The sequence below is a fragment of the Phycisphaeraceae bacterium genome, from assembly GCA_040222855.1.
Taxonomy (GTDB): Bacteria; Planctomycetota; Phycisphaerae; order Phycisphaerales; family Phycisphaeraceae; genus Mucisphaera.
In genome coordinates, this window is the sequence record JAVKCD010000003.1 from 1 (window position 1) to 57,671 (window position 57,671).

Below are 57,671 nucleotides of genomic sequence, written 5' to 3' on the forward strand. Positions count from 1 at the left end.
CCGCACGGCGCCTGACCTGACCGAAAGGTTCCAACGCACGAGGAATATCATCAGGGGCGATGCCAATGCCGGTATCGACCACCTGGATCGCGATCCCGCCCTCCGCGTCGATCGCCGTTACGATGCCAACATCGCCGTCATCGTGCGTGAACTTGATGGCGTTGGTCAGCAGATTGACCAGAACCTGGCGGACCAGCCGATTGTCAGCCTTGAGCTTGGGGAACCCGTCGGGGATGTCGACTGACGTCCATTTGCGTTTATCCTGCGTGCGGGTATAGGCCAGACGCAACGATGAGCGCACGATATCGGGAATATCTACGATGGACTCTTCAAGATCGACTTCTCCGGCTTCGATCTTCGAGATATCCAGAATGTCGGTGATGACTTCCAACAGATGCTGACCGGAAACATTGATGTCCGAGATGTATTCACGGTATTTGTCGCTGAGAGGGCCAAAAATACCTTCCAGCATGACTTCGGAAAGACCGATCACGGAATTCAGTGGCGTGCGTAATTCATGGCTCATGTTCGCCAGAAACTCGCTCTTGGCCCGACTCGCCAGCTCCGCAGCATCCAGGGCCGCCGACAACTCATGCTCGTAGGCAATCTGCGCATTGATGACCTCCGTCACCATCATGATCCCACCAATACTGCCGTCCGTCTCTCGCCACGGCTGAAGAACCCAACGAATCCAGACAGTAGACCCATCATCCCTTTCAAAACAATCCCGATCACAATGCAACGTCTCCCCGACCAGACACCGGCGATGATCCTCGCGCCAGCGATCCGGAACATCAGGGAATACCTCGTAATGTGATAGCCCCGAAACATCCTCCTGCTCAATGCCGTACTGCTGATACCAGCCCTCGCTCGCAACCAGATAACGCATCTCTCGGTCAAACATCGCCACCGCGGCGGGCGTGTTCTCCACAAAGCATCGCAACCGCTGCTCAATCGACTCGACCCGAGCCTGTGCTCGCTTCTGCTCGTCGATGTCAATGTGCACACCCGTCATGCGCGCTGGATTGCCCTCGCTATCACGTTCCACCACCTCCCCGACATCAAGAATCCACCGCCAGGTCCCATCCTTCATCCGAACACGCATCTCGCAACGATACTGATCACGCTCGCCACGTAGATGCTCATTCACACGCGCATACGCGCGTTCAAGATCGTCCGGATGTGTCAAGACCTCCCACGTGCTCAAGGTCATCGGCAACTCGCCGGGCTCGTACCCCAGCATCGTGTACCACGTATCACTGAAATACGTCGTGCCCGTCTGAATCTGCCAATCCCACAATCCCTGTTTCGCCGCACTCAGAGCCAGATCGAGCCGTTGCTCACTCTCACGGATCCTCGTCATCGTCTCGTACTGCTCGGTGATGTCCTGAAACGAACCAAGAATATGCGTGCACACACCATTCTCAAACTGAGGAACACCCAGAGCGCGAACCCAGATCCGCCGACCGCGATATGTAACCAGCGGCAACTCGAGATCCCAACTCTCACCTGTCTTGATCGCCGCCCGGACAGCAGCTTCAATACGCGGGCGTCCTTCGGGAGCATAGAACTTGATTGCCGTCTCCAGGCTCGGAACATAGTCTTCCGGAGCCTCGTGAATATGACGCACCGCCTCCGACCAGATCGGCTCAGGCGGGTCCAGATTCAGCCGCCAACCGCCTATCCTGGCAACCCGCCCGATCTGCTGAAAGATCAACCGATTCTGTTCCGATTCCTTCTCCGCAACACGACGCGCTGTCACGTCCCAGTTCACACCGGTGACCCGCACCACACGGCCGCTTAGACCCTTCTCAGGCGTCATCGTCCCATAGACCCACCGCGCCTCTCCGCTCGCGTCTGTCATCCGGTACTCAAGCGTCACCGTCACGCCTTCATCGACACAGCGCGTCAAGGCCTCACTCAACGCCTCTCGGTCCTGAGGCAACAGACAACCCAGCAAGTCGTCCCTGCAGTATTCCAGCCCCGAATGAATCCCCAGCAGTTCCGCACTCCCCGCATCAAACTCACACCGGTCTCGCTTCACGTCCCAGGTCCACAAACCCAGATGAGCCGCCTGAGCCGCATGCCCCAATCGCTCCGCCTGACGCCTGAGCCGCTGATCATGCACGAAGTTGTGATGCAGACGAGGTATGGCCAGAAACCCAATCACCACCAGAACCAGCACCAGTTCGATACCCGTGTGCACCCACTCCGGCATCACCGGATGTCCCCGAGCCAGCAGATAGCTGTCATCCAGCAGGATGACGATCAATGCCAGCAGCACAAAGGCAACGACCGCACGGAGCATGCGTTCTGCATCGTCCTTCTGAGTACGTCGATCGAATCTCACCCCAGAGGTAACGCTGGATTACCCGCAAGCAGGTTGCCCTGATCGATTCGATAAAACAGGTAAGCCAGACACTCGGGGTTATTCGGACTCAAAACATCCTTCAGACCCCCGCTTGGCCAAATCCCGCCAGACCGCTAAACTCTCCCCGCCACACCACCCCCACAGGGGGTCTGGCTGGCCCCTTCGTCTAGTTGGCCTAGGACACCAGGTTTTCATCCTGGCGACACGGGTTCGAATCCCGTAGGGGTCATTCTCTCTGGCAATCGCCCAGTCTGGGCCAGAATGCCTCTCATATCTCTATTTCACACCGAAATGAACATTAGCGATACCTCTTGGACCCCGTAGCCCAAGAGGTATCCTTACACGAGAAGGTCACGATCCGGATCTCAGATCGTGCTCGCCCACACGGTATCCCGATCAGCCCCGAGAGGATCGTGCTTCATGCAGTTCCGTGCCCAACGATCCATGATCCTCCTCGCCGCCGCCCTGCTATGCCCCGCTGGCATAACCCAAGCCGCCGAGAGCCAGTGGGCCTACCCGGGACCCGATGGCCGCCTGCTCTACCACACCCAGCCCAACGGCGACCGCCTCCCCGACCACTCCGCCGTCGGCTATCTCTCCAATCGCGAGCCTCTGCCCAGCATCCCCACCTCCGTCACGGTCCAACCCGGCGCCGGCGACGACACCGCCCGCATCCAGGCCGCCATCGATCAGGTCGCCGCCCTGCCCATCGGACCCGATGGCTATCGAGGAGCCGTTCAACTCGGCCCCGGCGAGTTCCAGATCAACAACTCCGTCTGGATTACAGACTCCGGAATCGTCCTCCGAGGGTCCGGCCAGCAAACCACAGGCGGAACCATCCTCCGGGCTACCGGCACCACCCAACGCGACGTCATCATGGTCCAGGGGTCGGGCTCATGGTCCAGAATCGCGTCATCCGAAAAACCAGTCATCGATAAATACGTCCCCGTCGGCGCAACCAGCTTTCGAGTCGCCGACGCCAGCACCTTCGCCGTAGGTGACCGAGTCATCGTCCACCGCCCCAGCACTCAGAACTGGATCGAAGAACTCGGCATGGACCAGATCCCGCCACGCAGCGATGGCGGAACCGTCGTTCAGTGGACCGCCGGTGCTTACGACCGCAACCACGACCGCGTGGTCACCCGTGTCGAAGGCGACCGTATCTTTTTTGACGCACCTCTCACCCAATCCCTCGACGCCGAGTACGGCGGCGGAACCGTCTACAAATACAACTGGTCCGGCCGAATCAGCCATGTCGGCGTCGAGAACCTCCGGGGTGTCTCCGACTACGACACCAACAACAATCAGGACGAAGCCCACGCCCGCAGTCTGATCTTTATGGACCGCATCGAACACGCTTTTGTCCAGAGCGTGACCGCAGAACACTTCTGGTACTCCCTCATCGAAGCCGATCGCTTCTCCAAAAATATCACCGTCAAAGACGCCACCAACCTCGATCCCATCTCCATCGTCACCGGCGGACGACGCTACGCCTTCCAGAACAACAGCCAGCTCTCGCTCTTCCGCGACCTGCTCTCTGACAAGGGCCGGCACGACTTCATCCAGAACTCACCCAACACCGGACCCAACGTCTTCCTCGATGGCGTCGCCACCAACGCACTCGACGAAACCGGACCCCACCAACGCTGGTCCACCGGCGGGCTCTACGACAACATCACCGTCGAGGGCGACGAGATCAACTTCCGCAACCGCGGGAACTTCGGCACCGGCCACGGCTGGGCCGGGGGCAACATGATCGCCTGGAACAGCACCGCCGAAGGCTTCATCATCCAGAACCCACCCACCGCACAGAACTGGCTGATCGGCGGAACCGGACAGCTCAGGACCCACACCGCCTTCGGCGTTCAGGAGCCCGGCATCATCGACCACCACGGCAGCCCGGTCGATACCCGCAGCCTCTATGAAGCCCAACTCGCCGACCGCGACCGGTTCCCCGATTCCTCCTTCCGCGAATATCACCTCGGCGACTACGACACCTTCTACGTCGATGGCCTCGGCTCCCGTGATGCGGCCCCCGTCGATCCCAACTGGGCCTCCGAGGTCACCAACCTCGCCAACCTCTCCGGTCAAACCGTCGGCGACTTCGACAACACCACCCTCCCCGGCCTGGTCCCCTTCACCTTCGATTTTCTCATCGAACCAGGAGAACGTGTCGTCGGTGCCACCCTCACCCTCGCCCTACGCTCGATCACCACAGGACCCAACCAGGACTTCCTCGCCCTCGAGCGCACCGACAACGCCATGTCGCTCGCCTCCCTCGGCCTCACAACCATCACCACCACCGGCTCCGACATCCTCGTCGTACCCTTGACTGGTGCCATGCTCTCCGAACTACAGGACGGACAACTCAATGGTGTCGTAGGCGATGGACTCGCCATCGACTGGTCACGCCTCGACCTCGTCGTCGTCGATGCACTCTTCGGCGACCTCAACCTCGACTCAGTCGTCAACGAAACCGACATCGACCTACTCGGCTTCGCCATCCGCGCCGGTTCCACCGACAAACTCTACGAACTCGACGGCGTCCCCGGCATCGACCAAGGCGACATCACCGCCCTACTCGACATCATCGGCACCGCCCCAGGCGACGCCAACCTCGACCTCAAAGTCGATCTCATCGACCTCTCCATCCTCGCCTCAAACTTCCAGTCCCTAGGCGGATGGGCAAAAGGCGACGCCAATGTCGACGGTACCGTCAACCTCGTCGATCTCTCCTTCCTCGCCAGCAACTTCGGCTTCGACGCTACGGCGATACCCGAACCTTATGCCATCGCGTTGATCGCACTCGGACTGACCCGCTTTAGCCTTCGTCGATAACCAGCACCTGTAGCCCAAAGAAGCACGCCCAGCCCCTTTCAGGACTGGGCGTGGAATCCCACACAGTAAGCGTTACGCTCGACGACGAAGCGTCGCCACCCCAATCAACCCGAGCAGACCAGCTGGAGCCGCCGCCGGGCTCGGAATCACCGTGCCGTCATCAGCCTCGTTGATCTGCACCCGCCAGTTGTCAATCCCTGTGCGCCGAGTCTCCTGACCCGTGAAGTTACCACTCGACACACCTCGATAGAAGCCGAACTGCATCACGCCACCAGCCGTCGAAAAGTCAGGGTTCGAGGTGGAGTTCAGGATCCCCGCGTTATCGATTTCCCAGAGATCACCGGCGACCAACCCGGGGGCTGCATTAGCCGACCACGTATTGAACGTCGGCTGCGCCATCGCCAGAATCGGATTACGCAAAACGAATGTCAGGCCACCCTGCTGAATCAGCAAACCCGTGGCATGACCATTACCGAGCTGCGAGATGTTCAGCGAGTCCTCGCTGTAATCAATGGTGCTGATCGCACCCTGAGTGTTCGGGTTATACGTCGCTGCATTCCTCAGGTTCAGACTCCACACCGCCCCACCAGCAACACTGGCGTTGAGGTTCGTATGAATCTCTCGATACTCATTCGGATTTCCACCGGTCAGCATCTGAAACTCACTCGTTGTGCTTCCTGCACCTCCGGCGTTCGTTACCGTCGAAGCCGTCCAGTCTCCGTTGTTAAAAACACCATCAGAAAAGATCGTCGCCGCCTGACTCGGTAACGCCAGAACACTCAAGGCAAGCGCAGCAACAGCAAAGGTCGAACGCGACATGGCAAACTCCTGCTTCGAGAGCCTCTTCCGACACACGACAGGTGCCAGCGAGCCTTCTCATGGGTTGTGGTCGAAACTGTTCTGTCTATCGAAACGCAACAGAACCCGGAGAAATGCACTAACCATCAATAACAATATCTCAGCCCAGACCGAATGCAAGAGCCACCCCACGACTAAGGGTTTCTCCTACTGCCTGTCGCCCCAGTTTGCCTAGCCCATACCCATACCTAAAGTAAACTCTAACGAAGAGTCGCCCCGTTTCACATGCCTCATCTTATCGCTCAGGGTTCTCCACCGAACCCCGATCAACTTGCTTCTCAAGATCTCGTTAGGAGAGGATCTATGCCCAAGACATCGTATAACTCGATCACTCTGCCCTCATCACCAAACCCCACCTTAATCTCCCTGATCCTTTCCGCCTTGTGCCTCCTGCTCGCCCCAACCCCAACCCCAGCCCAAACCCTGGTCAGCAACAACTCGACCTTCACCGTCGATCCCACCCGCCAGGACATGGCCTACTCCTGGATCGTCGATGGCCGTGAGCAGCTCCGCGAACTCTCCAACTGGTATCGCGTCAGCGGTCAGACCAGCGAAACCTCCATCCACACCATGCTCTTCGGCGGAGCAACCCAGTCCAGCCCGGACTCCGTTTCCTACGTCTTCACCGATACCCAGTTCAACTTCGACATCGATATCACCTTCACCCTCATCGGCGGACCAATCCTCAGCCGCTACAGCCAGATGGGCGAAGAAATCCTCATCACTAACAACGGCAGTACCCCTCTCAATATTCACTTCTTCGAGTACCTCGATCTCGACCTCGACGAGTCGCCTACCAACGACATCATCGATGCACCCGTCCTCGGCGTGATCCATCAAGATGACTCGGTAGCCACCTACACAGGAGGCTACAACGCCGATCGCATCGAGTTCGCAACCTACCCCTTCAGCCTCAACCATCTCACCGACTTCGCACCCTCCACCCTAAACACCAACCTGCCCACCCTGCCAGCCTCACTCGGACCGGACAACGTGACCTTCACCCTTCAGTGGGACTTCATCGGAGTGGGCGGAATCCGGCCCGCCATACTCCCCGGCGAGAGCGCCCGGATCACCAAGACCAGTGAACTCCAATGGATTATCCCCGAGCCCGCCTCAGTGCTCCTCACACCCCTCGCCCTCTTCGCCCTCACTCATAGAAAACGCTGAAGCCCCGACCTCATCAAACATCATTAGCTCAGACTCGGAGACACTCATGAGCAACACAAGCCCATCACGATATGCCCTTGTTCTGGCGACAGCATCCCTGGCATCCATACTGATGCCCGCCACCACCCGCGCTGTCCAGGTCAGCGCCTCCTACCCGCAAGCTCCCCCCCTCCCCGGTGCAACAACACTCCTGACCCCTGACGTCCCGACACGAACAACCAATATCTTCGATCCCGGGATCGCTCAGTTCACAGGAGCCGCATCACTCGCAGCCCCGGCAACCCCGGCGTCGGCCTCCGACACCACCAACTTCGCCTACCCACTCGCGGCGCCAGGATCCGGCAACCCGGTCGAGCTCTATGGCGACGCGATTTCGAAAGTAACAACCCTGCCCTCCGGCAGCTATAACATCGAACTCACCGTCACCAACATGTGGTTCCAGAGTACGCCCACCGCCGCCGCGAGTGAATACATCTACCTCAACATCTGGGAAACCTTCACGGGCATCACACTCGCGCCCTCAGTCACCTGGACAACCACTGGCAACGCCACCGCCACGGGGATGATGACCGCTGGCTCAGCTACCTCGCCCGGCCTCGGCGACTTCGTCGCCATCGAACCCATCGTCAACGTCTACGATCCAAACCTCGCCACCTGGACCAACGGCTCATTCTTCTTCGGCGGGTCTGCAGGCGTAACACCCGGCACCACCGTCCCCTTCGCTTACGCCCAACCAACCCTCCCGCTCCTGCCCTTCGTCTCCACCTCCGGCGATCTCACCATTGGTATCGAATCCATCCTGATCCTCAACGATGTGTCCAGCTCAGGGGCAATCATCCACCTTCCCAGCAGCCTCCACCTCAACGTCCAGATCGCACCGATCCCCGAACCCGCCACCGCAACAATCCTCTTCGCAACACTCCTCACCATCACAAGACGACGCAAAGACTACACAACCTGACGAGCATGCCCTCAACGAGGCCTGAAGCTCTGCCGGTAAGATGCTGATGATGACCCAACCACAGGGTCAACATCCATCACCGGAGCCTGCTCTTGCCAACCCTCTTTCTCATCGACACCGAAGACGGCGTCACGTCACTACCTCACGCCGTCTCCATCGCCAAAGCCTATGGCGACAGCCTCACCGTCCTCTGCATCGCCAAAGCCACCTCCCGAAAACTCACCGAAGTCCAGAGAGAAGACCCCGACTGTCAACCACTCCCGGCCAGAATCCTCGCCAGCCTCTTGAGCCATAGCATCACAGCAACGCCTGTCTACGACTGCCAGGGACCCGATACGCGCCGTGCCGTCCTCGACGCAGCCCATGAACTCGATGCGACACGCCTTGTCATCCACGCATCAAGCCTCGATCGCTACACGAGTCGAGGAACCTTCGTCCGAAGACTAGCCCGCAGCGCACCCTACGACGTCATCGTCCTCGACTCTGGCGGGATGACACGAAAACCCAAACGTGTCGTCGTCCCTCAGCTCAAGGGCGGGGCAACCTTCGCCCTCCGTCTTGCCGCCAGAGTCTGGGGCGACAACCCCGACAGCGTCGTCGCTCTGGCCGACCCCAAAGCCTTGCCCCGATCAAAACGCACCTTCAAAAAAGTCACCGACAAAGCCACCGACAAGGTTCGCGCCGCCCTCTCTCAAGCAGAAGACCCCCACCCACTCCTCGAAACCCTTGAGCACGGGATCGATGGCGACAACCTCGTCCTCATCGATGCCGAAGAGCACAAGCAAGTCCCCTCAGTCATCGCCATGCTCAAGAGCCTTCGAGAAAAACGACCCGATACCCTCTTCGCCGTCGCGCTGGTCCGGGCAAAGGACGCCGCAGGACCCGGTATCGTCGAACGCTGGATCGAGAACGTCCGACACCACGCTCCCGCACTCAACCGCGACGAACGAAAAAGCCTCCACGAACGCATGATCGCCGGTGGACGACTCTCCACCGACTTCGGCGTCATGCTCACCCTCTCCACAGCCATCGCTGCACTCGGACTCATCCAGAACTCCGCCGCCGTCGTCATCGGCGCCATGCTCGTCGCCCCGCTGATGACACCCCTTGTCGCTATCGGAATGGCCCTCGTCCAGCAGAACTTCGAGCTGTTCCGCGCTGCCGGGAAAGCCATGATCATCGGCACCGGGTGGAGCCTGATCGTCTCGATCATCATCGGCAGCCTCAGCCCCTGGGGCGACCTCTCAGCAGAAGTCGTCGCGCGAGGCGGGCCAAACCTCTTCGACCTCGGCATCGCCCTCCTCTCAGGCATCGCCGCCGCTTACGCACTAGCACGCCCAGGCGTCACAGGAACGCTCGTAGGCGTCGCCATCGCCGTCGCCCTCGTCCCACCACTCGCCGCCATCGGCATCGCCATCGCCAAGTGGGAACCCACCATCGCCATCGGTGCCGCCGTCCTCTTCACAACAAACCTCTTCGCCATCGTCCTTGGCGCCGCGATGACCTTCCAGTTCTTCGGCCTCGGCATCTCGAGGAAAGCCGGCGACACCCTCCAATGGGTTCTCGTCACCGTCATCCTCATCTCCGTCGGCATGAGCTCGGTCGCAGGAAACCTCATCTATAACCTCAACCTCCAGATGCACGAAGGCGTTCAACGCGCCTACTCACGCCCCCTCCCCCCCGCTGTCCGGGAAGCCCTCTCCACCCGCGTCGCCGCAGAGCCCAACGCCGAAATCCTCAGCATGAGTCAGTCCAACATCGAACACGGCTTCGGCGTCCAGGTCGTCGTCGTCACCTATCAGGACACCTCCCCAACCCTCGCCGACGACCTTGAGCGGATCCTCACCACCCAAATGGGCGGATACCACAAAGCCCGAGCCATCATCCTCAGAACCGACCCCACCCCAAAGCTTCAGCCCCCGCCTCAGCCATCGGAGTAACACCACACCCAAGTCAACAGGACCCTCTCGTCAGAACCCAAACGCCGACGTTATGGTAAATGCTCCTTCTAAGGTCACCCCATGCAAAAACTCATCCAACTCGCCGCCCGCTGGCTGATCGCCGTGACCCTCGTGGCTCTGCCCCTCTCCTATATCCTCTGGCAGTGGCGCCACGCTGAACACAAAGAACTCGCCAGCTTCTCCTACGAAGCCTTCAGTCAACGCATGACCGACGCCACCGAGCCGGTCTACTGGCCCTACGGCATCTGGGTCATCGGCCTCGTGGCCATCGTCGTCCTCACCGTCAACCTCGTCGCCCGGGGCTTAAAATCCGTCTTCCCAAACCCCAAACCAAAACACGGATGACCATGATTCAGGCGACAGGCCATGTCATGCCGATAAAAACAGCCTAAACTTCGTACCGAACCATCTAAGCGGGCGATCCTCATAAGACCGTCCATCACAATCACGTCCCCATCAAGGAGAACGGACATGACCCGATTCATCGCCCCTCTGGCCCTAGCCTGCACCGCCGCTGTCTTCACCGGCTGCGCCGCCCCTCAGGCCACCGACAGCAACGTCGATGCCCTCGCCGCCCTCGCCGACCAGGCCAAGGCCGACTTCATCGCCGAAGACCCCGCCATGGCTGATCGCTTCAGCAGCTCCGTCGGCTACGCCATCTTCCCCTCCGTCGCCAAAGGCCTCGGCTTCGGCTTCTCAGGAGCCCGTGGCGAAGGCATCGTCTACAAAGGCGGAGCCCCCGTCGCCCTCTCCACCCTCGGCCAAGGCGGCATCGGCTTCGGCCTCGGCGGCCTGACCTACCAGCAGGTCCTCTTCTTCAACACCAACGAAGCCTTCGATTCCTTCGCCGCAGAGAAGTTCGCCTTCACCGCACAGGCCGGCGCCGTCGCGGGCATCTACGGTGCCTCCGTCGACGCCGACGTCCTCAAGGACGTCACCATCTTCACCAATGAAAACGGCGGACTCATGTACGAAGCCGGCATCGGCATGGCCGGTTACCGCCACAACCTCATCGACTGATCCCAACAATCGACAACCTAGTTTCAACACCGGCCAGCGTCCCAATGACGCTGGCCGGTTCTTTGCGCACGAATAGCCCCTACTAAGCCACCCCACGCACCCATGTCCACTTCCGCACCCCCAGTTGACTCATAAAACATACCATTCACTCCGATGATCTGGTATAGTCGAGGTTAAAGGCACCCCCAACACGAGTGCCCCAGGAGATCGCCATGATCCAGTCACGCCAAACAGCGACCGACACCACCACCAACGGCCGCTCCACCCAACCCACCCGCAAAACACTCGACGGCAACGAAGCCGTCGCCAAGGTCGCCCACAAGCTCTCCGAACTCGCCGTCATCTACCCCATCACGCCTTCGTCGCCCATGGGCGAGTTCTCCGAAGAGTGGTCTTCCAAAGGACAAACCAACCTCTGGGGACAGACCCCCAAGATCGTCGAGATGCAGTCCGAAGCCGGCGCCGCAGGTGCCTGCCACGGCGCACTCCAGGCCGGAACCCTCGCGACCACCTTCACCGCGTCGCAGGGCCTCCTCCTGATGATCCCCAACATGTACAAGATCGCTGGCGAACTCCTCCCCTTCGTCATGCACGTCGCCGCACGCACCGTCGCCACCCACGCCCTCTCCATCTTCGGCGACCACTCCGATGTCATGGCCTGCCGGCAGACCGGCTTCGCCATGCTCGCCTCCGCTTCCGTCCAGGAAGCCCACGACATGGCCGCCATAGCCCACGCCGCGACCCTCGAATCACGCATCCCCTTCCTCCACTTCATGGACGGATTTCGCACCTCCCACGAGGTCGCCAAGATCGAACTGCTCGAAGATGACACCCTCCGCGCCCTCGTCTCGGAACAAGCCATCCTCGAAGCCCGCGCCCGACGACTCGACCCCGAACACCCCGCCATCCGCGGGACTGCCCAGAACCCCGACGTCTTCTTCCAGTGTCGCGAAGCCGCCAACAGCTACTACGAAGCCGTCCCCGAAATCGTCGAACGACTCCTCGCAAGACTCGCCAACCACACCGGCCGTAACTACAACCTCTTTGAATACCACGGCGACCCCAACGCCGAAAACGTCGTCATCGCCATGGGCTCCGGCACCGAGACCCTCGCCGAAACCGCCACAAAACTCAACAAATCCGGCCGCCGCGTCGGCGTCCTCAACGTCCGACTTTTCCGACCCTGGTCACTCGAACACTTCCTCCGAGCCCTCCCGGACAACGTCAAGAAGATCGCCGTCCTCGACCGCACCAAAGAGCCCGGCGCGCCGGGCGAACCTCTCTACCTCGACATCGTCGCCGCCCTCGACCAGGCCGCCCGCGAAGGCAAAATCGACCGCAGGCCCGAGGTCATTGGCGGACGCTACGGACTCTCCTCCAAAGAGTTCACCCCCGGCATGGCCAAAGCCGTCTTCGATCACCTCGATACCAAACGACCCAAACACGGATTCACCATCGGCATCCACGATGATGTCACCCGCACCTCACTCAAGTGGGACCCGACCTTCTCCGTCGAGAACGACAACGTCTTCCGCGCCCTCTTCTACGGCCTTGGTGCCGATGGCACCGTCGGCGCCAACAAAAACTCCATCAAGATCATCGGCGAAGAAACCGACAACCAGGCCCAGGGCTACTTCGTCTACGACTCCAAAAAATCCGGCGCGATGACCGTGTCCCACCTCCGCTTCGGACCCGAACCCATCCGCAGCCCCTACCTCATCGAACAGGCCGACTTCATCGGCTGCCATCAGCAGATCTTCCTCGACCGCGTCGATGTCCTCAAAGCCGCCCGCGAACGAGGCGTCTTCCTCCTCAACTCGCCCTACTCCGCCAAAGAGGTCTGGCATCACTTACCCGGACCCGTCCAGAAAACCATCCGCGACAAACACCTCCGCTTCTACGTCATCGACGCCCTCACCGTCGCCCGGGATGCCGGCATGGGACGACGGATCAACACCATCATGCAGACCTGCTTCTTCGCCATCTCTGGCGTCCTCGAGCGCGATGAAGCCATCCAACGCATCAAACACGCCATCGAAACCACCTACGCCCGAAAAGGCCGCAACGTCGTCGAACAAAACTTCGCCGCCGTCGACGCAGCCCTCGACAACCTCCACGAAGTCACCATCCCACCAGCCCCCGCAGAAGATGACGGACCCGACTTCCTCCCACCCGTCTCTGCTGGCGCTCCCGACTTCGTCCAACGCGTAACCGCCAGAATCCTCGCCGGCGAAGGCGACCTCCTCCCTGTCTCCGCCTTCCCCGTCGATGGCACCTGGCCCACCGGCACCTCGCAATGGGAAAAACGCGGCATCGCCGCCGAAACCCCGCGCTGGATCGACGACCTCTGCATCCAGTGCAACAAGTGCGCCCTCGTCTGCCCCCACGCAGCCATCCGAGCCAAGGTCGTCAACGACGACGCCGTCAACGATGCGCCCGACGGCTTTGTCACCCTCAAGGCCAACGGCAAAGACTACAAGGACCTCCGCTACACCCTCTCTGTCGCGCCCGATGACTGCACCGGATGCGAACTCTGTGTCGCCGTCTGCCCCGCCCACGACAAACAGAACCCCGAACGCAAAGCCCTCGAAATGAAGCCGCGACTCGACGACCTCGATGCGCAGCGAGACCGCTTCGAGTACTTCCTCGACCTCCCCGAAACCCCGCGCGAACGCGTCATCCGACTCGATGCCAAGGGCACCCAGATGCTCCAGCCGCTCTTCGAGTTCTCCGGTGCCTGCGCTGGCTGCGGCGAAACCCCCTACATCAAACTCCTCACCCAACTCTTTGGCGACCGACTCCTCGTTGCCAACGCCACCGGCTGCTCCTCCATCTTTGGCGGGAACCTCCCCACCACGCCCTACGCCACCGACAGCTGTGGCCGCGGACCCGCATGGTCCAACTCGCTCTTCGAAGACAACGCCGAGTACGGCTACGGGCTCCGACTCGGAACCGAAGTCCACAAAGACGAGGCCAAAGCCCTCCTTGCCAAAATCACCGAATCACTACCCGAACAAGCCGTCAACGCCCTCGGCAACGGCACCACCCCGGCCGAAAAACGCATCGCCATCGCCGCCGTCCGCCAGGCCCTCGTCGATACCGACAATCCCGAAGCCCGCCGCCTGATCACCGTCCTCGACAACCTCGTTGACCGATCCGTCTGGATCATCGGCGGAGACGGCTGGGCCTACGACATCGGCTTTGGCGGGCTCGACCACGTCATCGCACAAGACCACAACATCAACATCCTCGTCCTCGACACCGAGGTCTACTCCAACACCGGCGGGCAGGCATCCAAAGCAACACCTCTCGGCGCCTCCGCCAAGTTCGCCACCACCGGCAAAACACTCGGCAAGAAAGACCTCGGACAGATCGCCATGTCCTACGGCCACGCCTACGTCGCCTCCATCGCCCTCGGAGCCAACGACAACCACACCGTCAAGGTCCTCCAGGAAGCCGAGTCCTACGACGGCCCCTCCCTCGTTATCGCCTACGCGCACTGCATCGCCCACGGCTACGACCTCAAGGACGGTCTCGACCACCAGAAGTTCGCCGTCTCTTCCGGCGTCTGGCCCCTCTACCGCTTCGACCCCCGCCGCGCAGAGCAGAATCTCACCCCCCTCCAACTCGACTCGGCTAAACCCAAAACCACCGTCGCCGACTACATGGCCTCCGAAACCCGCTTCCGCATGGTCAAGAAAGCCAACCCCGACCACTACGACCTCATGGTCCAGGCCACCCAGAAACATGTCGAACAAAAGTTCGCCTTCCTCACCCGCCTGGCCGAAGCCTCAACCCCAATCACCCCCCCCACGAAACCAGAACCGAGCGCACAAACCCGTCCCACGACCCCCTAACGGAGCCACACCTCCCCACCGATCCAACAACCCAAAACCCATCAAAACCAAAAACGCGCGCACATTCGATCGCATTTGACCCCCCATCAACCACGTTTGATCGTCGCCAACACCCTCCATCCCCTTGCCAACACCCCCAAACCGTGCTACATTTCCCCTCCCTGATGCGGGGTAGAGCAGCCTGGTAGCTCGTCGGGCTCATAACCCGGAGGTCAGTGGTTCGAATCCACTCCCCGCTATTAACGGTCAGAACAAGGCCGGGTAAAGGCTGATCCTGACATAAACCATTTTCTTATCAGGTCTTATTTTTCTGTGGCTAGGGCAGCGTCTCAACAGGTTCTCAGGCACCCGCAGTAACTTTGCCCTCAAGAGCATCAATGCTGCCATCCCGCCGGGAAATACGGATGCAGGTTCGCTGGGCGCACGTGATCGAGCTGGATCCGGATTTTGCTTTGCTGATTGGCGGGGATGCTAAAGAGCATCCAGCCGTCGCGCTCGTCGTAGGTCCAGTCGTGGCTTAGTACACCGTTGTTGGATAGTAAAGCCGGTCGTCTCTGGGTATAGAGCCTGATCATGCAGGGCTCGGCCTCAACATGATTCAGGACGAGCTCAACGGTTCTGGAGTCGGGGTGATAAGCGCCTGAAACATACTCTGCGGGTGCCCACTCGCTGAGGAACAGTGGGTTGTCCGCATTGGTGATCAAGGCGAGATTATGAGGAGCCATCAGCGACCGCCAGGCATTGGTCCCGGAGTTGGCTCGCTCGGTCTTGAGTGCCGTCGCGAGAACCTGATCCCGTTGCCACTCAACCATCAGTCTCGCCATCGAGTTCTCTGTGCCCAGCTCCCAGTCCGTCACCTCAGGCTCGTAGGTCTGCAGTTCCCGCTGGTACTCGTCGAGTCGATCACGAACAAACTGCTTGTACATCAAAACGAACTCGGTCGCGGTTCCCTTAGAGGTATCGAGATGCCGTGAGTTATGACTCAGAGTTCGTCGCGCGTCAGGATCGAGGGCGGTTTCGTACCCCATGATGCGCTGATCCGACAGCGTGGCGTGCCATCGCCACTCCCGCCAGGGATCACCATCCTCAGTGATACGCTGCAGATAATCCTTCATGAACCACCTTGCGATAGTCGGCTGGATGGTTCGAGCAGCTAAGTACAACCCAAGCTGCTCGGATTCGTGATCACCGACGACTCCGGCCATGCGCGCGTAGGCGAGATGGCCGGGGTACTGCGCGTTGATACAGTCGTGGCCGAGATTGAAATACTCCTCAAGATTCGACGCGGCCATGCCCGCCCAATCTTGCTGAGCCTTGTTGTACTGCGCGTGCCACTGGATCAGATTCCAGTTGGACTTCGTGGTGGTCCAGTCGCCGTAGTACCGGCTGTACATCTCCCAACAGTAGGCAATGACAGTCCAGGACTCGTCCTGATCAACGTAGTAGCGGCGTCCGCCACTCCAGTTGGTGGGCCAGATGAAGTTAATCGGGTAATCAAGAAGCGTCGAGGGCTCGCGTCGATGATGGATGATGGTTCGATGCGGGTAAAAGTTAAGGATGTCTCGGTAGACTCTGCGGTGATGGCCATCGGCAACCTGTCTGGCTTCGTCGCCGTACATTGGTCGCCCAGCGATGGCGGGGAAGCAGAACCAGAGTTTGTAGAGGTCAGCGTGCCACGCTTCAAACAGCGGGACCCGATCGGCGGGGATGTAGTCATCGAGATCGCCGACGGGATTTGAGTTGGGACGATCCGGTCGATTGATGGCTCCGCTGGCTCGCCATTCTCCCCGAAGCGGGTTGATAAGACGCTGATCAATGTGCTCGTAGAGCGGGTCTTCTCGCACGGCCGGAATGACCCCGTAGTGATCCCGCCAAGGTAAACGCAGGCGATAAACCAGACGATCACCGCTGACCGCGGTATAAGGCCCCCACTTGGTGGCGATGTCAAGATCGATAATCTCGCCATCGATCTGATTTGGCACGCCATGCTGCCGGTTTAGCTCCACAAATGGTGGAATAGGGGCGATATACAGGGGCTTGATGGGCCAGTCACTATCTAGTTCGCGGTAGATGAATCGGTTGGCGACAACCACATCATCGTCTTCAATCCAGAACATCTCATCGGCATCGACGGGAATAGCGAGAGCGAGGCGGCCTAGGCGATCTGCCTGCTTGATCCAATCCGCCGGGGGCTCAGCGATCAGGCCCTTGGTCTCACCTGGCGCAAAGCGGCGGATGCCATAGAGCTGTCCAACAGCCATAACATCCATTCCCCGGTGACGACTGAACTCGAACTTGATGGAGTTTGTAGCGAACCCCAGACTAGCGGGGCGTCGCGTCAGGGCGATCAGACGCGGCGAGTCGCGATGATCTTCCCGAGCATTGACCGTCAGGACCCAGTTACTCGATAGCACGGTACCATCGATAAAATCGCCAGGCTCAAGGACACGCACACCTGCCTCTGTCATGACGATGAGGTGGGTAGCAACGCAGGTTAGCGAGACCTCGCTCTCATCGGACTCGAACAGCGTGAGGGGCGAGGCGGTGCTGATGGTACTTCTGAAGCGAGCCTTGCCTTGTTGATCGGCCCAGTCGATCACACGACTTAGCCATGTTCCTTTGACAAGACGTTCCTGATGGCTGGTCATACCCGGTATGCGAAGTTCGAGGATGGCTTCAGGCGTTGTGCTGTTTCGCTCGGCTGGCAGGAATGCAGCGGTCTCGACTTCCCCCCGGAATCCCAGGTTGTCGACGATGCCGGTCTCGGAAACGAGGTGCCAGCCGAATCGGGCGAAGTTCTCCTCGCTGATTCCAACCCGCGCATCATCGGGTACACCGCCGATGGAAGCGGCAAGGTCCGTTCGTTGGCTATTCTTCGCTGCGATCTGGCCTGCGATAACCTGATCGATAGCGGAGCCGGCATCATCACGCCCAAGCAGTGAGTAGACCGTGCGCATCAGCAGCTCATCCATCGGCGGCCGATTGCTTGGCGGCAGCCATGTACGGCCCGGGGGCATCGCGAAATAAACGATCTGGCCTTCTCCATGCGAGCGCGAAACCACTGCCGGCGTGCCATCATCCCAAGTGACAATCGTCCTGGCGTCAGCCTTCGCTCTCACGTTGGTTCCGTAGTGACGCGAGCCCTGCTTGGGCTCGAAGGCTGGCCAGTATGCAACAGAACCGAGATGCCGAGGCGTGTAGTCCCAGGGAGCCTGCCGATCGATCTGGACAGGACTGATTTCATCGAGCTCAACGGGGTACTTGCCAAAGATGATGGCGTGCCCGCCTTGGCGAATAAACGCTGCAAGTCGCTCGACAGACCCAAAACGATCCCGCCAGAGTTCGGCCTGGATAAGAACCACATCCTGACCTTCGGGCTGTTGTGGCAGAGACCGTCGCGTCTCGACGTATTCACGCAGAGGTCCTGACGCGAGCTGGATGAAGCCCTCGGGGTCGTTGCTGTCAATCAGGGTTGTCAGGCGTGCATTGAGCGATGGATGTGGGGCGGGCGCTCGGTAATCCAGGACGACAACATCCCTGAGCGATTGTCCCTGAGACTCCTTAGAACTGACCGTGACGAGGAGCCGGTAGATGCCGTCCTTCAGGTCGCCCGGGAGTCTGATGGGCGCGGAGCCAGTAGCCTGCGACTCGATGTTGATGGACGTTGATCCTGAGGACACCAGCCGATGGTCACCATAGCGATGGAGTCGCCAGTCAATCTCAAGAGTGAGGGGCGTATCGCGCAGGCTGTCGAAGCGAAGCGCTACCTGTTCCGAGGGGCTGATGTGGTAACCGAGTTGTTTGAAATCCCAGACACGGAAACGGATCGATTCGGAAAGCGGGGATGGCTCCAAGATCGCACCAGCGGCCTGCTGGCGAGCCTTCTCGATCTCATCGACAGCAAGCTGCCCCGTGTCCTGACTCTGCTGGGCCATAGCCAATGGGCTGATAAGCAGCAAGAAAAAAAACCAGACGGTTCCTGTAGACGGTAGGAGACAATGCATAGCAGGACCTCATCTAGACACAGTTCTGATTCAACTGACATGGTACAGAATACTTAACCCAAGACAGCCGGGTCTCTCCTGCAACATATTGACCGGCATGTAGACGATTTATCCTCAACCTCAATGATCTGACTTAAGGCAACCTGATTGTGAACTGTGTTTATTGTGTTCTAGTAATCACCAGGACTGAGATACATCAGCCTGAGTCAAGTTGATCTCAGCAAGCGAAACCACAAGGCATGATCATGGACTCGCGATGATCCGCCTCAAACCCGAAGCCCTCGCATCTTCGCGAAAAGATCGCCAAATACCGCATCCCGGTCGATCTCGGTCAACTCACGGACCTGATGCCGCCGGAGGTCTTGGCTCAGCGTCTGATCGCGCTGCAGGATCGGGCTGCTCCTTAGATGACTCTGCGTCCAACTCGGGTCCACCAGCCACGCGATGGGGCCCAAATCCCATATCTCCTTGCCATAGGCAATCGGCCGCCCGCCATTCCAACCCACACGGCGCGGGACCTCATACCCCTCGTAAGCCAGGAACCGCTCGAGTAGAAACGTCTCAACTGGGGAGCCATCAGACAGTGCATCTCTCATCTCCGCGGGTGTCGTCCGAAGTGCCTGGGCCACCGTTCGGCACGGCACTCGAACAAACGGCACCCCAGAATCAAACAGCGTTCGCGAAGCAACATCATCCTGCGCCAGATTGAACTCTGCCTGGGTCGGCCAGTGATGAGGATGCCCCCCAAGCCAGACCACCACGACCTTCTCACGAATTTCGGGCCGCTTGACCAAAGCCGACGCCACATTCGTTGGCGCACCAATCGCCACCACATAAAGCGGCGAGTCATCACGCCGGCGTTTATCAGCACGCTCGATCAGGTCCTGCACCGCCTCAGATTCAACCACATCCTCATCCGAGTCCATCCATCGATCCGACCCACGTCGAACAGGACAGCCTTCCGCATCCCCCAGTCTTTCCAGGACCCGCTGAATCTCGTCATAACTCAGTTCCATCCCCTCGCCAGGCGATGACGACCGATCGTTCTTAAACGGCGCGGCATAAATGGCCTCCAGATTGATCCGGTCAGGAGACAGATAGGCATAAACGATCGCAAACTGATCGTCGATCTCATTGAACGTATCCGTGTCCATAACCACATCAACCGGACCCGCTGTCACATCGGGTACTGCCAGGCGATTAACCCGAAATGACTCTGATAACACTGATCTCAACGGCTTACTCCAGTCAACCAGACCGCTCACACTCAAGATCGACAACGGCACTCACACACCGGCACGCAACTCAATCCGATCTCAGTACCCAAGCTCGTCGAGAATCTCCATCAGCCTGCGCCCATACGCCACATACAACGTATAAGGCTCACCCTGCGCAACGGCCTGGTCATCGTGAAAGACCGACGCCAGATGAGGCTCGATCGAGATTCCTCCGTCGTATCCCGTGCCCAGCAGGTCCTCGAGTATCAGCCGCACATCACCATGGCCATCGCCCGGCATCGTGTGGCGAGTCTCATCAGTCGCTGGGTCATACAACGCATCTTTGATATGGATGTACGCAACGTGCTCCTTGACCTGCGAATAAAACTCAAAGGCCGACTGCCGCGGCCAGGGCCGAGGCTTGCGATAGTCAGGCGTAAAACACGGATTCCCCGTATCGAACACCAGCTTCAATCCCGGCACCGCATCCAGCATCCGCAGCGTATACGTCCACCCCATCCCGCCGTAGTTCATACAGTTTTCGTGAACCGGCTGGAGCCCCGCGTCAACAAAACGCCCCACCAGCTCACGCATCCGCTTGAACCGCTCTTCAACGTACTGCTCCTCCGGCCCGCGATCGGGCTCGATCCGATAGCTCATCACACGAATCAGCTTGCTGCCCAGCCGCTGCATCCGCGGGATCGCCCGCTCGACCCGCGCCAGCGTGTCCTCAAAATCATCGTGAACCGAACAGCCCCAGTTGGCGATCGTCGATCCGAAACAGTTGACCGACACCCCCGCTTCGTCAAGCTGCTCAACCACCCGCTCGAACGCGGGCTCATCCAGATCATGCAGGTTCACGCCATCGATCTGTCGCGACTCGATATGCCGCCAGCCCAGCTCCAGCGTGGCCCGGACCTGCGTTGCCAGATCAACCCCAGCCTCATCTGCAAAGCCCGTGAGATACATCAGTTCTTCTCCACCAGATGATCGCGGATAAAGTTAAAACTCCGTGTCGCCGCCACGAACGGATCATCATCATGCCAGTGACGATCCTGTTCGACAATCAACCACTCACACCCCGACGCCTCTGCTTTCGTGATGATGTCAGGCCAGTTCAGATTCCCATCACCCACCGCCGCCATGACGATGGTGCTGTTATCACGAACCGCAAAGTCCTTGAGATGCAGCAAAGGCAGCCGCCCCGCGCATCTCACACACCAGTCGGCCGGACTCGCGCCCCCGTGCTGAATCCAGTAGGTATCCAACTCAAACCCCATCTCTGGAACACGCTTAAACAGCATGTCCATCGGCGTCCCATACCCATAACGAACAAACTCCAGCGCATGGTTGTGGTAGCTCAGCCGCAACCCCGCCTCGGCAAATCGCTCCACCGCCGCCATCAGCTTTTCAGCCAGCTCCAGATAACCATCAGCCGTGTGCTCGATCTTCGGAAACGGGTACGCAGTATCCCGGCAGCCCAGAATCGCCAACTTCTCGAACAACGGGCCCGGATCAGAAACAATCTGCTCCCCATCCTCATGGGTCGCACAGATCGTCAGCCCGTGATCATCACAGATTGATCGAACCCGCTCCGGCTCGATCGGACCGATCGCGCTGATCTGCACCGCCGGATACCCGATCGCAGCGACCCGCGCCATCGACTTGGCGAACTCGGTCTCGGTCTGGCAATGGTCACGAATCGTGTAACACTGAAGGGCCACTTGAGAGAGCTTCATATCCGGTATCCACTAAGAAGATTAATACGACCCCGAGACATCATCCTTCACCGCCACCACTGGCTTCTTGCGAAAGCGACTCACCGCCGCTCGTTCCGCCAGCGCCTCAGCGTACGCCAGCTCAGGCACCGGCAGTTCGACCGTCCGGTCCGTCCACGCCGAGTACAGCATCGCGTTCGCCAACTCGACGCCACCCATCCCCTCAACACCCGGACCGATCAGATCAGCCCCGTCACGGATCGCCTCTATGAAGTTGACCAAGATCGCCTTGTGCTGACCGCCCTTACCATCGATGGGCACCACGATCTCCTCGACCTCCGGACCATCAAAACGCCGATCTGTCACTCGACTGTGCTCAGATACCTCAACCTTAGTCCGCAGGAACCGAAACGCCTTGTCCGACTCTCGACTCTCATCAATCACCACCTTCCCCCGATCGCACGCCACCTCCAACCGGTTCGAGCCCGGGAACTCCCCTGTCGCCGCGATAAACGTCCCCGTCGCTCGGTCCGCATACTCAAGGTACGCCGTGACACGATCCTCGACCTCGATTTCGTGATCCGCACCGAACTGCGCAAAAGCCCTGACCTTCTTAGGCAACCCGAACAACCACTGCATCAGGTCGAGCTGATGCGGGCACTGATTCACCAGCACCCCGCCGCCCTCGCCCGCCCACGTCGCCCGCCACCCACCTGATCGGAAATAAGCCTCGGTCCGAAACCAGTCGGTGATGATCCAACTCACCCGCTGAATCGATCCCAGCTCGCCCGACCGAATCATCTCTCGCAGCTTCACGAACCGCGGATTCGTCCGCTGGTTGAACATCACCGCGAACACCTGCTCAGAACGTGGCCGCTTCTCATACGCCTTGATGATCCGACCCGCCTCCAGCGTGCTCACTGCCAACGGCTTCTCCACCACCAGATGCAGCCCCGCCTCCAAGGCAGCAATCGCCAGCCCAGGGTGATCATAATGTGGCGTCGCCACCACGACCGCATCCAGCTCCCCCGAAGCAATCATCGCCTCACCACTCGGAAACTGCTCAGCCTGCGTAAACTCCTCCATCGCTGTAGGGTTCACATCACTCACAGCAGCCAGTCGTGCCCCCGGGATCTCCTGATTGACGAACAACCTCGCATGCGCTGCCCCCATGGTGCCGATGCCAACCATGCCTACCCTGACCAACGATTCGGACATCACACTCTCCATTCGACGGGTCTTGACGAGCCATGCTACAGCATCAAGAATCACGCTGACATGAGCCAGTCCCAAGGCGTCCGATCACCCGCTACGAATCGTTGACAGTCGATTGATCGCGCCTCCGCCGACCCCACCAGCACCCCGCCTCGCGCCTCTGTCTGAGCCTTTAACCCAGAACACAGGGGGGTGTTTTGCGTGAGCAGGTGCTTCTGGTCGGTCCTTGATGAGGTGTTTCCGCCGCCAGGGTTGGTGATACGCTGATCTACCCCGAGAATGTTCGATCGGTAATCCAGGCGTTCGACAGGATCAAGATCAAGGCGATTGGCGACCTCAACATTCCAGTGATCATTGGCATGACAGAGGGTGCCGATGGTGGATTGAATCATGGATGCTGACTCACTTTTGACCGTAAAAATAATACGAATACGGTAGCTTTCTAGCTTTCATCGATTTATTCGGTCAAAATCGGGCTTGCGACTGGTGCTTTGAGAAGTAAGGTTAAGTCATGATTGCGGCAGTTAGACAAAGAAAAATCCTCCATCTGGTGGCTTCATCAGGGTCAGCCCGAGTGATCGATCTTGCCCGATCCCTGGAGGTGGCGGAGGAGACGATTCGTCGTGACCTGCGGAGTCTTTCCGAGCGCGGAAAGCTGGTGAGGACACATGGCGGGGCCTTGGTCGTCGATGAGGCCCCATCTGGGTTGGGCTACAGCGAGCGGAGTCAGAGCCAGCTCATCGAGAAGCGCGCGATCGCTGAGTTGGCAGTGCGGCTGATTGAGCCGGGGGACGTTATCGCGTTGGATGCAAGCTCGAGCGCGTGTGAGTTAGCCCGGCACTTGCCGGACCTGCCGCTGACGGTGGTGACCAACTCTCTGATGGTCTGTTCACTGCTGGCCGAACGATCGAGAGTCGAGACTGTGTGCACGGGCGGTGTTCTCGATTCACGGTCATTGGCTTTCGTGGGGATGAGAGCGGAGCGGACGCTGTCAGAGTTCAACATCCGTCGGTTTTTCTTCTCGTGCCTGGGGATCGATGGCCAGCGGGGCATCAGTGAAGAGAATGATCGGCACGCGGCGGTCAAGCTGCAGGCGATGGAGTCTGCGCACAGGAGTGTGCTGCTGGCGGATTCAACCAAGTTCGGGGCGGCGAGTTCGGTTTTTTACGCAGGGCTCGAATCGATTGACGTTGTGATCACGGACAGTGCGCGGCCGGAGCGTACTCGTGATCTACTGGACGCTATGCTCGCCAGGCAGATCGAAGTACGAGTTGCACAAATCGATGCGGAGTCATCCGTAGACTCGCCACAGAAATGATACAAGCTTCCATATACGGTCTTTTGCCTTCGCCCGTGAACGGTTCGTCGCTAGGTGCGGACGCAGCGGTGCTTTGGCTAGGCTACGAGTATCTTCTGGACGCGACGATCATGGGGACAGTCGAGCCGCCGGCCCACCAACTCCGAACTTCCGGTCAGCTTCTCGAGGTTCTCGAGCAGATGGAGGCCATGCGTGCCTGAGTCAACTTCCCCTGATGCAAACGAATACAGACCTGCATGCTGCGGACCTTCGATGCCCGCGGGGTTGAATACGCCAAAGACTAAGACCGAGTCGCGGGTGAAAGAGACTGAAACTAGGCGACAGGTTGACCGGGCCGGGATGGTGCGCATCAATGCGGGGGCATTCCTGATGGGGAATGATCAGGACAAAATGTTCCCCTCAGATGGCGAGGGGCCTGTGCGTCAGGTGGAGACGGGTGCGTATTGGATCGATACGACGGCGGTGACCAACGAAGAGTTCAGGCAGTTTGTCGAAGCAACGGATTACGAGACGGACTCGGAGCGGATCGGGTGGTCATTTGTGTTTCGAGGGCATCTGCCAAAGAAGTACGCCACAAAACTGGCTGAGACACGAGCGGTGATCGGTCTGACCTGGTGGCTGGCGGTGCCGGGGGCTTGCTGGCGAAGACCCTTTGGTGAGCGCAGTGATCTGAAAGGGCTTGAGCGACATCCGGTCGTACAGGTGAGTTGGAACGACGCGGCAGCGTATGCTCGGTGGGCGCGCAAGAGGCTGCCGACTGAGGCGGAGTGGGAACGTGCGGCCCGAGGTGGACTCGAGGGCAAGGTATTTCCATGGGGGGATGTGCTGGAGCCGCGCGGCCGGCATGCCTGCAACGTCTGGCAGGGGAAGTTCCCGGATCGGGATACAGGGGCGGATGGGTATCAAGGGACCTGCCCGGTCGATGCTTACGAACCCAATGGATACGGGTTGTACAACTGCTCGGGCAATGTGTGGGAGTGGTGCGCTGACCTCTTCAGTGCGGACTGGCATGCAGAAGAACGAGAAGCGACGCGGGTCAATCCAAAGGGACCTGCGGCAGGGGATCGAAGGGCACAGAAGGGTGGGTCCTATCTGTGTCATGTGAGTTACTGCAACCGATACCGGCTGGCCGCACGGATGGGCAACACACCCGACTCTTCGGGGACCAATGCGGGATTCCGGTGCGTGGCGGATGATTGAATCTGCTGTATCGCGCGACATTTGCCTGTTTTGAGGAGATCGGTGATATCGTCAAGGTGGAGTGGGTCTGTAGACACTGCGACGAATGATGAGCACTTATGTCACGAGGCGGGCGGAGACTCTATCTGAAGCTTGAAGACAATCTGCCTGGCTGTCTGAATCATGATCGAGCTCAGTCCTGAACTGATGTGGCGCTACAGATCCCACAGCGGTTTACGCTCTGGATCGTCGGTTTGATTCATTGGTATCGAACACGCTTCTCAGCCCCATCAAGTACCGTCTCTGCTGCGCTCACCGAGCACATACCCCCTGCGCTCAAGCAGCGTGCCCTCAGCCACATAGAGCTGGATCATCGCCAGACGATACGCCACGACCGCCTCAACCTCCGCGATCTCGGCTTCAAGGAGGTCCCGCTGCACCTGGGCGACCAGAATCGCCGTACTCTCGCCGACATCGAACCGCTCCCGCTCGGCACGAACGGTATCGACCTGCAGTTCACGCGCGGTTTTTGACGCAGAGACTTGCTGGCGAGACCTTTCGACCTCATTCGCCGCGAGCTTGACCTCCAGTCGGACCAGTTGCCGCAGGTTCTCCACCGCCGCCGCGGCCTGACGCCGCGATGCGTAAGACGCTTCCCGACGCCCCCTGGCCGCATCATTACCCAGTGCCTGGCTCAGCCGAATCCCTGTTGCCAGGTCGTAGCTGTCCTCGTCAAGTTCCCTGAAGCTCTGCTCCAGCGTGTCGCCAAATCCACTCTTACCCAGAGCAATGAAGACTTCCAGCCGAGGCAGCACGCCGTTGCGCGTCATCAACGTCTCCAACCGCCCCTGCTCAAGACGCAGCCGAGCCTCAGCAAGCTCGGACCGCTTGAGGTCCGCCAACTCAACACGATCCGCAATGTCCTCCAGTACCTCCGGCTGCGTCACCGGCGTGCTGAGCAAAGCGATCTCTCGATCCAAGGCACCATCAACCACCGGGTTGATCAGTCGAAGCAGCCGAAGACGCTGATTCTCAAGCTCACTCCGCGCATCAATCAACTCCAGCTCCCGCAGCGCCACCTCAGCCCTCGCTGCCGCCCCCTGGGTCTCGGCCAGCACGCCCACGTCAATCCGATGCTCCACCTCATCCCGCTGCTGTCTGGCGACCTCCAGCGACCCCTCGAAAATCGCGATGCGCTCCTGCGCCAGCGCATAACGCCAGTAAGCAGACTCAACATCGGCGAGCAACGTCTCGACATAACCCCGAAGCTCAAAGATCGATGCCCTGGTTTCCAACCGAGCCTGCCGAATACGGGCCAGATTCACCGCAGTGCCCGCTCCCCTGAGTAACTGCTGAGTCACGCTAAGCCCAAGCCGAGCCTCCTGCTGCTTGGGCGCTCGGTTCGAGACCTCGCGATCGAATCCAACCGTCGCTTCGACTTCCGTTCCGGTAGGCAGCGACTGTCTGACCCCAACCTCCGTCAGCGTGTCCTCGCTCTCGACACCAAACCGAGTCCCGGTCCCACGATCGACTTCACTGGCTCGATCCTCGCGCAGTTCGATGGACCCGAACAACTCCGGGTCAAAAAGTCCACGCTCAATCAGCTCATTCGCGCCGACGATCACCGGTTGCAACTGCTCAACAGCCAAGTCCCGATTGCCACTGAGCGCAAGCGCCCCCGCGTGCTCAATCGAAAGCCCAAGCACCCCTTCATCACTCACCAATGTCTCAACAGACAACCGAGGGATCGCTTGATTGATCACCTCAGGACCATCCTGAGGCTTCTTCGCCGAACGATCAGCCCGTTCGAGAGCCTCCTCCCAATCTGGCCGAAACAGAACGGATTGCTCAGGCGACAGGCAACCCGACAGGGTCCCGCTCACCATCGAGATCGCCATCACCCACCTCAGCTTAGACGGCCAGCGATTCGTCACGCGGCCACGGCCTCTCTCTCGGGGTGAACCAGTGTGTAGGCAACCGGCACGACGATCAGCGTAATCAACATCGATGCCAGCAGACCGCCAATGACCGCACGCGCCAGCGGGGCCTGCGCTTCCGCCCCCTCACCAATGCCCAAGGCCAGTGGGAGCAACCCCAGCATCGTCGTCGATGAGGTCATCACGATCGGACGTAACCGACGGCGGCCGGCCTCAACCGCAGACACCAGCGCCGTCATCCCCTGGCGTCGCAGTTGCTCGGCCTGATCCACCAACAGAATCGCGTTGTTCACGACAATCCCACCCAACATAATGCAGCCAATGTAGCTCTGAATGTTCAGCGTGGTCCCGGTCATATACAACGTGACCAAGACACCGATCGCCGCCAGCGGGACCGACAACATCACCACCAACGGATCACGCAGCGACTCGTACTGACTCGCCAGAACCATATACACCAACGCCAGCGCGAGACCAATGCTCAGCCTCAGCTCACCAAACGCCTCCTGCTGCTCGCGATAGCTGCCGGCGACATCAAGGTCATACCCCGTGGGTCGAGCGATCATCCGAAGCTGCTGCTCAATCTCACTGGCGACCGAACCCATGTCGCGGCCACCGACATTGACCTCGACACTCAGAATCCGCTGCTGCTGCTTGCGATCGATCACCGTAGGCCCACGACCCGGCTCAGTCGACACCACGTTCCGCAGCGCCACATCCGTGCCATCGGACGTGCGCAAGGTAAGGCCGAGAATGTCATCGAGATCAAGGTTAATCGCGTCCTTGAGTTGCACGCGAATCGGGTAGCTGTTGCCCTCCGCCTGGAAGTTGCCCGCCTGTCTGCCCGAAACCGCCGTCTCGAGAGCAAGCGCAACCTGCCGTGCCGACAACCCAAGGTCCGCAGCCTTCGCTCGGTCAATCGTCAATCGCTCCTGCGGGGCTCCCGCCCGCCGACCCGCATCGACATCCGTCACACCCTCGACCTGAGTCACCCGCGAAACCACCTGCTCCGCCAACGCCTCCAACACACCCAGTTCGTATCCACGGATCTCAACCGCAAGCCCCCCGCCATCGGGAAGAATCCGATTCAACAAATTCTGGCCCTGTGGCGCCCGCGTGCGGATGGTCATCCCAGGAATCGTGCCTTCCAATCGCTGCCGAAGGTCCTCCGCGATCGCTTCATTACTCCGCTCTCGCTCATTCGATGGCACAAGCGTGATGTCAATCGACCCCCGCGACCCCGAATCGGGACGCCAACCCGATGCCCCTACGCTCACGATCTGCGCGATTCGCTCCGGCACCGCCTCGTTGATCACCGCCTCCATGACCTGCGTCTGCCGATCCACCAGGTCCAGTCGCATCCCGATGTCCATCTCACCGGTCACATCAACTTCGCCTTCATCGCTAGGCGGCATGAACTCCGAGCCAATCTGCGGAACCAGCATCACCGACAACCCCACTAGCGCCGCCGCCGTGGCCAGAACCAGCCAACGCTGTTCAAGTGCACCCTTCAACACACTGGCATACGGCCCTGAAGACTCAGTTAGTGTTTTCACACGCTCCCGTCGCGCTCTCGATTCCAACAGCCGCGATGCCAGCATCGGTACCAGTGTCAACGCAACCGCCAGCGAACAGACCAGCGAGATCACCACGACAAACGCGAACTCCTGAAACAACATCCCCGTCACACCCTCAACAAACACCAATGGCAAAAACACCACCAGCGTCGTCACCGTGCTCGCGATAATCGCCCCGCCCACCTCACGCGTCCCGCGAATCGCCGCCTGAGTAGGCGTCTCACCCTCTTCCTCGCGTCTCCGGTAAATATTCTCCAGCACCACGATCGAACTATCGACCATCATCCCCACACCCAGCGCCAATCCGCCCAGCGTCATCAGATTGATCGTCAAACCACTCACATAGATCACAGCCAACGTCGCCATCACCGAGATCGGGATCGACAAGGCGATCACCGTCGTGCTCCGTAAATCTCGAAGGAAATACAAGAGCACCAGCACCGCCAAGGCCCCTCCATACAGAACCGACCGCGACACATTGGCGATGGATCGCTCGATAAAGTTGCCCTGATTGCTGATCGGCACCACCACAAGCTGCGGGAAGTCCTGGTTGATCGCCTCGATCTCCCGGAGGATCGCACTCGACACCTCCACCGTGTTCGCCCCCGACTCCTTACGAACCGCCAGCCGCAGACCACGCTTGCCATTAACCCGCACAATCCTCGTCAGCCGCTGATAGGTATCCCGCACTTCCGCCACCTGACCGAGCGTCACCGCCACCCCGTCCCGCACTGCGACCACCAAATCCCGAAGTTCCTGAACATCCTCAAACTCCGCAGGTGCCCGGAGCGTCACCTCATACTGGCCCTGATGAATGCTCCCGGTCGGAAGATCGATGTTCGCATCACGAATCGTCTCCAAGAGTTCATTAAACGGCAGCCCCAGCGCCCGAATGCGATCAACATCGAGTTCGATCCGAACCTCTCGATTAAACCCGCCCCACGGATCGACCTGCGCCACCCCCTCGATCCGTCCAAAGCGGTAACGGACCTGATTCTCAACCAGTTCTGTTAACTCCACCGGATCAAGGTCACTCGAGATGCCCACGATGACCACCGGGAAGCTGCCGATATCAAACTTGCTCACACTCGGCCGCTCGATGTCATCGGGAAACTCATTGAGCTCATCCTCCAGACGAGCCTGAACATCCAACGCCGCGGTATCAATATCGACACCCGATGCGAACGTCAGCCGCACACGCGAGTTACCCTCCGAACTCGACGATGTCATCTCCTCAACCCCAGGCACCGTCGCCACGATCTCCTCGACAATCTGAGTGACCAGCCGCTCCATCACTTCCGGGCTCGCCCCGTCGTAGCCGGTCCGCACCGTCAACCTCGGCAGTTCTACCTCAGGTAACAGGTCAATCTGCAGCTTCCCCAGAGCTACCGCACCCAACACCACGATGATCAACGTGACCATCGACGTCAGCACAGGCCGCCGAACGCTAAATCGCGGAAGGTTCATTCGCCGGTCTCACTACGCTCTGGCGACTGATCACCCGGAACCACCACCACAGACCCGTCATCCAATAACTGCTGGCCCAGCGTGACGACCCGCCCAGCCAGCGAATCCTCAAGAATCTGCACCCGCCCGTCACTGACGATCCCCGTCTCAACACCCACCATCCGCACCCGACCAAGCTCCTCATCCAACATAAAGACCACCGGACGATCCGCCCGCCGCACCAGCGCCACCTCCGGCACCATCAACGCGTCCTCAACCCGGGACAGGACCATCTCCACGCGAACAAACATCCCCGGCTTCAACAGCCCCTCGGGATTCGGAACCTCCAGTTCGACACGCGCCTGCCGTGAACTCGACTCAAACACAGGCGACACCCGTGTCACCGTCCCCCGAAACACCCGACCCGGATAAGCATCCGTCCGAAGCGCTACCAACTGCCCTGATTGCAACAGGCCGTAATCAGCCTCGGTCACAAACACCACCGCCTTGATCGGGTCCAGTGCCACAATCGTCAGCAGCGACGTATTCGCCGCCACCGTGTCGCCCTGCTCAACCCGCCGTTCCGCCACGACCCGGCGCTCATCCTCCTCATCCCAGATGGCCCGCACACGCGTGTAGCCCAACCGGATTTGCGCCGACTGCAATGCCGATCGCGCCCTCTCCAGCTGAGCCTCCGCAACCACCACTCGAGACCTCGCCGCCAACTGCTCCGCACGAGCGCTATCGAACTGAGCGTCCGAGGCCACGCCACGCTCTCGCAGCGTCGCCTGACGGTCCATAGTCCGCTCGGCAATCTCACGGGCATCCCGCGCCTGGACCAGATTCGCCTCCGCCACCGCCAGCTCCGCCTCGGCCTGAGCGACCGCCTGCTCCTGCTCATCCCCATCCAGAACGACCACCTCCGCCCCGTTGCTCACTTCATCCGCCAGATCCACCGCCACCCGATCGATCCGCCCACCAATTTTGGCGGCCACCGTCATCTCGCGCATCGCCTCGAGGCTCCCGCTGAAAGTCCGCCTCAGTTCAATCGGACCCCGCTCAATCGCCACCACCTCGACGGGCACAGGCATCGCCTCACCCTCAGCCTGCCCTCGCTGACTCGACGAAGCAGCCCCCACTGGGAACAGAACAATCCCAAGGCCTGCCAGCACAATGACCGTCAGCAACACCACGAAAACTCGCCTGGATCGCGACAAGAAAAGCTCCTGAGCCTGTTATGACCAACTAATACAATAGTAGGGTAACAAGACCCCTCAGGCATCCCGCAACGCACTTCTTCATCCTGTTATTTGACCAACGCCGTCGATCGCCGCGAGACCCCGACCGGACAGCCTTCCGCGTCCTTCTTCAACCTCGATAACTCAGCCTCCGATAGCCACCCGGTAAGCCCCAGCCGCTCGTAGGTCTTCAGCACCGACTGCGCTTCCATCCCGCGGTAACTCCGATCCGTATCCACGATCGGCTTGCCGAGGATCTCCTCGAGCATCTCCTGCGAATACTCCTTTCGCTGCCGAGCCGTCGAAGTCGTCCCATACTGATTCAGGTTCGACGCGAAGATCCCCGCAGCGCTAAACGGCAGAAAATCCTCGTACCTCAGCCCATCCGCACGCACATACCCCTGCTGCACCAAAGTCCTGAGGTCCGACGTCTGAATCGACCCCGCCGCCGCCAGCCCAGCATCAGTCGGCTCGTAGCGCCCATACACCAGACCCTGCTCCAGCAACTCCCCAAGCGTCTTAGGGAACGTCGCATAGGCCTGAATCTGAGCCGCTTGGTAAGCCTCAAAGTCCCGCTTGGCCAGGCCCGGGTCCTGACTACGAGCCTCCTCGTGCTCCGCCAAGCACTGGTCATACATCGCCCTGCCCTTAGGCGTCGTCGCGTAAAACCGCTGCTCGATCTCACCAAACCGCGCCGTGTGCACCGTCCGGGTCTCCGTCCCGTCAGGGTTATGAAACACCACCGCCTCCGTCAGCGCCTTGTACGCATCCTGCCGCAGCAGCACCGGCGTCCCCACCGCAGGACCCTCCGTAAAATCCTTAAAGCCCGCGTGATCCAACTTACTCAGATCAAGATCAGGCTCGTTGAGGCGATCGACCAGACCATCGATCAGCTCATCAACCACCGAACCGGACACATCAGTCTCAGGCAGGCCATCAATCTCCGCCCGCGTCAGGTGCTTGAAGTGAAGCGTCATGTAATCTCGATCGCCATCAACCCGAATCCGCTCCAGCGCAGCCCCCGCACGCAACCGCAGCGCCGCCTCGTCGTACTCGCCCAACGCATACTTCATCGCCGACGTGTACAGATCCATACAAAACGTGTTAGGCGTCAGGTGATTCAGATGATGCGAATCAAAACACGCGATGTCCGCAGCGATCTTGAAACCACCCTCACACAAATCCTTGTAGAGCTGATGGTCCCGCGCCCGCCCCGTCCACTTGAAGATCCGATCTGTCCCCTCGTGAATCAATGCCTCGAAATCCTCTCGATTCAACCCGCCCTCTGACTCATCCTTCTCGATCAGCGCCTTCGCTCGATCCGAGAACACACAACGATCCGACAGCAGCGTCTCAACCCGCTCCTGCGTCGCCTCATCGAAGTAGTCCGTCATCAGCAGCGACGAGAACACCCGATGCTCCGGGTACGCCTCCGAACGAAACGCCGTCGCGATCACCGGCTGACTCTTCGCCCCGATGCTCGCCATGTCATAGAAGTTGTGTGGTTCCATCGCGAACACCGAGAAGAACCGGCCGATCCACCGGTACTCATCCGGCCGCCCGATCCGGATCGCACCATGCCGCTCCCCACTCGTCAGATTGATCTGCTCATCACTCATCGAGAAGCCGGGGAACCGCCTGCCCACCAGAGCACACACCGCCCGGTTACACACGAGATTCACCGCCAGCGACTTGTCATAAAGCGGAACCTCCTCGCCGAACATTCGCGACAGCTCCGAAAACAGCCGGTTCTGCATCTCAACTCGGTCAACAAAATCGCGTGACATCTCAGTGACTCCAAACCAGAGGAAGGCATTGACGACGACTCACAAAAACGACCTAGAGCAGCCGCCAGATACCGCGTTACTACCTTCAATCATACCCCGGGCAACGCCACAGACAACCAGACGCTTCCATCTGATGACAACTTGTCTCACGCTTTCAACGGCCATCAACCCAGCGCCGCAAAACCCCGCTCCAGGTCCTCGATGATGTCCTCCATCGCCTCCAGTCCCACGCTGATCCGGACCGTCTGAGGCGTAATCCCCGACTCCTTCAAGCCCTTCGGCCCCATCGACGCGTGACTCATCGACCACGGCTGCTCGATCAGCGACTCCACACCCCCCAGCGACTCCGCCAAGAGCAGCATCTTCAACGCAGCGTAAAACTGGGGAATCTCAGCCTCAGCCGCGTCAAGCTCAAAACTCAACATCCCGCCGTTACCCAGCATCTGCTTCTGAATCAGCGCTCGCTGAGGATGACTCGCCAGCCCTGGGTAATAAACCTTCGAGACCTTCGGGTGCTTCTCCAGCCACGCCGCCAGCTTCCCCGCATTCTCCTGATGCGCCTTCATCCGAAGTGGAAGCGTCTTGATCCCTCGCAACACCAAGAAAGCGTCAAAAGGAGAACACGCCGACCCGATCGCATTCCCCGCATCCCGTACTCGAGCGCCTAGCTCCGGATCCTTCGCGATCACCGCCCCGCCCACCACATCGCTGTGACCGTTGATGTACTTCGTGGTCGAGTGCACAACCACATCAACCTCCAGGTCCAACGGCCGCTGGAAGATAGGCGACAAGAACGTGTTGTCCGCCAGCGTCATCAACCCATGCGCCTTGGCCAACGCCACCATCGCCTCTATATCAACAATATTTAGCAGCGGGTTACTCGGCGTCTCGATCCACAACGCCTTCGTCTCCGGACGGATCGCCGCCTTCACCGCATCCACATCCCGCATGTCCACAAAACTAAACGTGATCCCCAGCTTCGGCAGCACCGCATCAAACAGCCGGTACGTCCCGCCATAGATATCATTGCCCGTGATCAGATGGTCACCCTTCTCAAACAGAAGCATCGCCGTCGTGATCGCCGACATCCCCGTCGAGGTCGCCAACGACACCGTCCCTCCCTCCAGCGAAGCCAGGCTCTCCTCGAGACCGCCCCGCGTCGGGTTCCCCGACCGTGTGTAGTCATACTTCGGCGGAGTCCCCAACTTCGGGAACGAGAACGTCGAGGACGGATAGATCGGCGTCGTCACCGAGTTCCATGTCTTGTCCTGATACACACCCTCATGGATCGCGCGACTCTGCTGTTTCACGGCGTTCACTTCCTAAATCAAAAAAATCAAAACTCTGTCCCAGCTAACCACCCATGAGGCTCATACGAGCCTTCACAAGCCCCACCAGCTAGGTCGCGAATCCTAGCACACCCACTCCACCCCAGCCCGTCACCCCTCAAGCCTTTACACTGAGTTGAGACTTCACACCCAGACGGAGACAGATTCCTTGGACCTGAGCGTGATGCTCGACAACCTCACCTCTCCGGTCATCCTCTTCTTCCTTCTGGGAGCGGCGGCTACCCTCGTCCGCTCAGACCTTGCCGTCCCCCCCGCTATCGCCCGCGGGCTCTCGATCTACCTCCTCATGGCCATCGGGCTCCACGGCGGGGTCGAACTCGCCCGCAGCGGCCTCACCACTCACATCGCAATCGTCCTCGCCGTCGCCATCCTCGGCAGCGTCCTCACCCCTCTACTCGCCTTCTGGGTCCTCCGCTTCAAACTCGACACCACCAACGCCGCCGCTATCGCCGCCTGCTACGGCTCCATCTCAGCCGTCACTTTTATCACCGCTTGCAGCTTCCTCGAAGCCAGAGGACTCACCTTCGGCGGATACATGGTCGCCGCCATGGCCCTCATGGAGTCACCCGCCATCGTCGTCGGCGTCCTCCTCGCCAGAATGTCCAGCCCACGAACCGACAACGAATCCCTCCCCTGGGGCCGGCTCGGGCACGAAGCCTTTCTTAACTCCGCCGTCCTTTTGCTCCTGGGCAGCCTCGTCATCGGCTACCTCGCTGGCGACGAGGGCTGGGCTAAAGTCGAGCCCATGATGTACGAGCCCTTCTACGGTCTCCTCTGCGTCTTCCTCCTCGACATGGGGCTCATTGCCGCCCAACGCCTCCGCGAACTCGGCCGCTCAGGCCCCTTCCTCATCGCCTTCGCCATCGCCATGCCCCTCGTCCAGGGGCTCATGGGCATCACCATTTCGTGGCTCCTCGGGTTCGACACAGGCGACACCCTGCTCATGGCCATCCTCTGGGGCAGCGCCAGCTACATCGCCGTCCCCGCCGCCATACGACTTGCCCTGCCCGAAGCCAACGCCAGCCTCTACCTCCCCCTCTCTCTGGGTGTCACCTTCCCCTTCAACATCGCGATCGGGATTCCGTTCTACCTCTGGATCATCGAGAGCTTCCTCCAATGAAACCCAGCCAGCGTATCGAGTTTGTCATCGGCGCTTCCCACCTCCAGCACCTCCTCGACAAGATCGATCAGGCCGGAGCACCCGGCTGGACCGTCATCCACCACGTCATGGGCCGGGGCGGACGCGGGATCCAGTCCGCTGACGAACTCAGCGGGACTTCCTCCAACGCCTATGTCATCGTCGCCACACCCAGCGACAAAACCAAAACCATCGTCGATGCCGCCCAACCCATCCTCGCCCGCGCAGGTGGGCTCTGCCTCATCTCCGACTGCCAGCACGTCCAACACCATCCAAAAGAAACCTGAGCAACCCTCCTAAACCTCAGCACCCGCGCAAACCCGACAAGCCCGACCCATATCCGGTCGATCCCTCTCAAACATGAACCGCGGGTTTTCTCTCATCGAGCTTGTCCTCGTTCTGGCGATCCTCTCCGTCATCGCTGCCATCGCGATTCCGCGCATGTCCATCGCGTCCGATGGCGCACGAATCACCTCCTTCGCCACCACACTGCGCCAGTTCGCTCGCGCCTGCGAGCTCTATCACCTCGACCACAAAGCCTGGCCACCAGACGGGAGTTCCGGCTTAGCCCCCTCAGAACTCAAGGGCTACGTCGATGAACAAGCCTGGGCCAACCCCACGCCACTGGGCGGAGAATGGGACAACGAAACCGCTGACGCCGGGAGTGTCACCGCCGCCATCGGCGTCCACTTCGATACATCCGACGCCACGACCGACGCCCTCATGCGCCGCGTCGACAAGCTCATCGACGACGGCGCTCTCATATCAGGCAGCTTCCGCAAACTCGCCTCCGGCCGCTACTATTTCATCCTCGAAGAATCTGACACCACCGCCAACAAAGCCATCGCCACCGACATCAGCGAACTCCTCGGCAACATGTCCCTCCGTCGCGACTAAACCACCCACCCGTCACCCACCAACAACCTGAATCCGGGAACTTTTGACGGCCTCACGCCGTACATCTACCTTGCACCCGCGTTCAACACCCAAAACCCCGCCATTTCTGGAGGATGACCGCGTGACGCCCAAACCCCTTGCCCACGCCAAGGCGACGCATGCTCGCGTCCTCGCCATCCTCCCGGCTCTCCTGCTCCTGCTCTCCCAATCCGCTGTCGCCCAGCCGTTCACGGGCTGGCAGGGCCTCCGCGTGATCGAACTCGATGGCAACCCCTACCGACTCGACGTCGCCGACCTCGATCAGGATGGCCGCGAGGACCTCGTCCTGGTCAACACCCGCCAGGCACGCCTCGAAATCTTCCACTGGCTCGACCCCGAAAACCGCGAACCGCTCGCCGAACCCGACCCCGATGATCCCGCCTCCATCAACGACCTCCCGATGGCCCCGGAACTCAAACGCACCGAAGTCCCCGTCAGCCAACTCCCTCACGATGTCCTGATCCTCGACACCGACAATGACGCAACCCCCGAACTCTACATCCTTGTCTCCGACCCCAACCGCATCCTCCAGTTCACACTCGATGACCAGGGTAACTGGACCCCCACCGAACGCTGGGAACTCCGCGCAGGCAGATTCACCCCCGCCGACGACCTCCTCCTCGCCTTCTCAACCGATGGCAACCTCGAACTCCTCATCAGCCTCCAGGAAGGCATCCAGCGACTCACCCTCACCGCCACCGAAGAAGCCGACATCGGCCGCGCCTCATGGATCGAGCCCCGCGAATCCCTAGGACGCAACGACTGGTGGCTCGCCGACCTCGATGATGACGGCCACGATGACCTCGTCGAGTGGACCAACACCGATGACCGCTCCCTCCGCTGGTATCCCGTCCGCGATGGAACGCTGCGCCCCGCCCAGACCCTCTACGATCGCCCAATCAGCGGGGCCGTCTGCATCCGCAATAACAACGCCGCCGACGAGATTGTCGTCCTCGAAGCCAGCCCCGCAGGACTCGTCCGACGCTACCGCATGACCCGTGGCGACACCGAGGACCTCGGCCGCTCCGAACCCATCGCGCTCGCCGGAGCCGACAAAGCCGTCTGGGCCGCCACCACCATCCGCAACGAGCCCACCCTCGTCGCCCTCGACCCCGAACAGCCCCGCGCCACCCTCTTTGCCCACACCCCCGACGGCTGGTCGCAGCGTGGCAGCTTCCCCGTGATCGCCTCGGTCAAAGCCGCCACAGCACCCTCCGCACAACCCGGCACCATCCTCCTCTGGCCTGACGAAGGAGCCGACCTCTTCACAACCCAGTGGGCCGACGGCCGCCTCTCCTTCCCACAACCCATGGGGCTCGCTTCCGAAGCCGAAGACCGACTCATCCTCGGTCTCGGACACATCGGCGACACCACCTGGTGGATCCAACGCGCCGACAAAGACCTCCACCTCGGCCAATGGACAACCGGCGGCGATCCCGAAACCACACTCTTCCCAGCGGTAGCCAACACCGCCGAGCAGGCCACATGGCTAGGCGGCAACCGCCTCCTCGTCCTCGACAAGTTCGCACGCACCGTTCGACTGGTCACCCTGGCCGACGATAGCACCGCCAACTCAACCACCCCAAGCCACCTCAGCAAAGCCCGCATCGAAGAGTTCAAGCTGTTCGATACACCCGATGGCATCCGCCTCGGTCGCTTCACCGATGGCGTCCTCCAATGGCTCGATGACAACCTCTTCGCCACCGACCAGGTCATGCTCCCCGATGGCCTGCCACTCGCCGACCTCGTCCTACGCGAAGCCGGCCTCGCCTGGGCCCTCGAACAAGGCGGCTCTGCCATCCACGGCATGGCACCCGACGAAGCAGGCGTCCTCCGCGTCGTCTCCACCACCCGAACCAACCGCGGCCGCTCCCTCATCGACGACCCCACCCTCGGCCTCATCATGCCCGACCAGGCTGGCGTCACCCGAGTCGCCGAAGGACGCCCCCTCCAACTCGATGCCACCCAATCCATTGACGCCCGAGCGGGCCGACCCGCCGGAACCTCCAACGCCACCGTCCATCGCGTGCTCACCACCGATGTCACCGGCGACAACGCCGACGACCTCATCCTCACCGATGATGTCCGCCACCAGGTCACCCTGATGACCCCCGATGACGACCACCAACTCGCCCCCGATCTCTCCTGGCCCGTCTTCGAGGACAAGACCTACCCCTACGGCGGCACCTCCGATGACGACCAGATCACCGAACCACGACGCATCATCGGGATCGACATCGACGGCGACGGCCACCAGGACCTCGCTCTGTTGAGCCACGACCGACTCCTCATCTACCTCGCGCGGGAGAATCAACCATGACTCGATTCCTCACGGCCCTCACACTCGCTCTCTCGCTCACCCTCGCAAGCGCGCCCTTAGCCAACGCTCAGGATGACGCCCTCGTCGGCCAGGTCGTCACCGCCACCCTCGTCGGTGGATCAACCGTCTCCGGAACACTCCTCCGCCAGACCGACGCCAGCGTCGTCATCGACCTCGACTTCACCGCCATGACCATCCCAGCCGAAAAACTGCTCGACCTCGCCGCCGAAAATGCCACCGCACAACCCGATGCCCTCACCGCCAACGACCTCTACACCACAGGACGACTCGAACCCGCCCCCATCCAGACCCTCGTCGAACGCTACGGCGACGCCGTCGTCATGGTCCGGTCCGCCGGCGGACTCGGAACCGGCTTCTTCATCTCCGACAACGGACACCTCATCACCAACTACCACGTCGTCGAAGGCGAAACCAGACTCGCCGTCACCATCTCCAAAGAAACCGACGACGGCCGCGAGAAAGTCGAAATCCGCGACGTCCGAATCATCGCCCTCCAACCCACCCGCGACCTCGCACTCCTCCAGGTCGTCTGGGATCAGGAAGAACACGGCCCACAACCCACACCCACCGTCATCACCGCCAACGACGACCTGACTGTCGGCGACTTGGTCTTCGCCGTCGGCAACCCCCTCGGGCTCGAACGCTCCGTCACCCAGGGCATCGTCTCTTCCACCACCCGCACCATCGGCAACCTCCGCTTCATCCAGACCGACGCCTCGATCAACCCCGGCAACTCAGGCGGGCCTCTCTTCAACGCCCGTGGCGAAGTCGTTGGCGTCGCCTGCGCCGGCTACACCTTCTTCAACGGCCTCGCCTTCGGCATCCCCGCCCGCGACCTCATCGACTTCCTCGACAACCACGACGCCTTCCTCTACGACCCCACACAGCCCCAGAACGGCGTGCACTACCTCAATCCCCCGTACCACAACCCAGACACCGAATAACCTCCCACGCAAACAGCCAGCCTTGACCCAGACGCCCGAGTGTGCAAGAAACACACCCAATCAGCCCGTCCTCTCCCGGAAACCCGCCATGCAGACACCAACCCGCCGCATCCGCAACAACATCCTCATGCTCGTGGCTCTTGCCGTTTGCGTACTCCCCACTCAGGCGACCGCGCAACTCCGCCCCGGTTGGGAAGCTCTCCCCGCCGAGACCGTCTTCTGCGTACGCATGCCCGACACCAAAGGCTTCCTCGAACAACTCCGCGACACCACCGCCCTGGGCAAACGCATCCTCACCGAGGATCGCCTCAGCCAGGTCCGGAGCCTGATCACCGAGTCCGACGCCGAGTCCTGGGAAGAGTTCACCGACCAACTCGCCGAGTTCGGCTTCACCCCAGAAGACCTGATCGACCTCGCCACCAGCAACTGGGGCTTTGCCGTCATCGCCGAACCCCGACCGGATATGGCCCCACGCACCATCGGTGTCTTCTGGGCAGACCTCGATGACGAGATGATCGATCGCCTCTACACCGCCACCGACCGCGCCCTACAAAAGCGAATCGACGAAGGCGACGACAACGTCCCCACCCGAGTCGATCTCGAACTCGCTGGCGTCGAAGTCCGACAACTCACCGAAAACATCATGGGCATGGACCGTGAACTCGGATTCGAGATGCCCGACAACTTTGAACAGATGTCTCAGGAAGAAATCCAAGAACACTTTGAAGAGCAGCGTCGCCTCAACGAACAAGCCCAGCAGGTCACTGTTGACCAGACCCACACCCTCATCGCCCGCATGCCCGGCCGCCTCATCATGGCCATCGGCTTTCCCCAACTCGGCAACCGCGGCCGTGACCTCGCCAACAACAACGCCGCCGGGAACATCGACTGGGAAACCGAAACCGACCTCCAGACCCTCCACGCCGTCACCGCCCGCTTCCTCGCCGCTCAGACCCAAGGCGCCGCCGACCCCTTCCTCGCCCGCGTCCAAGCCACCCCCGCCATCGCCACCTTGGTCCCAGAGCAAGGCGCAGTCTTTGAGATCTACGCCGACCTCGCCCTGATCAACAACATCGTCCGCGAACAGATGATCGCTAACGAGAACCCCGAGAACGTCGACACCTTCAACACCGTCATGTCCACGCTCGGGCTCGACCGCATAGGCATGCTCGCCGGAGCCATCGCCCTCGACGGACAGGCCCTCCGGCAGAACTTCTTCCTCGGCATGCCCGAGCCCCGCACCGGGCTCCCCCAGACCTTCGCCGCCAACACACTCCCCCCCACGCCGCCAGGCTGGGTCCCTACTGATGTCGGCTACACCCAGCTCGCCTACGACCTCGGCCTCCTCTACGACCTGATCGTCGAAGTAGCCACGGCGACCGCGGGGCCCGAAGCTCGCCAGGGCGTCGATATGGCCAACGGAACCCTCTTCGGATTCATCCAGGCCGACATCCGCACCCTCCTCTCGAGCCTCGGCACCCGCCACAGCATCGTGCTCGCCAAGCACGAGCAGGTCATGGCCACCGACTACGAATACAACGAGCAGACCGACGACTGGGACGAGATCGAAGTCCCAGAGCAAGTCCAGCCCGTCGCCCTCGTCTGGGAAGTCACCGACGCCGACCTATGGCAACGCGTCATCAACGCCCTCGCCATGACCATCGTCCCTCAGTCCGATGGTGCGATCGAATCCATCGACCAGCAGGGCTTCTCCGGGCTCCGTTCCTCCGAAGAAGTCGGACCACCCATGGGACTCATGCTCGGCAACGGACGCCTCGTCCTCACCGTCGGCCCCACCATCCTCGATCGCCTCCTGACGCTCCTCAACAACCCGCCCGACAGCCGCTTCTCCATGGCCGGCTCCGTCCTCTATCAGGACGCCAGCCGCATCATCAACCTCCGCCCCGGCATGTCCATGTCCATCCAGGATGGCGGAGCCTCCACCATCGACCTCAAAAACTTCGCCCTCTGGGCCCTCGACAACGCAGACCTCGAAGACCCCTCACTCGCCGACAAAATCCGCAACCTCATCCCCTCCGATGAAGACCTCGCCGCAGCCTTTGGCGTCTCCGCAGGACAAATCACCTTCACCCCCGAAGGCATGCTGATCGAATCCGCCGCCGAACTCCCCAACGAATAAATCCAACTACCAACCATGACACCCACCGCCGCAGCCCTCACCGCCCTGCTGGTCGTCACCCTGCTGACGGCCTGTGCGACCATACCCAACACACCACCTCCAACCCCTCCGCCCACACTCGACCAGCGCTACGACCGCCTCCGCGCCTACATCGAACAACACCCCGATCGATACGCCCCAGGCGGGCTCGATATCCTCGACACCGCCTACCACGCGCTCAAAGATCAACACGCCGCCGGCCGAGGAACCCTCGTCGGCCTCGAAGACCTCTGGGCCCACTCGCTCCAGGAAGCCGTCTCCCTCTTCAAACAACCCGACCGCCTCTGGGGAAAGACCACCGCCGAAGAAACCGCCGACATGATCGGCCAGACCACCATCGGCCCCTGGCAGCTCACCGTCACCAACATCCGCAACATCTACGGCCCGCCCTATGGCGTCGATCCCTCCTGGACCAACGCCGAAATCTACGCCTTCTGCCGTGACCATCACGACATCCAGGCCAACATGATCATCGACTACATCCAACGCTCCTACGAGCAGTTCGGCCGCCGCTCACCCTATGCCATCCAACGCTACTTCTGGCTCGAACCCTTCGTCCGTGGTGAACTCGGCCAGGCCGATGACTGGGCCAAATCCCCCGTCGCCAAACCTCCCCCCGGCACGACATGGCAGGACCTCACCCCCGCCATGAAAGCCAACACCGGCTTCTACGCCAAACAAATCCTCATGGGTGCCCCCTACACCGACACCGGCCTCCTCTTCTGGCTCCACGTCACCGGCGACACCGATGGCCTCCTCGCCACCCTCCGCACCTGGCGCGATCAGACAAGAGTGATCATCAACGACCAACCCGCCAACGCCAACACCATCGAATCCCAAGGCGTCACCTACACCACAACCAACCAGCCCGGCCACTTCGCCGTCCAACCCGATGATGTCCGTTATTACGCCATCGACCCTTCCCGCCGCGACCCCATCCGCGCCCTGATCCAGCAGGTTCTCGACGAGACCACACCATGACACGACTGCTCATACTATTCCTTGTTCTCCTCACACTCCCCGCCTGCACCCGCCAGGTCACACCCGACCTGCTCGATCCAAGGTGGCAGATCGTCGAACAAGGCGTCGTCCGCGGTCAGACCGAGAAACGTGAGATCGCCCTCGTCTTCACAGGCGGACACCACGGCGAAGGCACCCCCTTCATCCTCGACACCCTCGCTGACAAAAAGGTCAAAGCCTCCTTCTTCCCTACCGGCGACTACCTCGCCATCCCCGAATATCAGCCCCACGTCCAACGCATGATCGCCGAAGGACACCTCGTCGGACCCCACGGCCACGCCCACCTCCTCCTCGCCCCGTGGGACAACCGCGATGAGTCCCTTGTCACCGAAGCCGAGTTCAAAAACGACCTCAAAAGGAACATCAACCAACTCCACGACCTCGGCGTACCCGACCGCTTCCCCACCTACTTCATCCCGCCCTACCAGTGGTACAACGCCCAGCACACCCAGTGGTCCGCCGACCTCGGCGTCCTCCTCTTCAACTTCACCCCAGGCTCCGGCTCCCACCGCGACTGGGCCCCCGAAGGACACCGCGCCTTTCGCCCCTCCACTCAGATCCTCACTGACATCTTCACCCACGAAACGAGCAACCCCGACGGCCTCGCCGGACACCTCCTCCTGCTCCACATGGGCTCGCAGCGCCAGGACAAGTTCCACCGCCTCCTCCCCAACCTCATCGACGAACTCCACCGCCGCGGCTACCAACTCGTCCGCGTCGATGAACTTCTTTACATCCCCCCTCGCTGACTCATCTCACCCCGCTGCCCCAATCACCTCCAGCAGCCGCTCGCCATACCGCTCCAGCTTCGTCGCACCGATCCCGTGCACATGCCCCAACTCGGTTAGCGACCCCGGCCTCGCTTTCGCCAGCGCCACCAGCGTCGCGTCGTGCAGGATCACATAAGGCGGAACCGCCTGCTCCCTTGCCAAAACCAACCTCGCCTCCCGCAACCGCTCGAACAACGCCTGATCCTTATCACCCTCCAACACCTTCGCCCCCGCACCCCCGCGATCCCGCCGCTCACCCCGAGCACGCTTCTTCCGCTCAGGCTCAGGCCGCAGCGGAATCTCCACCTCACCCCGCATGACCGCTCGCGACGACTCGGTCAGCACCAACGACCCATACTCGCCGTCCACCGTCAACCACCCCCCCGACACCAACTGCCGCACCACACCCATCCACGACGCCTTGCTCCGATCCTTCCCCACACCATACGTGCTGACCGCATCATGCCCGTTCCGCTCGATCCGCTCGTCCTTCGCACCCACCAGCACGTCCGCGATGTACCCCGCCCCGTACCGCTGCCCCGTCCGGTAGACACAACTCAGCGCCTTCTGCGCCAGCTCCGTCGCCTCCGGCTGCTCGATCAGCGTCTGCGGATTCAGGCAGTTATCGCAGTTCCCGCAACGCTCCTCCGGATCATCCCCGAAATACCGCAAGAGCACCCGCCGCCGGCACGCCACCGTCTCGGCATAGCCCAACAGCGACTCGAGCTTCTGCCGCTCGATCCGTTTCTGCTCCAGCCCCGCTTCCGACCCATCAATCATCCCGCGAAGCTGCACCACGTCCGACAGCCCATAAGCCATCCACACCTCGCTCGGCAGCCCGTCCCGCCCCGCGCGCCCCGTCTCTTGGTAGTACGCCTCCATGCTCTTGGGCAGGTCCAGGTGCGCAACAAATCGCACGTTCGGCTTGTCGATCCCCATCCCGAACGCGATCGTCGCCACGATGATCACGCCTTCATCCCGCAAAAAACGCGCCTGATGCTCCGACCGCACCGCCCCATCAAGACCCGCGTGATACGCCAGCGCCCGATACCCCTTCTCCCTCAGCCACGCCGCCGTCTCATCCACCTTCCGCCGGCTCAGGCAGTAAACGATCCCCGCATCGTTCCGACCAAACCGCCCAAGAAACTCAAGCAACTGCTGCCGCGCCGACGTCCGCAAGGTCACGTGGTACCGGAGATTCGGCCGATCAAACCCGCTGACAAACCGCTGCGCCCCCTCCAACCCCAGACACGCCACAATGTCACCACGTGTCCGCTCATCCGCCGTCGCCGTGAGCGCCAGCCGGGGCACATCCGGGAACCGCTCGCCCAGCACCCCCAACTGCTGATACTCCGGCCGGAAATCATGACCCCACTGACTCACACAGTGAGCCTCATCAATCGCGAACAGCGCCACCCGCACCCGCCCCAGCAGGTCCATCAACCGCCCGCTCAGCAGTCGCTCCGGCGCCACATAGAGCAGGTCCAGCTTCCCATCCACCAGGTCGTGCTCGACCTCCAGCGCCTCGCCCCACTCAAGGCTACTGTTCAAGTACGCCGCCTTCACCCCCGCCTGCCGCAGCGCCGCCACCTGATCCTGCATCAGCGCAATCAACGGCGACACCACCACCCCAACCCCCGACCGCAGCATCGCCGGTATCTGATAACAAAGACTCTTCCCACCCCCCGTCGGCATCAGCACCAACGCACTCGCCCCGCCCACCACCGCATCGATCACCTCCGCCTGATGTCCACGAAACAACGCGTACCCGAACACCCGCTCGAGTACCTCCAGCGCCGTCCCTGACTCGTTCGCAAGCTCCGTCTCACGCATCCCTGCACTCTAAGCGATCCGCAGTGCCTCAGACGATCGATCGCCGACGAATCATCAGCCAGGCAGCGGACAAGACCGCCACCCCCGCTGGCTCCGGCACATTCGACGACTCCCCGAACTGGCTCGCCAGCAGGCTCAGGTCGATCAGGTCCACCACCGCATCCGCGTTGAAATCACCCGAACCCCAATCCCCGGGTCCACCAAAACTCGACGCCAGCAGGCTTAGGTCCACCAGGTCCACCGTCCCATCCCGGTTGGCATCCCCCTCCAGCAGCCCGATCACGTCCACGATCCGCCGAATCTTCCCGTCCTGCTTGTTCAGCACATAGACCTCGCCACGGCTGTCCATCCCGAACCGTAGATCGGTCCGCCCCGCAAAGGCATTGGTATCCCGAATGATGTCGCGCAACGACCGATCCACGCCCTCGCCCTCAAGCTGAAGCGTCAACTCCATAAAGGGCGACAACAACCCGCCGTTGAGCGACGCGAGATCAGAAAAATCATCCCGCTGCACCAGGTCATCCACGTCCACACCAAACACATACCCCCGATTCCCGCCAAACTCCCCGAACAGATACATCCCCGTCAGCTCGGGAACCTCCGTGCCCCGGTAGGTGTACCCGCCGGTCACCGCCCACGACCCACCCGGACCGTCATTCTCAGGATCATGGTCGTACTGCGCCACCGGATAAGTAAACGCATCCGATGGATGATTCGCCGGAAGCGCCCCCGGCACGTTGCTCCCGTTGATGGTGTACGTCCCCTCGCGCCCATCCCAGCCGTAGTTCCCACCCGCTTCGATCAGGTTGATCTCCTCGATGTTCGCCTGGCCGATGTCCGCCACCAGAAACTTCCCCGTCACCTGATCGATCGAGAACTTGTGCGGGTTACGATGCCCATACGAATAGATCAGGTTCCGCGCCGTGCTCGGATCATCACTCACCCGCAGCGGATTGTTCCCCGGCACACCGAATGGATCACTCCCGTTCTGGAGCGGGTCGATCCGCAGTACCGAGCCCAGCGGCTGGTTGATGTTCTGCGCCACATTGCTCGGGTCGTTCGCCCCGCCGCCATCGCCCATCATGATGTAAAGGTTCCCGTAGTCATCATCCCCCGGCTGGGCGATGGGGCTAAACCCGATCTGCCCCACGTTGTGATCAAACCGCGGCTGACCCACCAGCAGCACCTCCCGATACGACGACGTGTTGACGGTCCCGTTGGCGTTGAGCGTCCACTCGCCGATGTACGAATCGTGATGCACGCTCCCTGGGGCCCCGTAGATCACCGGGTCCACACCCGACCCGAAGTTGATCCCCGTGAACGCGTTGCGGCTGTGCGAGGTGTAGAACTTCCGGTACCCGTCCGTCCCAGGCGTATCGAAGTCCGGATGGAAAGCCATCCCCCGCAACCCCTCCTGCGACCCGGTCCGGAACCCCGCAGGGATCGCCGTGCTCAGGTTCAGAAACAGACTCGGGCTCGGGCTCGCCGCCCACGGATCGAGCCGATAGATCAGGCCGTTCTGATCCAGCACGAACGCGTCATCCGACCCGGGCGCAAAGGTCAACTCCTCCAACCGGGGATACGTCCCGAGGCTGTTGGGGATCGTCACCACCTCCTCCAGTACCACCTTCCAAGGCGTCTGCGGGATCGTCGCCGTGATCGGGTTCGTCTGCCCCCAGGCCGTCCCGGCCAGGAGCAGGCCAAAGGCCATCATCTTCGGAAAATCAAACACTGGCACCACGTTTCTCCTCGGAGTCTTTCGTCCCGAATCGTCCCCAAAAACAACGCTGAAGCCTACCCGCGCCACCACCCTAAGGCTACGACAATCCCAGGTCTCTTGGTATCAAGCTCCAGCCCTGGCTAATACAACCATCCCCTGGCCTGTTCACTATTTTTCCTGCGGTAGGCTTCTGCCGCTGCATCTCCGCCAACGAGCCCTAAACACCTCATTTATACGGATTTATCCGTGCAACAACCATATGGCCAGGGGTCTCACCCACGGCTGGCAAGCCATCTTCTGACACCGAACCTTCGATTTCCTGTCACACGCCGACCAAAACGACGATAAGATACGTAGCTTGCGTGGCTTCCCGTCACGCTCGGGCCCGGCACATCGCCGGTGAGCCCAAACCCCAAGCGTTCCGACCGGTTGCGCCGCGGCGTGTTGCCGCTTCCCGATGTCGTAGCGCAACCTGTAGGAAATCTATGCTTTTCAACGACATGTCCCTCGCCAAGCCTGTTCTGCGCGCTGTCGCCGATCAGGGCTACACCACCGCCACCCCGATCCAGGCCGAGTCGATCCCGCCGATCCTGGAAGGCCGCGACCTGCTGGGTTGCGCCCAGACCGGTACCGGCAAGACCGCCGCGTTCGCGCTGCCGATCCTCGATCGGCTGTCGCAGAGCAAGGCGGCTGATCGCCGCCCGCGTTGTCTGGTGCTCTGCCCGACCCGCGAGCTGGCTGGCCAGATCGCCGAGAGCTTCCGCGACTACGGCCGCCACCTCAAACTCCGCCACGCTCTGGTCTTTGGCGGGGTCGGCCAGTACAGCCAGGTCCGCGCCCTGCGGGCGGGCATCGACATCCTCATCGCGACGCCCGGTCGACTCCTGGACCTGATGAATCAGGGCCACGTCGATCTGAGTGCGGTGACCACGCTCGTGCTCGATGAGGCCGACCGGATGCTGGACATGGGCTTCCTGCCTGATATCAGGCGGGTGACCGCAGCCATTCCCAAGCAGCGACAGACGCTGCTGTTCTCCGCGACCATGCCCGGGCCGATCCGCACGCTGGCGCACGACCTGCTCAAGGACCCGGTCAGTGTCGAGATCGTCCCGCAGGCCACGACCGTCGAGCGGATCGAACAGGGCGTCTACTTCGTCGATCAGCCCCACAAGATCAAGCTGCTCACGCACCTGCTCGGCAAGCTGCCGATCCAGCGGGCCATCGTCTTTACGCGTACCAAGCACGGCGCGGACAAGGTGGTCAAGCTCCTGAGCATGTCCAACATCCACTCCGCGGCGATCCACGGCAACAAGAGCCAGAACGCCCGCGAGCGAGCACTGGCGATCTTCAAGAAGGGCAAGATCAACGTGCTGGTCGCGACCGACATCGCGTCGCGCGGAATCGACGTCGACGGCGTGTCTCATGTGTTTAACTTCGACCTGACCAACGAGCCGGAGAGCTATGTGCACCGGATCGGCCGTACGGCGCGGGCGGGGGCGTCGGGTATTGCGGTGTCGTTCTGCAATCCGGAGGAGCGCGGGCTGCTGCGGGCGATTGAGCGCACGATCCGGCTGGACATCCCGCGACTCGAGGATCAGCCATCGGACATCCCGGCGAGTGTGGCGCCGATGCGAGGCGGCGGGAACACGCGGCCAGCCCGGCGGGGCCCCAAGCCTCAGCACGCGAACGCTGGCGGGGGTGGCGGGCGACGGGGCAAGCGGCCTGCAAGTCGAGGTGGATCAGGGGGTAACGGCCAATCCCGCGGCGGCGGCGAAGGCAACGGCGGCCCGCGGGGCACGCGGCGGCGACGGAAGATTTGAGCGATTGGGCGGTTGCGTTAAGATTCCCGGATCGCCATCGTAGCTCAGTTGGTAGAGCAGAGCTTTCGTAAAGCTCAGGTCGCTGGTTCGAGTCCAGTCGATGGCTTCCCCCCCCCCCCCCCCGCAGTCTGAACTGTTGTGTGGACAACGGTTTAGAGAGGTGATGGAGTCTCCCGCCGATTGCTGAGAACGACATGTAAGGGGTGGTTCGCCACCATAGCTCAGTTGGTAGAGCAGCGGTTTTGTAAACCGCAGGTCGTCGGTTCGAGTCCGACTGGTGGCTTTTTAGAGGGTTTGAGGGGTGCTGGAAGTGTGGTTTTTTGTGCGCACGGGGGCCTTGGCGTGTGGTGGTCGTCAATCAAACGTGACCGATGGGGGTTGGGATGCGGTTGATTGTGCGCGCGCTGGTGCTTGGGTTGCTAGCGCGAGTTTCGCAGGGTTACAGGAGTTGGGTCAGTGGCGGGGTCGGTCGATGGATGGTTGTTTCTCGTGCTTTTGATGCCAAGCGGTCGTGATCATTTTTCGTAGGAGGAGGAGCCAATAAGCTGTGGGTACTCGCGTAACCAGCACAAAGGAGATATGGATATGGCACGCATGATGAAGCTGGTGTTGATGGGGCTTGTATTGGGGCTGACCGGGGTGTCGCGAGCGGAGGCGGGTTTGTTGCTGCCAGCGGTACAGAAGGCTCGCGAGGCGGCGAGCACGAGTTATCCGGTTCTGATCGACGATGCGGGGGTGGGGGCTGTTCCGGCAAGTTCGACCTTGCTGATGAGTGTGTTGGTTGAGCCGGCGTTGGGTTTTTCACTGCTGAGCTTGAGTTCGATCTTCGACTCGGGGCCTGCGGCTGACTTTGACGAGTCCACGGGTGTGTTGTCGCTTGAGGTGGCGTTCCCACAGGGTGGCGTGTTTTCTGGTGGGCTGTTGGAGGCGGCGGTGCTGAGTGTGGATGTGGAGGAGACGACGACGTTGAGGGCGATATCCGCAGTGTTGCGGACGGCGACGGGTGGTGAGACGGCCCTCACGCTGGGTGAGCCGGGACGGATTGTGGTGCCGGAGCCGACGGGGTTGGTTGTGTTGGGCGGCGGGCTGTTGTGTGGGTTGCGTCGGCGTCCGTCGGTGTGATGTGGCTGGCAGTGTTTGGGCGCTGAGTGTTGTTTATTTTTGCGTGAGGCTATGGGCTGGGTCTTTGGAAGGCGATTGAAGGGAGTTGTTGTGATGAGTGTCAGGGCGGGTGGTTGTGAGCGGGGCGTGTGGTCGGCGGTGTTTGGGTGTGTGGTGGCGATGGGCGTGGGTGTTGAGGCGACGCCGTTGACGGTGGTGAATCCTGGGTTTGAGGACATCGGGGGTGAGTCGGTGGTGAATGAGTTTACGTTTGGTCCGTTGAATGGCTGGGGGCTGTATGACCCGGAAGGGATCACGGGGGGCGGGGCTGGCGGGACGTATTTCATCGGGACGCTGCGGCCGTTTGAGCCTGATCCGGTGGGTGAGCCTGGGGTTTATGCTTTTTTTGATGAGGGTGCGATCGAGGGCGAGCGGGTGGGGATTGCGTTCAACTTTGCGGGGAGTGGCGGGGAGGGTGCGTATGGTTTGGAGCAGACGCTGGTGGATGAGCTGGAGGCGCTGCGGCGGTATCGGCTGACGGTGGAGATCGGGAACATCGGTTCGGGGACGTCGCTGGGTGGCGGGTTTTTCCCGCTGGATGGTTTTCCGGGGTATCGGGTGGATCTGCTGGCGGGAGGTGTGGTGGTGGCTTCTGATGTGAACACGCTGGCGGGGAGCATTCCTGATGGTGGGTGGGGAACGAGTTCGTTGGTGTTTACGAGCGGGTCGAGTGTTTTTCTTGAGGGTGAGGAGCGGATCGGGCAGAGTCTGGGGATCCGGCTGGTGAATCTGAATGAGGTGGATGCGTCGTTTCCGGGGAGCGATCTGGAGGTTGATTTTGACGATGTGCGGCTGGAGGTGTTGCTGGCGGCGGATTTCAATGGTGATCTGACGGTGGATCTGATTGATCTGTCGGTTCTGGCGACGAACTTTGATACGGGGGCGGGTCGGTTGTTTGCTGAGGGCGATGCGAACGGTGATGGTTTGGTGGATCTGATCGATCTGTCGGTGTTGGCTACGTTGTTTGGCCAGAGTGATGTCGTGTTGCTGCCGGAGCCTGGTGTGGTGGGGTTGATGGTTGGGTTGGGTGTGTTGGTTGGGCGGCGAGGGTCGGTGACCAGGTGAGTATGGGTGTTGGTGCATGATTTTGCAGGAGTTGGTGGAGGCTTCGCATTTGGCGTGGTGAAAGTTACTGGTGTCGGGTGAGCCGCCGTTGGGGACGGTGATTTTTTTGCTCGAGGTGGTGGGTCTGGTCGAGGACGGGGTGGCAGCCGAGGGCTTCGCAAAGGATGAGGGGGTCGGCGCGTGGTTGTCGGAGGGCAACGGTGTTGAGGTTCTGGGTGTCGGGTATGCTGGGGATTTGATCCGTGAGGAGTTGTAATGGCGGAGCACTGGTCGGGTTCTGAGCGGTCGCGGGGTGTGGTGTCGCTGACGTATGACGATGGGTTGACGCATCATTGTGAGGTGGTGGGGCCGATGCTGGCGGAGCGGGGGTTTGCGGGGACGTTTTATGTGCCGGTGTTGTCGGACCTGCTGGAGCGGCCGGAGGCGTGGGCTGCGCTGGCGGAGGCGGGACATGAGCTGGGGAACCACACGATCTTTCATCCGTGTCGGAAGGAAGGCGGGCTCAAGGACCTGCCGTGGCTGGATGATGGGCGGGACCTGCGGCGGTACACGGTGGAGCGGTGGGCTGAGGAGGTGCGGGTGGCGAACGGGGTGCTGCGGCTGCTGGATGGTCGTGATTCGAGGAGCTACGGGAACACGTGCCATCACGAGACCGTTGGCTTCGCTGACGCCGAGGGTGTTGGCGGCGAGGTTTCTCTCAAGCCGGTGATGCGTGAGTATTTTTCGGCGGCGCGGGGTCCGCGGCGGGAGCGGATTCTTCGGCCGGATGTTGAGGGGGGTTGTGACCTGTCGTCGCTGGGGTGTTTCAAGGGGGATGACCGGGATTTCGAGGGCATGAAGGCGGAGATTGACGAGGCGGTGGCGTGTGGCGGGTGGATCATCTACTGCATGCACGGTGTCGGACCGGCGGAGCACAACCTGCACATCGATGTGGGGGTGCACGAGCGGGTGCTGGACTATCTGGTTGAGCTGGGGGATGCGGTGTGGGTGACTTCGGTTGATGAGGTGGCGCGCGGGCTGCGCCCGCGAGAGAGTTGAAAGTAGAGAGTAGAGAGGAGAGGGAGGTGGCTCAGGGGTTGTGGGTGTTGGCCAGCGAGCCCATCGGGTCCCAAGGCGGCAGGACGGTGGGTTCGGTGTCGAGGGCTTTGAGGAGTTGTGGGGTGAGGTAGCGTTTGTGGGCGGCGATCTCGAACATGTACTGGTCGAACCAGTTGTCGTTCATGAGGAAGAAGCCTTTGCGGCCGAGTTCGTCGCCCCAGGAGTTTTCGACGCGCCATCGGCGGGGGGTTTCTTCGCCGTCGTGAGTGATGACATCGACGCCTGTGAAGAGCATGGCGTGGGTCATCAGCGACTGGTGGTGCTGGAGTCTCCCGGCTTTGTCGAGGGTGTACTTGGTGTCGTAGACCTCTTCGTAGTTGAAGAGTTTGGCGTCCCAGAGCCCGAGGTTGCGCTGCATCATGGGCCCGACATCGCAGCCCATCCAGACGGGTTCGCCGTCGAGGATGGTGTTCATGGCGATTTTTTTGAGCGTGTTGGTATCGACGTTGAGGTAGATGGTTTGTGACCCGCCTTCGACGTTGCCAAGGTACTCGACGGTGTAGGTCTGGTTGTAGGGCGAGGAGGGTCTGGGGTCGTTGACGAGGCAGACGTAGTCGTCGAGGTTCTGGTCGACGTAGCGCTGGGCGAACTGCTGGGGAGTGAGTCGGCCGTCGCGGTGGAACTTGCGGTCTTTGTCGTTCCACTGCCAGTCGAAGGAGGTGGGGGGTGTGCCGAGGTGGATGGCGAGGATGTTGTAGACGTCTTCGAGGGCTTTGAGTTTGAGGTTCTGGAGGTCATCGAGTGAGGCGTCGCGGGCGGCGGCGGCGCGGAGGGTGGCGGCGGCTTCGCGGAGTTTGTGGCGGACGTTGCCGTTCATGCGTGGCGTGGAGGACGAGGAGCTTGTCTCGGGCATGACGGCTTTGGGGACGAGGCCGTGCTTGCGGACGACGTTGACGAACATGTTCCACTGCCCGCCATCGTCAAAGGGTCGGGCGAGGAGGTAGGCGACGTGTCGGTCGCCCAGGGGTCGGTCGGCGGTGTCGATGATGCGTTGGAGGACGTAGTTGGCGCGTTCGAGTTTGTCCCAGAAGAAGGTGTAGTTCTGGGAGAACTCGAACTCGCGGAGGTTCATCTTGTTCATCGCGCCGACGCGAAGGAGGTTCAGTCCGGCGAAGAGCCAGCAGCGGCCGGATTGTTTCTGGGCGGTGACGGCCCAGTCGTCGAGAACGTGGGAGAAGGTGAAGTCGGTGTTGGTGAGGATGCGGCGGTCGAGGGCGACCTCGTCGATGGGCTGCTGGCAGACGGCGTTCTGCATGAGTCGGGCGGTGGGCGAGGCGTCGAAGCGGGACTGCCAGCCGGTGATGAGGTCGGTGGTGAGGGTGCCGGAAGCGGAGGAGGTGGTTTCGGGGCGGGAGGGGGTCATGGTCATGGCAGTTTGGCTCTTTAAGACGATTTACGGGTTCATCACACGGTAGCCCGGTTACGGTCAAATCGCTAGGCCTGCCAGCCAACTGCGATCATACACATCGTCAGGGTGTGCCTTTGCCAGTTTTTTAAGGTCTGGCTTTAGCCGTTGCACGGACCCGAGGTCTCAGCCTCACGACCCGGTAAGACGGGCAACATTCAGGAAGAGCCAGCACAGCAGGGCACCGGCCGCGACGGAGCCGAGGGCGGTCAGGGCGATGACGTGTCGATGTTTGAACTGGGCAATGCTCTCGCGCAGCGTGTAGCGATAGACCGAGACCTTTTGGTCGCTGCGGTAGGCCAACAGATCGTCGCAGAACTCGTTCATCGACTGATACCGATCGTCAGGGTCTTTCTGCAGTGCCTTGTAGCAGATGGCGTTTAGGACTTTCGGAATATGCTCGTCCGGAGCGACCTTGATCGGCTGGGGGGTTGGACGCTCGAGGATCATCTCCAGCACTTCGTCGATCTTGCTGCCGAAGACCAGGTTTTCACGGGTCAGGATCTCGAAGAGGACGCTACCCATGTTGTAGATGTCGGTGCGCTCGTCGATTGTCGCTTTGCCTTCGGCTTGTTCGGGCGACATATAGAGCGGGGTGCCGTAGCGTCGGCCGGGCTGCGTCAACTCCATGCGAACCGCCTCTTTTCCCTGGGGCACTTCCACGCTGGCCAAGCTCTCCAGGTCTTTCACTTCTTCGCCATGGACCTTGGCGAGCCCCCAGTCGAGCACGGTCACTTCGCCAAAGGCGCCAACCAGGATGTTGGCTGGCTTGATATCACGATGGATGATGCCGCTGCTGTGGGCGAAGCTGAGAGTCTGGCAGGCCTGGATCATGATGTCGATGAGTCGTGAGAGGGGGAAGTCTGCCTCCATCTTGCGGTCACGCGCCGCCAGACCTTTCAGAATCAAGGAGAGGTCCTGGCCTTCGAGTTTCTTCATCGTGAAGTACACCGCGCCGCTGCGGTCTCGGCCAACTTCGTAGAGTGGCACGGTGCCTGGATGGGAGATCAAGGCCGTGACGCGGGCTTCGCGCAGGAAACGTGCGTTTTCCATATCCGAATCGGCGAGGTGATCGTGGAGCTTTTTGTAAACCACGACGCGGTTGAGGTTGCGATCCAGACAGGTCTGGAGTTCCGCGGTGCCGCCCTCGGTCAGGGGCTCAAAATCGGTGTACTTCAGCGAGCCACTTTTCCAGTGCTGCGGAAACAGCTCGTCAGTGGTCTCTTGATTAATCTGCCTGGTCGTGGAACTCGGCCTATCTGACGCGGCCTGCGCATCGTCGTCCGGAGGCCGTTTCGATGAGGATGTTTCCGAGTTGGCCATCAGTCCATTCTAGAGCGATTCGTGTCAACACGAGTCCTTTCTACAACGATCCGCGTGATCCCGCTCACACCAGTACAGGTCCCACAGGCTGCAGGCCCGTGACAAGCAGGGCATGAGACCCCACAAAGATGCAAAAAACAACCCCGGCGGCTGCCGGGGTTGTTGAGTCTTTCGTCAGTCGTCAATAGTCGTTAATGGCGATGTGTCCGGGCTTAGACGCCCAGCTTGTCACACGCGGTCTTGACGGTCTTGATGATCGCGGCGGCGACCTTGTACGGGTCGGCCTGGGAGTTGGGGCGACGGTCTTCGAGCCTGCCCTTGTAGCCCGCTTCGACGGTACCGATGGGGATACGGATTGAAGCGCCTCGGTCGGACACGCCGTAGGAGAACTTATCGATGGACTGGGTCTCGTGCAGGCCGGTCAAGCGCTGGTCGTTGTCGGCGCCGTAGACAGCGATGTGAGCCTTGATGCGGTCTTGCGTGCCGAAGGCTTGGCAGATTTTGTCGAAGACCTCCTTCTTGCCGGCGGTCCGCATGACCTCGTTGGAGAAGTTGGCGTGCATACCCGAGCCGTTCCAGTCGCCTTTGACGGGCTTGCAGTGCCAACTGATCGCCAGGTTGTATTTCTCGCCGCACCGCTCGAGCAGGTAGCGGCCGATCCACATCTCGTCGCCGGCCTGAGCGGCCCCCTTGGCAAAGCCTTGGAACTCCCACTGACCCGCCATCACCTCGCCGTTGATGCCTTCGACGTTGAGGCCGGCTTCGAGGCACATGTCCAGGTGTTCATCGACCAGTTGGCGGCCGAAGGCATTCTGGGCACCGACCGAGCAGTAGTACGGTCCTTGGGGGCGCGGGTAGCCACCCGGGGGGAAGCCGATGGGCAGACCGGTGTCCGGGTCCATGAGCGTGTATTCCTGCTCGAATCCGAACCAGAAATCGTTGTCATCGTCGTCGATCAGTGCCCTGCCGTTGGATTCATGCGGCGTGCCGTCGGGGTTGAGCACCTCGGTCATGACGAGGTAGCCGTTCTGACGGTCGGGGTCGGGGCAGACAAAGACGGGCTTGAGCAGGCAGTCGGAGCTGCCGCCCTCGGCCTGTTGGGTCGAGGAACCATCGAAGGACCACATCGGGCAGTCCTCCAGCTTCCCGCTGAAATCTTTGACGACCTGCGTCTTGCTGCGAAGGCCTTGAGTCGGCTTGTAGCCGTCCAGCCAGATGTATTCCAGTTTCGATTTACTCATAGTCGTTTCACTCTCCTTAAAAAGATAAAAAGATTACGATGGGTCATTTTTCGTTTCTTCTGTGACCCATGGGCAGGGCTCAGTTGCTGAGTGTCTAGCCACACCCCTGGCACAGGTTTGGGGCCTAAGACACGTGCCAAATTGAGGTGAGCTCGAGTTCATAACGTAGTTGTAGCCGAAATCTGCGGACTGTGCCTAGAGAGACTGCCTAATTTCGATGCATTTTCTTGATCTTTACGGCCCTGCTGCGCACAAAGTAAGCATTGCGCTAACCCAGTGTGTATTTATAGCAGTATAACACGCTCTATGCCAAACAATTCAGCGGCACATGGTCCGATATGCTCGTGCCCGCGGTCACTGTCCCCACATCTCAATCATCACGAGTGATGTCTGGTTGGTGACCCTATGACCTAGCGGGAGATCAGCGAGCGGCGCTCCAAGACAAAGCCTGCGGTTGGGCCGAGGACGGGGGCAGCGCAGCCAGGGTTTCCCAGCAAGATCGCGGTCAAAGACAAACTCTGGAGGCCGAGAGGGGACCTACGAGCTCATCGTTGTTGAGGTGGGGAGGACAGGAGGCGTGGATCGGGAGAATCAGGCGACCGCTTCGGCGAGCTGGAGTTCTTCGATCGCGACGGACATGCGGACGAGTTCGGCGA

The 57,671-nt window shown here is 60.9% G+C and carries 42 protein-coding genes and 4 tRNA genes (1 of these 46 running past the window's edge); 27 read left to right on the plus strand and 19 right to left on the minus strand.

Annotation, left to right across the window (positions count from 1 at the left end; translation table 11 throughout):
* On the minus strand, positions 1-2,308 hold a 2,308-nt coding region (locus RIG82_00020), incomplete at its 3' end, for a PAS domain-containing protein (GenBank protein ID MEQ9459327.1).
* Between the two features lie 218 nt (positions 2,309-2,526).
* Between RIG82_00020 and RIG82_00025 the strand changes: the two genes are divergently transcribed.
* Positions 2,527-2,600 (plus strand) — tRNA-Glu (locus tag RIG82_00025).
* A gap of 191 nt (positions 2,601-2,791) precedes the next feature.
* Positions 2,792-5,209: a hypothetical protein gene (locus RIG82_00030; protein ID MEQ9459328.1), complete on the plus strand. Its 2,418-nt coding sequence runs from the start codon at positions 2,792-2,794 to the stop codon at positions 5,207-5,209.
* A 72-nt stretch (positions 5,210-5,281) separates the two neighbouring features.
* Here the strand turns inward: RIG82_00030 and RIG82_00035 are convergent, their stop codons facing one another.
* Positions 5,282-6,028, minus strand: a complete 747-nt coding sequence (locus RIG82_00035; protein MEQ9459329.1) for a hypothetical protein — start codon at positions 6,026-6,028, stop codon at positions 5,282-5,284.
* A gap of 342 nt (positions 6,029-6,370) precedes the next feature.
* On the opposite strand from RIG82_00035, the gene RIG82_00040 reads away from it, so the two are divergent.
* The 7 genes from RIG82_00040 to RIG82_00070 all read left to right on the plus strand — a co-directional run bounded on the left by RIG82_00040 (position 6,371) and on the right by RIG82_00070 (position 15,275).
* Positions 6,371-7,237, plus strand: coding sequence for a hypothetical protein (locus RIG82_00040; GenBank protein ID MEQ9459330.1), 867 nt, complete (start codon positions 6,371-6,373; stop codon positions 7,235-7,237).
* Between the two features lie 46 nt (positions 7,238-7,283).
* Complete coding sequence (locus tag RIG82_00045) at positions 7,284-8,198, plus strand: hypothetical protein (GenBank protein ID MEQ9459331.1); 915 nt, start codon at positions 7,284-7,286, stop codon at positions 8,196-8,198.
* 92 nt (positions 8,199-8,290) lie between these two features.
* Positions 8,291-10,138, plus strand: coding sequence for a DUF389 domain-containing protein (locus RIG82_00050; GenBank protein MEQ9459332.1), 1,848 nt, complete (start codon positions 8,291-8,293; stop codon positions 10,136-10,138).
* 81 nt (positions 10,139-10,219) lie between these two features.
* Positions 10,220-10,504, plus strand: a complete 285-nt coding sequence (locus RIG82_00055) for a hypothetical protein (protein MEQ9459333.1) — start codon at positions 10,220-10,222, stop codon at positions 10,502-10,504.
* 126 nt (positions 10,505-10,630) lie between these two features.
* Entirely contained in the window at positions 10,631-11,179 is a 549-nt protein-coding gene (locus RIG82_00060) for a YSC84-related protein (GenBank protein MEQ9459334.1), read from the plus strand.
* Between the two features lie 212 nt (positions 11,180-11,391).
* On the plus strand, positions 11,392-15,036 hold the full coding sequence (nifJ, locus tag RIG82_00065) for a pyruvate:ferredoxin (flavodoxin) oxidoreductase (protein ID MEQ9459335.1): 3,645 nt from the start codon (positions 11,392-11,394) through the stop codon (positions 15,034-15,036).
* A 165-nt stretch (positions 15,037-15,201) separates the two neighbouring features.
* Positions 15,202-15,275: transfer RNA gene (locus tag RIG82_00070), tRNA-Met, on the plus strand.
* 135 nt (positions 15,276-15,410) lie between these two features.
* On the opposite strand, the gene RIG82_00075 is transcribed toward RIG82_00070, so the two are convergent.
* The 6 genes from RIG82_00075 to RIG82_00100 form a co-directional block, all read right to left on the minus strand.
* Entirely contained in the window at positions 15,411-18,971 is a 3,561-nt protein-coding gene (locus RIG82_00075) for a hypothetical protein (GenBank protein ID MEQ9459336.1), read from the minus strand.
* Between the two features lie 335 nt (positions 18,972-19,306).
* A complete protein-coding gene (locus RIG82_00080; protein ID MEQ9459337.1) occupies positions 19,307-20,194 on the minus strand; it encodes a nucleoside hydrolase in 888 nt (295 codons plus the stop codon).
* Between the two features lie 162 nt (positions 20,195-20,356).
* Positions 20,357-21,226 carry a sugar phosphate isomerase/epimerase family protein gene (locus RIG82_00085; GenBank protein MEQ9459338.1) on the minus strand — a complete coding sequence of 290 codons (870 nt, stop codon included), beginning with the start codon at positions 21,224-21,226 and terminating at the stop codon, positions 20,357-20,359.
* Positions 21,226-21,996, minus strand: coding sequence for a sugar phosphate isomerase/epimerase (locus RIG82_00090; protein MEQ9459339.1), 771 nt, complete (start codon positions 21,994-21,996; stop codon positions 21,226-21,228). Before RIG82_00090 ends, RIG82_00085 begins: the two co-directional genes overlap by 1 nt.
* A gap of 21 nt (positions 21,997-22,017) precedes the next feature.
* Entirely contained in the window at positions 22,018-23,193 is a 1,176-nt protein-coding gene (locus RIG82_00095; GenBank protein MEQ9459340.1) for a Gfo/Idh/MocA family oxidoreductase, read from the minus strand.
* 50 nt (positions 23,194-23,243) lie between these two features.
* On the minus strand, positions 23,244-23,582 hold the full coding sequence (locus RIG82_00100; GenBank protein ID MEQ9459341.1) for a hypothetical protein: 339 nt from the start codon (positions 23,580-23,582) through the stop codon (positions 23,244-23,246).
* Between the two features lie 119 nt (positions 23,583-23,701).
* On the opposite strand from RIG82_00100, the gene RIG82_00105 reads away from it, so the two are divergent.
* The 3 genes from RIG82_00105 to RIG82_00115 all read left to right on the plus strand — a co-directional run bounded on the left by RIG82_00105 (position 23,702) and on the right by RIG82_00115 (position 25,708).
* Positions 23,702-24,508, plus strand: a complete 807-nt coding sequence (locus tag RIG82_00105; protein MEQ9459342.1) for a DeoR/GlpR family DNA-binding transcription regulator — start codon at positions 23,702-23,704, stop codon at positions 24,506-24,508.
* Positions 24,509-24,543: 35 nt separating this feature from the next.
* Positions 24,544-24,708 carry a hypothetical protein gene (locus RIG82_00110; protein MEQ9459343.1) on the plus strand — a complete coding sequence of 55 codons (165 nt, stop codon included), beginning with the start codon at positions 24,544-24,546 and terminating at the stop codon, positions 24,706-24,708.
* A gap of 139 nt (positions 24,709-24,847) precedes the next feature.
* Positions 24,848-25,708: a formylglycine-generating enzyme family protein gene (locus RIG82_00115; protein ID MEQ9459344.1), complete on the plus strand. Its 861-nt coding sequence runs from the start codon at positions 24,848-24,850 to the stop codon at positions 25,706-25,708.
* 269 nt (positions 25,709-25,977) lie between these two features.
* Here RIG82_00115 and RIG82_00120 read toward each other — a convergent pair whose 3' ends face one another.
* The 5 genes from RIG82_00120 to RIG82_00140 all read right to left on the minus strand — a co-directional run bounded on the left by RIG82_00120 (position 25,978) and on the right by RIG82_00140 (position 34,982).
* Positions 25,978-27,585, minus strand: coding sequence for a TolC family protein (locus RIG82_00120; protein MEQ9459345.1), 1,608 nt, complete (start codon positions 27,583-27,585; stop codon positions 25,978-25,980).
* Between the two features lie 32 nt (positions 27,586-27,617).
* Positions 27,618-30,668 carry an efflux RND transporter permease subunit gene (locus RIG82_00125; GenBank protein MEQ9459346.1) on the minus strand — a complete coding sequence of 1,017 codons (3,051 nt, stop codon included), beginning with the start codon at positions 30,666-30,668 and terminating at the stop codon, positions 27,618-27,620.
* Positions 30,665-31,864: an efflux RND transporter periplasmic adaptor subunit gene (locus RIG82_00130; GenBank protein MEQ9459347.1), complete on the minus strand. Its 1,200-nt coding sequence runs from the start codon at positions 31,862-31,864 to the stop codon at positions 30,665-30,667. The genes RIG82_00125 and RIG82_00130 overlap by 4 nt, the downstream gene beginning before the upstream one ends.
* An 89-nt stretch (positions 31,865-31,953) precedes the next feature.
* Entirely contained in the window at positions 31,954-33,672 is a 1,719-nt protein-coding gene (locus RIG82_00135) for a DUF1338 family protein (protein ID MEQ9459348.1), read from the minus strand.
* Positions 33,673-33,836: 164 nt separating this feature from the next.
* Positions 33,837-34,982 carry a PLP-dependent aspartate aminotransferase family protein gene (locus tag RIG82_00140; GenBank protein MEQ9459349.1) on the minus strand — a complete coding sequence of 382 codons (1,146 nt, stop codon included), beginning with the start codon at positions 34,980-34,982 and terminating at the stop codon, positions 33,837-33,839.
* Positions 34,983-35,169: 187 nt separating this feature from the next.
* Between RIG82_00140 and RIG82_00145 the strand changes: the two genes are divergently transcribed.
* The 8 genes from RIG82_00145 (at position 35,170) to RIG82_00180 (ending at position 44,328) form a co-directional block, all read left to right on the plus strand.
* A complete protein-coding gene (locus RIG82_00145; GenBank protein MEQ9459350.1) occupies positions 35,170-36,141 on the plus strand; it encodes a sodium-dependent bicarbonate transport family permease in 972 nt (323 codons plus the stop codon).
* A complete protein-coding gene (locus RIG82_00150) occupies positions 36,138-36,446 on the plus strand; it encodes a hypothetical protein (protein ID MEQ9459351.1) in 309 nt (102 codons plus the stop codon). Before RIG82_00145 ends, RIG82_00150 begins: the two co-directional genes overlap by 4 nt.
* Positions 36,447-36,519: 73 nt before the next feature.
* Positions 36,520-37,056: a type II secretion system protein gene (locus tag RIG82_00155; GenBank protein MEQ9459352.1), complete on the plus strand. Its 537-nt coding sequence runs from the start codon at positions 36,520-36,522 to the stop codon at positions 37,054-37,056.
* A 121-nt stretch (positions 37,057-37,177) separates the two neighbouring features.
* Positions 37,178-39,415, plus strand: coding sequence for a hypothetical protein (locus RIG82_00160; protein ID MEQ9459353.1), 2,238 nt, complete (start codon positions 37,178-37,180; stop codon positions 39,413-39,415).
* On the plus strand, positions 39,412-40,380 hold the full coding sequence (locus tag RIG82_00165) for a trypsin-like peptidase domain-containing protein (protein MEQ9459354.1): 969 nt from the start codon (positions 39,412-39,414) through the stop codon (positions 40,378-40,380). Before RIG82_00160 ends, RIG82_00165 begins: the two co-directional genes overlap by 4 nt.
* Before the next feature lie 88 nt (positions 40,381-40,468).
* Complete coding sequence (locus tag RIG82_00170) at positions 40,469-42,520, plus strand: hypothetical protein (protein MEQ9459355.1); 2,052 nt, start codon at positions 40,469-40,471, stop codon at positions 42,518-42,520.
* 15 nt (positions 42,521-42,535) lie between these two features.
* Entirely contained in the window at positions 42,536-43,540 is a 1,005-nt protein-coding gene (locus RIG82_00175) for a hypothetical protein (protein MEQ9459356.1), read from the plus strand.
* Positions 43,537-44,328: a polysaccharide deacetylase family protein gene (locus tag RIG82_00180; GenBank protein MEQ9459357.1), complete on the plus strand. Its 792-nt coding sequence runs from the start codon at positions 43,537-43,539 to the stop codon at positions 44,326-44,328. Before RIG82_00175 ends, RIG82_00180 begins: the two co-directional genes overlap by 4 nt.
* A gap of 6 nt (positions 44,329-44,334) precedes the next feature.
* Here RIG82_00180 and recQ read toward each other — a convergent pair whose 3' ends face one another.
* Entirely contained in the window at positions 44,335-46,182 is a 1,848-nt protein-coding gene (gene recQ / locus RIG82_00185; GenBank protein ID MEQ9459358.1) for a DNA helicase RecQ, read from the minus strand.
* 28 nt (positions 46,183-46,210) lie between these two features.
* Positions 46,211-47,920: a PQQ-dependent sugar dehydrogenase gene (locus RIG82_00190; protein MEQ9459359.1), complete on the minus strand. Its 1,710-nt coding sequence runs from the start codon at positions 47,918-47,920 to the stop codon at positions 46,211-46,213.
* Between the two features lie 482 nt (positions 47,921-48,402).
* Here RIG82_00190 and RIG82_00195 point away from each other — a divergent pair, with 482 nt between their 5' ends.
* The 7 genes from RIG82_00195 to RIG82_00225 all read left to right on the plus strand — a co-directional run bounded on the left by RIG82_00195 (position 48,403) and on the right by RIG82_00225 (position 52,986).
* Entirely contained in the window at positions 48,403-49,722 is a 1,320-nt protein-coding gene (locus RIG82_00195; GenBank protein MEQ9459360.1) for a DEAD/DEAH box helicase, read from the plus strand.
* A gap of 33 nt (positions 49,723-49,755) precedes the next feature.
* Positions 49,756-49,828, plus strand: a tRNA-Thr gene (locus RIG82_00200).
* Positions 49,829-49,932: 104 nt separating this feature from the next.
* Positions 49,933-50,005 (plus strand) — tRNA-Thr (locus RIG82_00205).
* 302 nt (positions 50,006-50,307) lie between these two features.
* Positions 50,308-50,844, plus strand: coding sequence for a hypothetical protein (locus RIG82_00210; protein MEQ9459361.1), 537 nt, complete (start codon positions 50,308-50,310; stop codon positions 50,842-50,844).
* Positions 50,845-50,937: 93 nt separating this feature from the next.
* A complete protein-coding gene (locus tag RIG82_00215; protein MEQ9459362.1) occupies positions 50,938-51,948 on the plus strand; it encodes a hypothetical protein in 1,011 nt (336 codons plus the stop codon).
* Positions 51,949-52,045: 97 nt separating this feature from the next.
* The gene (locus RIG82_00220) at positions 52,046-52,204 is read left to right on the plus strand and encodes a hypothetical protein (GenBank protein ID MEQ9459363.1); all 159 of its coding nucleotides are present in this window, start codon (positions 52,046-52,048) and stop codon (positions 52,202-52,204) included.
* Positions 52,204-52,986: a polysaccharide deacetylase family protein gene (locus tag RIG82_00225; protein MEQ9459364.1), complete on the plus strand. Its 783-nt coding sequence runs from the start codon at positions 52,204-52,206 to the stop codon at positions 52,984-52,986. Before RIG82_00220 ends, RIG82_00225 begins: the two co-directional genes overlap by 1 nt.
* A 31-nt stretch (positions 52,987-53,017) precedes the next feature.
* On the opposite strand, the gene RIG82_00230 is transcribed toward RIG82_00225, so the two are convergent.
* From RIG82_00230 to RIG82_00245, 4 genes are all read right to left on the minus strand, one after another.
* Entirely contained in the window at positions 53,018-54,415 is a 1,398-nt protein-coding gene (locus RIG82_00230) for a C1 family peptidase (protein ID MEQ9459365.1), read from the minus strand.
* 168 nt (positions 54,416-54,583) lie between these two features.
* Complete coding sequence (locus tag RIG82_00235) at positions 54,584-55,774, minus strand: serine/threonine-protein kinase (protein MEQ9459366.1); 1,191 nt, start codon at positions 55,772-55,774, stop codon at positions 54,584-54,586.
* Positions 55,775-55,986: 212 nt separating this feature from the next.
* The gene (locus RIG82_00240; protein ID MEQ9459367.1) at positions 55,987-57,015 is read right to left on the minus strand and encodes a glutamine synthetase beta-grasp domain-containing protein; all 1,029 of its coding nucleotides are present in this window, start codon (positions 57,013-57,015) and stop codon (positions 55,987-55,989) included.
* Positions 57,016-57,606: 591 nt separating this feature from the next.
* On the minus strand, positions 57,607-57,671 hold the 3' portion of the coding sequence (locus tag RIG82_00245; protein MEQ9459368.1) for a response regulator. It continues 580 nt past the right edge of the window; 65 of the gene's 645 nt are visible here — the last part of the coding sequence; its start codon lies off the right edge, out of view; the stop codon is at positions 57,607-57,609.

Bases quoted from the DNA above. Each gene is read 5' to 3' on its own strand.
- RIG82_00030 (MEQ9459328.1), top strand. From the start codon at position 2,792: ATGCAGTTCCGTGCCCAACGATCCATGATCCTCCTCGCCGCCGCCCTG.
- RIG82_00035 (MEQ9459329.1), bottom strand. From the start codon at position 6,028: ATGTCGCGTTCGACCTTTGCTGTTGCTGCGCTTGCCTTGAGTGTTCTG.
- RIG82_00040 (MEQ9459330.1), top strand. From the start codon at position 6,371: ATGCCCAAGACATCGTATAACTCGATCACTCTGCCCTCATCACCAAAC.
- RIG82_00045 (MEQ9459331.1), top strand. From the start codon at position 7,284: ATGAGCAACACAAGCCCATCACGATATGCCCTTGTTCTGGCGACAGCA.
- RIG82_00055 (MEQ9459333.1), top strand. From the start codon at position 10,220: ATGCAAAAACTCATCCAACTCGCCGCCCGCTGGCTGATCGCCGTGACC.
- RIG82_00060 (MEQ9459334.1), top strand. From the start codon at position 10,631: ATGACCCGATTCATCGCCCCTCTGGCCCTAGCCTGCACCGCCGCTGTC.
- nifJ (MEQ9459335.1), top strand. From the start codon at position 11,392: ATGATCCAGTCACGCCAAACAGCGACCGACACCACCACCAACGGCCGC.
- RIG82_00075 (MEQ9459336.1), bottom strand. From the start codon at position 18,971: ATGGCCCAGCAGAGTCAGGACACGGGGCAGCTTGCTGTCGATGAGATC.
- RIG82_00080 (MEQ9459337.1), bottom strand. From the start codon at position 20,194: ATGGACACGGATACGTTCAATGAGATCGACGATCAGTTTGCGATCGTT.
- RIG82_00085 (MEQ9459338.1), bottom strand. From the start codon at position 21,226: ATGTATCTCACGGGCTTTGCAGATGAGGCTGGGGTTGATCTGGCAACG.
- RIG82_00090 (MEQ9459339.1), bottom strand. From the start codon at position 21,996: ATGAAGCTCTCTCAAGTGGCCCTTCAGTGTTACACGATTCGTGACCAT.
- RIG82_00095 (MEQ9459340.1), bottom strand. From the start codon at position 23,193: ATGTCCGAATCGTTGGTCAGGGTAGGCATGGTTGGCATCGGCACCATG.
- RIG82_00100 (MEQ9459341.1), bottom strand. From the start codon at position 23,582: ATGATTCAATCCACCATCGGCACCCTCTGTCATGCCAATGATCACTGG.
- RIG82_00105 (MEQ9459342.1), top strand. From the start codon at position 23,702: ATGATTGCGGCAGTTAGACAAAGAAAAATCCTCCATCTGGTGGCTTCA.
- RIG82_00115 (MEQ9459344.1), top strand. From the start codon at position 24,848: ATGGTGCGCATCAATGCGGGGGCATTCCTGATGGGGAATGATCAGGAC.
- RIG82_00120 (MEQ9459345.1), bottom strand. From the start codon at position 27,585: ATGGCGATCTCGATGGTGAGCGGGACCCTGTCGGGTTGCCTGTCGCCT.
- RIG82_00125 (MEQ9459346.1), bottom strand. From the start codon at position 30,668: ATGAACCTTCCGCGATTTAGCGTTCGGCGGCCTGTGCTGACGTCGATG.
- RIG82_00135 (MEQ9459348.1), bottom strand. From the start codon at position 33,672: ATGTCACGCGATTTTGTTGACCGAGTTGAGATGCAGAACCGGCTGTTT.
- RIG82_00150 (MEQ9459351.1), top strand. From the start codon at position 36,138: ATGAAACCCAGCCAGCGTATCGAGTTTGTCATCGGCGCTTCCCACCTC.
- RIG82_00155 (MEQ9459352.1), top strand. From the start codon at position 36,520: ATGAACCGCGGGTTTTCTCTCATCGAGCTTGTCCTCGTTCTGGCGATC.
- RIG82_00165 (MEQ9459354.1), top strand. From the start codon at position 39,412: ATGACTCGATTCCTCACGGCCCTCACACTCGCTCTCTCGCTCACCCTC.
- RIG82_00170 (MEQ9459355.1), top strand. From the start codon at position 40,469: ATGCAGACACCAACCCGCCGCATCCGCAACAACATCCTCATGCTCGTG.
- RIG82_00175 (MEQ9459356.1), top strand. From the start codon at position 42,536: ATGACACCCACCGCCGCAGCCCTCACCGCCCTGCTGGTCGTCACCCTG.
- RIG82_00180 (MEQ9459357.1), top strand. From the start codon at position 43,537: ATGACACGACTGCTCATACTATTCCTTGTTCTCCTCACACTCCCCGCC.
- recQ (MEQ9459358.1), bottom strand. From the start codon at position 46,182: ATGCGTGAGACGGAGCTTGCGAACGAGTCAGGGACGGCGCTGGAGGTA.
- RIG82_00195 (MEQ9459360.1), top strand. From the start codon at position 48,403: ATGTCCCTCGCCAAGCCTGTTCTGCGCGCTGTCGCCGATCAGGGCTAC.
- RIG82_00210 (MEQ9459361.1), top strand. From the start codon at position 50,308: ATGGCACGCATGATGAAGCTGGTGTTGATGGGGCTTGTATTGGGGCTG.
- RIG82_00215 (MEQ9459362.1), top strand. From the start codon at position 50,938: ATGAGTGTCAGGGCGGGTGGTTGTGAGCGGGGCGTGTGGTCGGCGGTG.
- RIG82_00225 (MEQ9459364.1), top strand. From the start codon at position 52,204: ATGGCGGAGCACTGGTCGGGTTCTGAGCGGTCGCGGGGTGTGGTGTCG.
- RIG82_00230 (MEQ9459365.1), bottom strand. From the start codon at position 54,415: ATGACCATGACCCCCTCCCGCCCCGAAACCACCTCCTCCGCTTCCGGC.
- RIG82_00235 (MEQ9459366.1), bottom strand. From the start codon at position 55,774: ATGGCCAACTCGGAAACATCCTCATCGAAACGGCCTCCGGACGACGAT.
- RIG82_00240 (MEQ9459367.1), bottom strand. From the start codon at position 57,015: ATGAGTAAATCGAAACTGGAATACATCTGGCTGGACGGCTACAAGCCG.